The sequence below is a fragment of the Natrialba hulunbeirensis JCM 10989 genome (genome assembly GCF_000337575.1).
Lineage (GTDB): Archaea > Halobacteriota > Halobacteria > Halobacteriales > Natrialbaceae > Natrialba > Natrialba hulunbeirensis.
The window spans coordinates 57059-108239 of the sequence record NZ_AOIM01000042.1 but is presented as its reverse complement, the minus strand read 5'-3'; the positions used below and the strand labels follow the sequence as shown (position 1 = coordinate 108239).

The window sequence follows — 51181 nt, the reverse complement described above, 5'->3', positions numbered from 1 at the left end:
TCAGAGATGTGTATAAGAGCCAGGACGACGGCACTGCTCGCCCGGACACCGATCGAGACGCTGGTGACGTTCGATCCCGACGGTGACCGTCGACGACACTCGAGCGCCTTCGGTGCGGATCGCACGCTCGATCCGACGGCGTGTGCGGTCGAGGAGGCGTTCGCGGGCGCCGCTGCCGGCGGCTTCGAGGCTGGGGATTCGCGGGCGGACCTCACCTACGAACTCTCGGGCAACCCCGACGCGCTCGACGACGCACTCGCCGTGACGGGGTTCGACGGCCGCCTCCTCGTCGGCTCCTGGTACGGGACCAAACCCGCCACGGCGAATCTCGGCGGCCGGTTTCACCGCGACCGGATCGACATTCGAAGCTCCCAGGTGAGTACTATCGACCCTCGCCTCTCTGGGCGCTGGTCGCGCGAGCGCCGTCACGACCTCACCTGGTCGTGGCTCCGCCGACTCGACCTCGAACGGCTGTTCACGCACGAGTTTCCACTCGAGGACGCGGCCGTGGCGTACGAGCTACTCGAGGAGCGTGCCGACGACGTCGTACAGGTGCTGTTTACCTACGAGTGATAGCTGGCACGCCCGTGCAATTATCTGGCTGAGTTCGGTGCCCTCTGTTACTAATCGAGCAGCCGCATACGACTCGGGCAAGGACATATATTACCGTTCGTGATAGGTCATGCTATGTACGCTGTCTCGGTCTCCCGATCGGTGATCGCCCAGCACTTCCTGACAGTACCGGACCCCGGTCCGGAGGGCCAGCTTCACTCGCACCACTTCACCGTCGAGGCAACGCTGCGGGGCTCCGAACTCGACACACACGAGTACCTCGTCGACATCGACGACCTCGTCGCCGCGATGGACCGCACCGCCGCGTTCTACAGCGACCGGACGCTCAACGACCTCCCCGCGTTCGAGGACGCAAACCCAAGCGCCGAGCGATTCGCCCGCGTCTTCGGCGACCGGCTACTCGAGTCGCTCTCGCTTCCAGAGACCGTTTCCGAACTCAGAATTGTGGTCCAGGAGGATGAAGTCGCGCGCGTCGCACACGAACGGACGGTTTGAGACGATCGACAATGCACGTTGGACTCGTCGTTCCCGGTGACCTCGACCAGCTCTCCGGTGGGTATCGGTACGATCGCAAACTCGTCTCCGCTCTCGACGCTCGCGGTGACGACGTTACCGTCTGCTCGCTCTCCGACGAGGATCCCACTCTGGATCGTCCGTTCGACGTACTCCTGCAGGACACACTCTGCTCCCCGACGCTGGTTGATCGCAACGCCACGCTTGAGGAGCCCGAGACCATCGTTGCGCTCGTCCACCTTCTCGAACATGTTGGTCCCATAGCGGGACGAGAAACTGCGGACGACTCGAGTACCACCGTGACTCACACCGGTCGCGAGCACGAGCGACGCTATCTCGAGTCGGTCGACGCAGCGGTCTGCACCAGCGAGTTCACACGCGAGCAGGTGTCCACACTCGTCACTGACGACCTCCCGACGCACGTCGCACCGCCGGCCGGCCGGCAACCGACACCGGCACTGACACCCGACGATATCGGCCAGCGAGCGGACACGGGGCCGCTCCGGCTCGTCTTCGTCGGGAACGTCATTCCGCGCAAAAACATCGAGACGCTGCTCGAGGCACTCACACGAGTCGACCGCGACGTCGACTGGACGCTGACCATCGTCGGCGACGACGCGGCCGAACCCGACTACACCCGGCAGATCCGCGAACAAAGCAGTACCTCGGGGATCGCCCACCGCGTCTCGTTCTACGGCCCTGTCACGGACGACGTACTCGAGTCCGTCCTCGCGCGCTCGCACGCGCTCGCTGTCCCATCTCACTACGAGAGCTTCGGGATGGTGTATCTGGAAGCAATGGAGTTTGGCGTCGTCCCGCTCGCGAGCGGTGTTGGTGGCGCGAGCGAGCTCGTCGCGGACGGCACTACCGGCTTCGTCGTCGATCCGGACGATCCCGAGCGGATCGCAACTATCGTCACCGATCTCGCACGGGATCGCGAGCGGCTGGCTTCGCTCGCGACGGCTGCACTCGAGACGGCCGAGGCGCATCCATCCTGGGAGACGACGTTCGAGGAGCTGCGAGCGTTTCTGGTCGAACTCTCCGACTCGGACGGCCACGAGTCGTGCTCGTCTGCGGGTGGTGAGCAGCCGTGACCGGTCCGTCGATGCAAACCTATCTGGACGCAAAGCGCACCGTCGACGACCGCGCGCTGAACCGTCGCGTGCTCGACCGGTTCGAGGCCGCGCTCACAGCCCGCGACGGCCCGGTCAGCATCGTCGAACTCGGTGCCGGCGTTGGAACGATGCTCGTTCGGCTCGCAGCGTGGGATCGCCTTCCCGAACGCGTCAGCTACCGGCTCGTCGACCGCGACGCGGCAAGCATCGCCCGCGCACGCGATCTGGTCCCCGAGGGACTCGAGGACGCGGGGTACACTGTCCGCTGGCGTGATGACCGAGACACCGAGTCCGCTACGCTCGTCGCAACACACGAACTCGCTGGAGACGATGGTCGTGAGCGAGATAAGCCATCGGGGCTACTCGAGGAGACCGGCTCCGTTCCCGCTTCTGCCACTGCTACTACTACCACCACTACCACCCTCACTATCACCTTCACCGTCGCCGACGCCTTCGAAATCGAGGCACAGGCTGATGCTCTCGTCGCAGCCGCCTTTCTAGATCTCGTCGACCTGTCGGCCGTACTCGAGTCCATCGAGACACTGCTCGAACCGGACGGCGTGCTCTACGCACCGATCACCTTCGACGGCGGGACCGGTTTCGTCCCGATAGACCCGCTCGACCGTGATATAGAGCGCTGGTATCACTACCACATGGACGAGGTTCGGGACGGCGGCAGCAGTCGCGCGGGTCGCGAGCTACTGACGGCACTGCGCCGGCGGGACTGGGAGACGCTCGCTGCCGGCGGGTCGAACTGGGTCGTCCGCCCAGCATGTGAGAATCACAGTGGGGTCGACGAGGCCGGCAGCCCCAACAGCCCCAACAGCCCCAACAGCCCCAACAGCCCCGACAGCCCCACTACCCACTACCCAGCATCCGAACAACTCGTCCTCGAACACGTTCTGCACACTATCGACGACGCTCTCGCAGAAATCCCCGCTACGAGGATGCCGTTTTCGTCCGCCGAACAGGAACAGTGGCTCGATCAGCGACGGACGGCACTCGAGTCCGGGGTACTCGAGTTCGTCGCGCATAATCTGGACGTGCTTGCCCGTCGTAAGGCGGTTGTGAGGAGGTTGTGAGTCCGTTGTGAGCCGGGCGTGAATCGGCCGTGAGCAGCCAGTCACAGTGAGTAGGTGCACAACCGCTGGCAGTGCTCAGTGAGGAGTGAAAGTGTGACGGATCGGCTGATCCGACAGAACTGGTGGACCGTTCGTGACGGTCAGTTGGTCGTACGTCGGCGTTTGTGGCTGCGGTCGCGGTTGCGATTGCAATCGTAATCGTACTCGTGAGCGCAGTCACAGAAAACGCCGATGAACGGAACGGACGCGAGTCGACGGCTTCGCGTACTTATGCGAGTGTGTCGTCGTACTCGCCGTCGTCGACCTTCTGCTTGAACTCGCGGGCATCGTCGCCTTCGATGGTGACGCCCATCGAGGCGCAGGTGCCGACGACTTCCTTTGCGGCGTTCTTCGTATCGTAGGCGAGCAGGTCGGGGTGTTTCTGCTCTGCGATCGTCTTGACCTGTTCGACGGAGAGGTCAGCGACGAAGTCCTCCTGGGGCTCGCCGCTGCCGGTCTCGAAGCCAGCCTCGTCCTTGACGAGCGCCGCCGTCGGTGGGACACCGACGTCGATTTCGAACGAGCCGTCGTCGTCGTAGTCGACGGTGACGGGCACTTCCGTGCCGTCGAAGGCTTCCGTCTGATCGTTGATCTGCTGTACGACCGCCTGCACGTCGACGGGGGTCGGTCCGAGCTCGGGACCGAGCGGTGGGCCAGGGTTGGCCTGGCCACCCGGAACGAGCACTTCGATGGTTCCAGCCATACCCGTCACAACCCGTGCGCGAGTTTTAAGGGTTGCTTTTTCGCGTAGTGGCGCCTGTGACGCACTGACGTACCGACCCACTGTGGCGGCAGGGGTCGGCTGTCGCCATCGTGACCCCGTGCTCGACCAGCCACTACTCGACGCTCTCCGCACGCCACGCCGCGAAGGACTCGAGTACGTCGGCTTCGTTGAACCGTTCGATGCAGGGGACATCGTAGGGGTGTTCCCGCCTGACGCAGTCGACGAGGTCGTCGTAGGCGTCGTCGGTCGTTTTCGCGAGCAGGACGGCCTCGTCGTCGTGGTGAATCTCGCCCTCCCAGCGGTACGTCGAGGTGGTCGAGAGCCGGTTGACGCAGGCGGCGACTCGCTCCTCGACGAGTGTTTCGGCGAGCGCGTCGGCTGTGTCTGGTGGGGCGGTGATGTAGACGGTTGGCATCGGTGTTGGATGGTAACCGATCGAGCTGCAAAGAGCGTCCGGTCCAGGGTGTGGGTGTGGGAAACGAGGTGCGAGGTGAGAGGTGAGTGGTGAGTGGTGAGTGGTGAGAGATGCGAGGTGCGAGATACGGAGCGGTTGGCCTGCCAGGCCGAAGAAAAACGCGCGGAGCGCCGACGTTAGTCGTCCGTCGCAACCGGGTTGAAGGTCCCGTTGATGTCCCACTCGTGGAGACAGTGGGGACTGCCGACCTGTTTTGTGCCGTCTGTGCGTGCAATCTGCCAGGCTTCGAGGTCGTCGTCCCAGTGCTCAGCACGCCCGCACGATTCGCATACTCGCGCGGTTGGTTTTCGCAACTGTGCGCTCATTGCTCACTGGTGAGAACTGGACGCATATAACAGTACTCGTGTCCGGCAAGCTCTGCCACTGGCGTTCGTCCGATAGTGGCCGGCTAATTCGTACATGTTTCATTTTTCGTGACGGTAGGGGGAGCGATCTCTGCGGTCTCGCGATAGTGACGAGCATCACCAGGTGAACGAGAAGGGTGTGAAGTATACGCGAGCAGAGTGCGGAAAGAGCACGAAAAAGCGAGAAAACAGCGACGAAACCGTGTGACAGCGTCGGTTATCGTTCGTACGGATCGTTGTAGCCTTTTGCCGGTGATTGCCCCGACGAGGCGGCGATCTCCGGTACCGACCGACAACGAACCGTCTCAGTAGACGGCGTCCACGATTTCCTCGCGGAGATCCTCGAACTGTTTCAGATACTCGCGGCGCTCTGCGCGAAGTTCTGCGACGGCCTCGTCGTAGTCCTCGACGTGGTCCGGGACGTAGTACTCCTTGATGTCGAGTTCCGGAATCGACTCGGGAATCGTCAGCCCGGTCTGCTCGTCGTCGGTCCACTCGATCGTCCCGCGGGCGGCCTCGGTGAGGATCGTCACGGATTCCGTGACGCCGATATCCTTGGATTTCTCGCCGAGGTAGCCGGTGTTGATGACGTAACAGTTGACATCGAGTGCACCCATCAGGTCGTAGAAGATGTTGCCTTCTTCGCCCTCGGAGCCGACGATGAACGGGTTCGTCCCAACGACGCGGATCGACTCGCCAGCACGCGAGGGGTCGCCCGCGCTGGTCTCGATCGACTCGCCGAGCATGAACGCGGCGGCGGCCTGCTCGTCGCGCAGTTTCGCGACCGGCGGCATCAGCGGGTTGCGCGTGATGAAGAACACCTGATCGATCTCGTCCAGATCGATCTCGTCGTCGGCGCTCTCGAGTTCGTCCCGGCGGATGATCGCGCGCGAGTTGGCGGTGTAATGGTCAGAGTCGAAGTCGACGGTACCGTCCTCGGCAACGTCGACGTTTTCGAGGATGGCCGTCTCGTCGGTCGCAGCGTGGTAGAGACCGGGCTGTTCCTCCTCGTCGAGACCGATGGTCTTGATGTACAGGCCCTTCCCCTCGCTGCCGGCGACGGAGCCGTCAGGCAGGAGCGCACAGACGTCGTCCTGGCGCATGGAGGCGTCTTCGGGACCCTCGAGCCAGCAGCCGTGGGAGGTCAGCGTGGACTTGCCGGTCGCGGAGAGGCCCATGAACACCTGTCCGACGGTGTTCAGGTCGCCGTCCTCGTCCTCGACGCGGACGCGCTTGCTGCCCGCGTGGAGGCCGAGACCGCCCTGCTGCTTGGTGCGGAACATGAACAGCCGGAGGAAGGATTTCTTGGCCTCACCGGTGTAGTCGCTGCCGAGAGCGGCGGTGAAGCCCTCCTCAGGCAGGATGCGGATCGCCGTCTCGTCGTAGTCGGGGAGCTGGACCGTGTAGAGGTCCGGCTCGCGGCCGTCGGACGGCTCGAACAGGTTCGCCCAGGCGAGTGCGATGCGGGCGTGTTCGACGGGGACGAACAGCCGGCAGCAGAACGTCGCTTCCGGGTGACGGCCCATCAGCCGGTCGACACAGAGCAGTTCGCGCTCGCCCGCGAGGTCGATTGCCTCGTCGACGAGCGCGTGGTCGTCCGCATCGAACTCGTCGTCGATGTTGTTCTTCGTCCGGTCCGAACTCCGCGAGCGGTACTCGCTGACGTAGGAAGGAGAGCCGAACTCGGTCGTGGTCTCCTCGTGGGCTGCGAGTTCGCGAAGTTCCTCGAGTGAGGGGTTGTGCCGGACGTTCGACGCTGTCACTGGGTCGGGAAGCTGTCGGACCAGCGGACGGGGCTCCGTCCCGGTTTCGGACATATACATAACCCACCATCATCCTGATGTATAAACGTGGAGGATTTTGCTCTGTGTGTGTCATGACTTCCCCAACCCGAATCTCATGTTTGGCAGCTCATACGTCTCTACTCCCAATTCGTAACGGTATCTTTCTCCGGAACGAACGTATCTGAAATCACATATGTAGTGATGAGTACTCACATCAGAAATAATTCTAACTCGTAGGGCAAGACTCGCCGTTGTTCGTACTCGTGTCATGTGTCGAATAAGCACACATAAGCACCAGCACCACGTCGGCAGCACCGATGGTCTCGCTGGATCGCATCCTCGTACACCCGATCAAATCTCTTGACGCGACAGCGGTACAGACGGCGACGATCGAACGGAACGGTGGTCTCGCCTGGGATCGTCGGTATGCGATCGTCGAACAGACGGCTACGTCGTCGAGTGAGAGCGGCGACGGGGCCGGCACAGCCACGACGAACGCGACCGGCCGGCCACAGGGTACGCCTGAAACGGTCGGCGACTACGTTAACGGCAAACGCGAACCCACGATTCACCAGTTACGTGCAACCTACGATCTCGAACGCGAAACGGTGACGCTCAGCGAGACCGACTCAGCCCAGCACGACCGGTCTGGATCACTCCAATCGAGCCGGTCTGGAACGGACTCGACCACCGGCGGACACACCTTCCACCTCGAACTCGACCGCGAGCACCTCTCCGAGTGGCTCTCCGACTACTTCGGCTATCCCGTCGCACTCGTGCGCAACGACGCCGGCGGCTTCCCGGACGACACCGACGCCTCCGGGCCGACCGTCATCTCACAGGCGACACTCGAGTCCGTCGCGTCCTGGTACCCCGAGATCGACGCGGCGGAGATGTGCCGGCGGCTTCGTCCGAATCTTGTGCTCAGCGACGCGCCCGCGTTCTGGGAGGACCGGCTCTACGAGCGGCCGGGCCACGCGGTCTCGTTCGATATTGGCGGCATAGCGCTGTCGGGGATCAACCCGTGTCAGCGCTGTGTCGTGCCGACGCGCGATCCGGATACGGGCGAGGAAACCGATGGCTTTCGGGAAACGTTCGTCGAGCAGCGCGAGCGGACGCTTCCGGAGTGGGCAGGCGAGGCGTGGTTCGACCACTACTTCCGCCTGATGGTGAATACGAAGGTCCCCGAGTCGTCGTGGGGCGAGACGCTCGAGGCGGGAGCGGCGGTTTCGATCGGCGAGCCGTACGAACTCGAACAGTAGGCAGGGAGCACGCCGACACAGCGTCCTCCCCGGTAATTTTCACATCTGGTACTCACGGGCGAAGTACCAAGGGGTGGCTCTCGGTTCTCCTCGGCATGGCATACGGTCTCGATATTGGGGCAGACGAAATTCGGCTCGCGAGCGACCGCTCGGGGGAAGTCGCGCTCCGTTCGACGCCGACGCGGGTTGTGTCGGTGTCGATAGCGGGGGAGACGGAGAGCGGGACAGAGTCAGAAACGAAGACGGCGACAGACACGGACACAGAAGCGAGTGCAGTCACTGCAACGAACGATGCACTCGAGGACGCAATTGCTGCAGCCGACGCTGATGCGGTCGCGCTCGTCGAAGCTGACGACGAGACACTGCTCGTTGGGCCGGAGGCAGCGGAAATCGCAGCGGAATTGGACGATGACGCGACTGTCGCCGAGCACGACATCCCGTTTCAGCAGGGCGTGTTCTCCGCCGCGGCGTACGACGAGGCGGTGCTTTCGGCACTCGTCGATCTCGTCCTCCCTGACGACGTCTCGCCGGCGGCACTCTCCTACACGACACCAGGAACGGTCGTCGACGCTGACGCGCCGACTGGCGCACACCGCGAGACGGTTGCCTCGGTACTCGACGAGCTGACGGCTACCGGGAAAACCGAAGATGACGACTCACAGTCCCCAACACCAGTCAGCCAGGGTTTCGCCGTCGTCTACGATCAGTTCACTGACGACAACTACACCGGCATCGGCATCTGTCTCGGCGCGCAGACGACGAGCGTCGCGCTCGCCTACTACGGCGTCCCGGTCCTCGCGTTCTCCATCGCCCGCGGCACCGACTGGATCGTCGCTCAGGCGGCCGGCGAGACCGGCCACGAGCGCGCACAGGTCCGCAGCGTTCTCACAGACTTCGAACTCGATCCCGATGCCGCAACGGGACCGATCGAACGCGCCCTCGCCGCAGCGTACGACGACCTCGTCGCCGACCTGGCCGACGCCCTCAGCGAGCAGGCTGCGGCCGCCGATCTCCAGCGCGGCGTCGCCGTCCCGATCGCTGTCGCCGGCCCGGGCGCGGCCGAGGGACTCGAGTACCTCCTCGGCGGACGATTCGATTCGGCGGGGCTCCCCATCTCGATTCGCGGCGTCCGACGCGCGGCAGAGCCCGAGGCGAGCGCCGTAAGAGGCGCACTGGCCGCTGCAAAAGACGATGTCGATGCCTACGAGGAGATTATCTGGGACGATACTGTGTCAGGAACGGGCAGCGAGGACACGGACACGCTCTCGTTTGACGGAGATCTCGACGACGGCGGGGAGCCGAAGTCGGAGTCGACGAGCGGCGATGCCAGTGGCTCCAGCAACGGTCGTGGAGCCGGTGCCACAGCCATCGCCGCCGACCTCGACGCACAGCCCCAGCCAGTCACGGACGACCGCGCGAACGACGCCATCGACCACCTGTTCGACCGTCTCGCCAATCGCGACGAGGAAATTCAGGCGCTCGCCGACGACCTCGACGCACTCGAGTCCACTCTCGATACAGTCCGCGAGGAAACAGCCCGGACGGATGACCTTGCGGGCGTAGCGGAGGAACTCGAGCAGGCCGAAGCCAGGCTTGCCGACCTCTCGGAGACCGTTTCGGACCGCGCGGACGCGATTACCACTGTTGCGGAGACCGACGCACGGCTCGACGAACTCGAACCCCGACTCGAGACGCAAGCCACTCGACTCGACGGACTCGCGGGTCGGCTCGAGGAGCACTCGACGCACACGACCGCCCGGTTCGACGAGGTAGACGCCGAGATATCGGATCTCCAGACGACGCTCGCGGACCTCGCATCCGATCTCGACGAGACGGTGGCCGAACTCGAGGCCGACCGCGAGACATTTACTGCTCTCGAGGACACCGTCGCCGACCTGACGGATCAGTCCGCGACCGCGGCGGAACTGGACGCACTCGAGTCCCGCGTCGATGCCGTCGACGAGACGATCGACGACGAACTCGAGTCGGTCAGAGAACGCGTCGGATCGACCGAGTCAGCCGTCGCGGACGTGGAAGCGGAGCTCGACTCACACGCTGTGGAGACTGCCGAGACGGTCGAGTCGATCGAGGACGCACTCAAGTCGGTCGAGGAGACGCTCGGGTCGCGACTCGACGAAACGGAGGCGGCCGTGTCGACGCAGGCCGACGAAGTCGATGCACTCGAGAGCCGACTCGATGAGACGGAGTCGGACCTCGAAACGCGAATCGGCTCTGTAGTGTCCGATTTCGAGACACAACTCGAGGAGGCGGAAACGGCACTCGAAGAACGGCTCGACGAGACGGAAACGTCATTTGAGGGCCGCCTCACTGAAGCGGAAACAACGTTCGAGGACCGACTCGACGAAACCGAGGCAACAGTCGCAACCGAAACCGACGACCTGCGTGCCAGCATCGACGCGCTCGACGACCAGGTCGGTGACGCTGGCGACCGGCTTGACGCCGTCGCTGCCGACGTTGGGGCCGTCGAGAGCCATGTTGCAGACGTCGAGGAAACCGCTGAGACGGCGCGTGCAAACGTGGACGAACTCGAGGACGCGCTTACGAGCGTCGAATCCGACGTCACCGCCGTCGACGAGACCACGGACGAACTCGAGAGGCGACTCTCTGCACAGGAGTCGACGATCGACGAGCAGGCGGTGACCGTCGACGAACAGGCGGCAACGATCGACGAACAGGCAGCAGAGATCGAGGCGCTCGCAGACGACACAGCGAGCGTCTCGGACGACGTGGACAGGCTCGACACCGAACTCGAGTCCCTTTCTGAGGCCCTCGAAGACGTGCCGAACTCCGAAGACGTGCCAGACGACGAAACCGTCTCGTCGCTGGCCGCAGAGGTCGACTCGCTTTCGGAGCGGATCGACGACCTTGCGGAGTCCGAAGCGGTCGCGAACCTCAACCAGCGCCTCGACGATATTGATGAGCGCGTGGCTTCTGTTGCGTCTGCGCAGACGGTACTCGAGTCCGACCACGAACAGTTGACGGGTCGGGTCGGGGAACTCGAGGACGAGCAGGCTGGGAGTGGAGTGACTCAGGAGGAGTTGGAACCACTGGTGACGGCGGACGAGGTGGAGTCGCTGCGGTCGGAACTGCAGCGAGAGGTAGACGAGGTGGCCGATGTGGCTGCAGAGCTGAAAACCGCTGACGAAACGACTGAGACTGGCGAGCAAGACGGAGAAACGGCCGGCTCTCCAGAAACTCTTCTTGGTCCGCTGCTCGCCGGCGGTGGCGGTGCCGGCATCGTCGCGGGTGCAACCGTCGCCCTCTCAGTAGCCGGCGCAGGAACGATCGGTGCGGTGATCGCGGTTCTTGGCCTCGTACTGGTCGGCGCGGCGGTGGCGCTCACACGCTGACGCACAGACGGATCGACGCAACACCGCAACAGCGCAACAGCGCCGCTCAACTCCGCGGCTCCGACGCATCCTTCAGCACGGCGTCGTCCGCGACGTTCGGCGCGCCAACGACGAGCATACGACTCTCCTCGACCGCCTCGATCTGTCGCCAGGATTCCGGCGGCACGACCATGCACTCGTGTTTCGTGAGCGTGACGACATCGCGTTCGCCGTCGCGCTCGACAGTCACGTCGACTGTCCCCTCAAGGACGAGGTAGAACTCCTCCTGTTGCTCCTGGCGGTGGTACGTGTTCTCCTCGCCGCGCTCGTAGTGCCAGACGTTCGGACGTAGCTGCTCGGACTCGAGTGCGGGTCCGATCGGAAGCAGCGTCGGCGCGATGCCCTCGATCTCCCGGGGGTCGATCGAGTCGAGGTCGGCCAGCGAGTACAGCGACATGCGCAGGTGTCCAACGATTGCGCGCAAAAAGCTGTGGCTGGCTAGTCCACGGCCACGTTCTCGACTCTGTTCGTGGACCTGTTTTCGACTGCATTCGTGACTACGTCCACAGTCATGGTCACAACACGCCGGACTGGACGACCACAACAGCAGACGCTCGCAGTCCGCAGACAACCCGACGAGTACCGCCGCCAGGCGGGATCAGTCAGTCACTAACTCGACGTTTCGCATCTCGCCCCCGCACTGCCGGCAGGTACTCACGAGCGCGTCGTCGACCGCCTCGTGGCGACGACACTGGACGCACACGTACTCGAGTGGCTCGGCGAGTACCATGGTCGGCCTACGAACTGGTGTGTGTTAACTCTTTCCACGGTGTGGTGACGGCCATCACGCTCCGTCTTCGTCGGTAACCCAGAGGAGGGAAGCGAGGAGCGTCGCACCGAACACGGCGGCGGTGAGTAGCCAGAACGCGGGACGGAAGCCAACGGTTTCGGACATCGCGCCGATGATCGCGGGTGCGATTGCCCCTGCGCCCATCAGGAGCGTGCGAACGACGCCGAGCCCGCCGGCGGCCAGATCGTCAGGAATCGCGGACATGAGGTACGCGCCCCTGACGGGACGAAAGCCGTGGGAGCCGATGCCTGCTGCGATGAGAGCGACGCCGAGCACGACCGGGCCGGCGATGTCGGTCAGCGAGACGAACACGACGAGCGAGATGGCTGCGAGCCCGAGCGTCGCGGTGATGATGGGGAGTCGACCGACTCGATCACTCAGGTCGCCGGTGACCAGCTGTACCAGACTCGCGAGGAAGAGTCCGCTGTAGAGCACGCTGGCGGTCGCCGCCGTGAGCCCGGCTTCGTCGGTGAGGTACAGCGGCGCGAACGCGACGAGCCCGTTGTAGGTGAACGCGAACAGGACGGTCAGAAGCGCGAACGCCGAAAACCGCCACTCCCGAAAGAGCGCGGCGTACCGGCGGAGTTCGTCGAGGTCGACGCCGCTGGTTCCATCGCCCTCCGTCTCGGTTGGGACCCGCTGTGGAACACGCACCCAGAACAGGACGGCGAGCGCGAGGCCGACGACGCCGGCGGTGAGGAAGATCACGCGCCAACTCGCGCCGAGCGCGAACGGAATCCCTGCCGCGAGCACGACGGCCCAGGGGGCGACGACGCCGCCGAAGGTTCCAAACGTGTCGAGGATGCCGAGTGCGCGTCCCGTCCGTGCAGGATAGGCGTGGGCGAGCAACCGGACTGCGACGGTTTTGTGTGCGCCGGTGCCCGCGCCCATGACGAGCATGGCGACCACGAGCACCGCGAACGACGAGTCGACGACGAGCGCGAACGCGGCGACGGCGGCGACGGTGACGCCAGCCGTGATGACGGTGACCGAGCCAAGGCGGTCGGCGAGCATACCGGAGGGAAACTGCATCGCGGCGTAGACCAGCATGAAGCCGGTGAACGCAGCACCGAGGGCGGCGTTCGAGACGGCGTAGGTCTCCTGAAACGAGCCGAAGAGGGGCGGAAAGACATAGCGCAGGAACTTCGCCAGAAACCAGATCCCAGCGGTCACCAGAAGCACGTCGAAGTGTGCGACCTGCTGGACCCGCTTCGTGACCGACATACAGTGTGTACTCGCTGTAGGTCGGGCCGGCGACGAGAATGCACCGGTCGCGGCAGCGAGCGGGACCGAGTTTGGCAAATCCGTATAAGGGACTAGTATTCTTGCGACCGGTTTGATGCCCTAGCAGGCAGGTTTTATATGAAAGTTCATTATATTTAGTGCCACACATGGCAGTGACCACGACCGATTGGACCGATCCCATCGCGTGTCCGTTCTGCGGCGACGAACTCGCCTCTCCCGGCGCTGGGTTCGTCGACCACATCCACGAGAGCGCGACCTGTGAGGCGGAGTTCGAGTTCTGGCGCGAGAATATCAGCGACGACGTGGTCGGTGAGTGGGCAGGCTAGGACGGGTTGTGCCGACTCCTCTCCTCTCAGTCGAAGTCCGGCAGATCCTCCGGCGGCTCGTACTCCGCTTCCCAGTCGATGTACTCCTCTTTTAGAATCACCGAGACGATCTGGCCGAACTCCGTCAGTTCGGCGTTGATCGCCGAGACCGTCCCCCACGTATCGAGTTTGGGATGGTACTCCCGCGCCTGCCAGTCTTCCGGGATTCCGGGGGCGTGATACCCCACACGGTCCGCAAAGTCGTCCCAGAAGAAATCAAAATCGGCGAAGAGATCGAGGTCGCGCGCGATACTGAACTCGCGCTCGTCGAGGTCGGTGTCGACCCGCCACTCCTCGAAGGCTTCCTCCCACGCACCGGTTTCGAGGAACTCCTGTAACTCCTCCCGGCGATAATCGATCTCTTCCGTACCGCTCGCACTGATCGTCGCATCCTCGTACTCGTTCGGATCGACGAAGTCGAGCGTCGGCGGTGCTGGCGTGTCGACCTCGAGTGTCATGGGAGATGCTCGGGTCGCTGACGGGTAAATACCATCGGTCGTACGGTGGGTGACGACGTTCGCGGTGGCTGTTCGGCGCGTCGCAGTCGGGTTCCGGCGCATCGCAGTGGGATTGTGGACCGGCGCGGTGGCGTTCCGGCTCAGCGCAGTCGTACCCGTACAGTTATTCCGGCCGACACGGACACACGAATATGGGCAGCGACGACGGGGGACGGGACTACAGCCTCACCGAAATCTTCGCGATCAAGTTCGTGCTGGCCGACATCATCATCATCGCCGCGCTGCTGTTCGCCGGGCCGCTGTACGCGCTCGCCATCACGGCGCTGCTCGTGCTCAGCGTCGTACTCGTCTGGTACCTCATGGAGCGCTCGAAAGAGAAAGAGCGCAAACGCGAGCAGGAAGCCGCCGAACGCGACACAGCAACAGCAACTGCAGCAGACGAGGCCGAGACGGATCCGGTAACGACACTCCAGCGACGCTACGCCGCCGGCGACCTCACCGAAGCCGAGTTCGAACGCCAACTCGACCAGCTGATCGACGCCAACGAACGCGCCGACGAAGCGGACGTCGACACCTCCGAACTCTCGCTCGAGCGCTCGTAGTCGGCTGACCCACTGCCAGCGGCTCCCGGTGTGTCCCCCATCTTCTCTCCCTGATCCAAACACTGAACCACGCTTCGCCCCTCTCTTCGCTAGATGACCGACTACGAGGCCGCGATTCTCGACGTCGACGGCACGATCGTTCGCGGTGGGACGCTCATCCCCGGCGCAGACCAGGGCATTCGCGCCCTCGAGTCCGCCGGCTGTGATCGACTCCTCGTCTCGAACAACCCCACGACCGGAACGGACCACTACGGCGACCGCCTCGAACCGCACGGCATCAGCGTCGATCCGACCAGAATCCTCACGTCCGCAACTCTCTCTGCCTCCTACCTCGCGAACACTCATCCCGACGAAGCGGTGTATCTCGTCGGCTCGGATGCACTCGAGTCCATTCTCACAACGGCAGGGATAACCGTCACCACGGACCCTGACGACGCCGACGTTGTACTCGGTTCGTTCGACAAGTCGTTCTCCTTCGGGACGTTGTGGGAGTCTTTGCAGGCACTCGAGAACGGGACGCCGTTCTACGGCACTGATCCTGACGTGACGATTCCCGTCGACGGCGGTTCGATGCCCGGTTCGGGCTCGATCCTGGCCGCGATGGAGGCCGTCGCCGGCCGCGAACCCGATGCGATCCTCGGCAAGCCCTCCGCGGTCGCCGCGGAGACTGCACTCGAGCGACTCGAGAGCGATCCCAGACGAACGCTCGTCGTCGGCGACAGACTCGATACGGACATCGTACTCGGGAACCGGGCTGGCATGACGACCGCTGCAGTGCTGACGGGGGTGACGGATCGGGCCGATATCGAGGAGGCAACGGGTGATCTCGCGCCGGACCACGTACTCGAGTCCCTCGGCGACGTCGAGTCCCTGCTCTGAGGCCGCTGTTTTGAGGGCGCTTCTCTGAGACCGCTGGCCTCGCTGTGTGGTGCGCACTGTGCGAGAACAGGAAACGGCGAGCACTGCATGAACCAGCGTGTCTCACACCTGGGAAAGAGTTTTGCGACCTGACAGTCAGGCAAGCGGTATGGACTCGGAAACGGAACAGAACGGACGGCCGGAGACGTTCGTCACGCCGCCACCACTCGAGTGCGGCGATCGAATCGCAGTTATCGCACCGGCGTCGAACCGGCGCACCGATTTCGGCGAAGTGTACGACCTTGGACTTGAGCGCCTGCGCGAGGTGTTCGAACTCGAACCCGTCGAGTATCCGACGGCGACACGCGACGCCGAGTATCTGCTCGAGAATCCCGAACAGCGGGCGCAGGACGTGATGGACGCGTTCGAAGATCCCGAAATAACGGGTGTTATCGCCGTCATCGGCGGCAACGATCAGATCCGGGTGCTGAAACACCTCGATCCGGACGTGCTCCGGGCGAATCCGACCCGCTTCTACGGCTACAGCGACAACACGAATCTCGCGCTCTACCTGTGGAATCTCGGCATCGTCACCTACTACGGTCCGTGCCTGATGACCGAACTCGCGATGGACGAGCGCATGTTCGAACACACGATCGAGTTCACCGAACGCGCGTTCTTTGCGGACTCGCTCGGCGCGCTCCGTCCTGCCACTGAATTCACGGACGAACCCGGTGACTGGGCGACGCCGGCCCAACTCGAGGACCCCCGCGGAACCGAACCCAATCCGGGCTGGCAGTGGGACGGTGGCGACGATCCCGTCTCGGGACGCCTCTGGGGTGGCTGTCTCGAAATCCTCGACCAGCAGTTCATCGTCGATCGGTACCTCCCAAACGAGTCTGCCCTCGATGGCACCGTGCTCGCACTCGAGACGTCCGAGGAACTGCCGGACGCCGAGTGGGTCGCGGGCGTCCTTCGGGCGCTTGGCGAGCGCGGGGTACTCGAGCGCTTTGCTGGCGTGCTCGTCGGACGGCCGCCGGCACGGACGCATCTCGAGGACCGGCCGGCCGACGAACGCGAGGCCTATCGCCACCAGCAGCGGCAGGTGATCGAGGACGTGTTCGCGCGGTACAATCCGGATGCACCGGTCGTCACCAACGTCGACTTCGGACATACGTGGCCGACGACGCCAATTCCGATCGGTGGCTGGGTCGAGATTGATCCGCAGGAAGAGACAGTTCGGTTCGAAGAGGGTTGAGAGCCTCTCAGTCGCGCTCGCCGTCGAGTGCCTTTTTCCGGAGTCGTTCGCCCTCGTCGGTGCTGACGGTGAGTTCGGGAACGCTCGTCGGTTTGTTGTTCTCGTCGATTGCGACGTAGACGAAGTAGGATTCGGTCGTCTTCTCACGTTCGCGCGTTCGGAGGTCCTCTCGCTCGGTGACGAGTCGAACGCGGACGCTGGATTCGCCGGAATCGTAGACGTAGGCCGTAATATAGGCCGTATCGCCGACGGAGATCGGGCGCTCGAAGTTCATCTGGTTGACGCGAGCCGTCACACAGGTTTCCCCAGAGAAGCGCATTGCCGACATTGCGCCGACTTCGTCCATCCACTTCATCACGTTGCCACCGTGGGCCGAGTCGAGCATGTTGGCGTGATTCGGCTGGACCATCTCCCGATTCTCGACGAGGGTTTCCATGAGGTCAGTCATTGCCCGTTCTTTCCGTACGAGCGCAATCAGTCTTGCCGTCGTCGGGGCCTGTGTGTGGTGGTTTCAGCCATGCTGTTAGCTGGCGTACCGATCCTGCGAGCCCGATGCTCTGGACGGGGGCTCGCTGTGACTCGCTACCACCACGCAGTTCGATACTGGTAAAAGTCGCGGCCGAGTTACACCCGGTAATGAGTGATGCAGGCGACGCCGACGTGCCGGAACCCCCCGATCCCGTCACGGAGACGGCTGCAGACCCGGATCCCGAGGGGGACGAAGACGGCTCCGTTCACGTCCTCGGGACGGCTCACGTCTCCCAGGCGAGCGTCGACGACGTTCACGAAACCGTTGATCGGGAACAGCCCGACGTGGTTGCCGTCGAACTCGACGAAGGCCGATACCGCCAGATGCAGGGCGGGACGCCCGACGACATCGAAGCGAAGGATCTCCTCTCCGGTAACACCGTCTTTCAGTTTCTGGCCTACTGGATGCTCTCGTACGTCCAGTCGCGACTCGGCGATCAGTTCGATATCGAACCCGGTGCCGACATGCGCGCCGCAATCGAGGCCGCCGAACGAAACGGCAGCGGCGTCTCGCTGGTCGACCGTGACATTCAGATAACGATTCAGCGCTTCTGGAGTCGCCTCTCGTTCTCAGAGAAGCTCAAGATGGTCGGCGGGCTCGCCCTCGGAATCACTGACCCCCGAACGATCGGCCTCACCTTCGGTGCCGTCGCCGGGCTCGTCCTCGGATTCGTCTTCGCTGCATTTCTTGCCCCCTTCCTCGGATACGGCGACCTCTTCTTGCTCGGCGTCAGCCAGACCGCGACGCTCCAGTATGTCGGCGCGGTCGGACTCGGAGCCGCCGCCGGAGCGTTCATCGGACTGCTGTTCATCCCGTCTATTCAGGCCGCAGACCGCTACGGTGGCGACCTGCTAAACGGCTTTTCGGCCAGCGTCCTCGCCGGAATCGGCGTCGGAATCGTCGGAGCGCTCGCGCTCGTCGCAACCGAGACGTTCGTCGGACCCGCCTCCGCCGCGACGTTCGAAAACGCCGGCATCTACTCGATCCGCGGCGGTGTTGGCATGCTCGCCGGACTCGGTGTCGGCGTCGCCATCGGCGCAATTCTCGGCGTCGTCCTCGACTCGCTCGGCGGCGACGTCGAGGATATCGAGGAGGTCGACATCGAGGAGATGACCGACGGTGACGTCGTCGCCGCGATGATGGAGGAGTTCCGTCGCTTCAGTCCGCGCGGTGCGAACGCACTGATCGACGAACGCGACGCCTACATCGCACACAACCTCCACGAACTGCGCAAACACGGCTACGACGTCGTGGCTGTCGTCGGTGCCGGCCACAAAGCCGGCATCGAACGGTATCTCGAGAACCCCTCGGAACTCCCCCAGATGGAGTCGCTGACGGGCACCGCCTCGAGTCGGCGCTTCTCGCCGCTGAAGGTGTTCGGCTATCTTATCATGATCGGCTTTTTCGGTTTCTTCTTCCTGCTGATCATGGCCGGCGTCCAGAACACCTTCCTGTTACAGCTGTTTGCCGCCTGGTTCCTCTTTAACGGCATCTTCGCGTTTACGCTGGCGCGACTCGCCGGCGCACGCTGGACCAGCGCTGGCGTCGGCGGTGCGGTCGCCTGGCTGACGAGCATCAATCCGCTGCTCGCACCCGGCTGGTTCGCCGGCTACGTCGAGCTCAGACACCGCCCGGTCAACGTCCGTGACATCCAGACGCTGAACGAGATCGCCGGCGACACCGAGCGCCCGATCAGCGACGCACTCGAGGACATGTTCAACGTGCCGCTGTTCCGACTCATCATGATCGTCGCGTTGACGAACATCGGGAGCCTGATCGCGACCGTGTTGTTCCCGCTGATCGTCCTGCCGTGGCTTGCGGGCCCCGAGTTCGGTGGCGTCGATGCGTTGATGGGTGAGCTGTTCCAGGGTGCCGAAAACAGTCTCGAGCTGATCCTGGAGGCCCTTTCGTGAGCGTCCGAACCCACCATCCCGAGCCCTCCCTGTCCTTTAGCGACAAGGAACTGTTCGATCTCGCGATCGCCTGGCTGACGCTGAGCGTCGCCTTCGCACTGTTGTTCGCGCCGATTCACCGGTTCGAGCTCTCTGTGAGCTACTTCGCGCTGATGGTCGGGCTGTGTTTCGTCACCGTCGGCGTTGCCTTCCTCCTGCACGAACTGGCGCACAAGGTGGTCGCGATCGAGTACGGACAGCTCGCCGAGTTCCGTGCAGACTACCAGATGCTCTTCCTGGCGATTATGAGCGCCCTGATTGGCTTCATCTTCGCCGCGCCGGGAGCCGTCTACCACCGCGGGCGCATCACCAAACGGGAGAACGCGATGATCGCGCTGGCCGGCCCGATCACCAACCACCTGCTCGCGCTCATGTTCCTCCCGCTCATGCTGTTCCCCGGGATTCTCGGCGTGATCGGCCAGATGGGCGTCTGGATCAACCTCTTCCTGGCCGCGTTCAACATGATCCCGTTCGGGCCGCTCGACGGCAAGTCGGTCTACGACTGGCACAAGGGCGTCTTCGCGCTCGTCTTTGTGCCGAGTGTTCTGCTCGCAGGCTACGTCGTGTTGTTCGTCGGGTTGTTCTGACCGACGAGCAGCGTCGACTCTCGTCCCCGCTCTCGACGGACCGGTGACCTTTTGCTCACCCCGCGCGGTCGTTCCCACATGACAGCGCCTGCGGACGACGGGAGCAGCGACGACGCGGAACAACTCACCTACGCCGAGACCGGCGTCGACATCGAGGCCAGCGAGGACGCGACCGCCGCCCTGCTGGAAGCGTTTGGCAGCGACCTCACGACCGAGTACGCCGGCCTCCTCGACATCGGCGACCGCTATCTCGCACTCGCTACCGACGGCGTCGGCACGAAGCTCCTCGTCGCCGAAGCCGTCGACGACGCCTCCTCGATCGGCATCGACTGCATCGCGATGAACGTCAACGACCTCGTCGCCGCCGGCGTCACCCCCGTCGGCTTCGTCGACTACCTCGCGATCGACGACCCCGACGAGACGCTCACCAACGAGATCGGCGAGGGACTCGCCGTCGGCCTCGAACAGGCCGACCTCACCATGCTCGGCGGCGAAACCGCCGTCATGCCCGACGTGGTCGAGGGATTCGACCTCGCGGGAACCTGTGTCGGCCTCGCCGACAAGGACGACGTGTTCGACGGCGACGCACAGGTCGGGGACGCACTCGTCGGCTTCGCCTCGAACGGCATCCACTCGAACGGACTCACGCTCGCCCGCGAAGCCGTCACCCGGAACCACAACTACGACGACCCGTTCCCCCACGACACTGACCGAACCATCGGCGAGGAACTCCTTCGCCCGACCCGCATCTACACCGACCTACTCGAGTCCATGCACGAACACGGCGTCCACGCCGCGGCCCACGTGACCGGCGGGGGCTGGACGAACCTGCTGCGGATGGGTGATCGGAAGTACGTCGTCGACGATCCGCTTCCGGCACAGCCGATTTTCGAGTTCGTCCAGCAGGAGGGCAACGTAACCGACGAGGAGATGCACCGGACGTTCAACATGGGCACTGGCTTCGTCGTTGCGCTCTCTGAGGAACGGGCTGAGGCGCTCGTCGCCGAGACGGACGGCCACCTCATCGGTCGTGTCGAGGAAGGTGAGTCGGTCGAGATTCGCGGGTTGTCGCTGGCCTGATTCTGTTGAGCTGTCGATTCGGCTCTTTTACCGGTCTGCCTCACCCTCTTCGATCATCTCCGACTGCTCCGCCTTCCCTGCCGCTGCCCGAATCGCATCGTATTCCTCGTCGCTGTACGCGATGAACCGAACGTCGTCGAGCGTCTCCGGCTCGTACGCCTCCAGTTCCTCGCCGATAATCGACGCTCCCGTCTCCAGTTCGAACCCCGCCACACCACAGCCAAGCGCCGGCAGGACGAGCGACTCGCACTCGAGTTCGTCCGCGCGCTGGAGCGCGTTCTGTGTCGCGTCGCGGATGCTTTCCTCGGTCGCCTCGCCGTCTCCGTAGTGGGGCATCGCGGCGGCGTGGATGACGTACTCAGCGTCCAGGTCGTAGGCGTCCGTCACTGCCACCTCGCCGAGGTCGATGGGTCCCTTCTCCACTGCCTCGTGGTTGAGTTCGTCACCGGCGCGTCGGCGGAGCGCGCCAGCGACGCCGGAGCCCATCTCGAGGCTGGTTCCAGCGGCGTTGACGAGTGCATCTGCGGACTGTGCGGCGATGTCGCCCTGTATAACATCGAACTCCATGTGTCGTCGTTCGATAGCCGGCCGTTTGGTGCTGTCCTTGCAGTGTGTTGCTATGTCCTCGACGCGTTAGCTCGAGTGAGTGTCCAGTCCGCTACCGTTTAGGCCGACCAAAACCTTTTTAGAATTAGGCTCGCCTAACTTCTCGTGATGGACGTGCCCGCCCGTAACGCGGATACTGATGCCGATGCGGAATCCGAACCCGAACCCGAGCAGCCAACTGCAATCGTCTCCTGTCACGAAACGCGGCCCGGAAAGGCCGTGTTTACCGAGCACGACAACAGTGACGGCTGGATCGCAACCGATCTGACCGTCGATCTCGACCCCTGATTCTGGGCCGACTCGAGTTCGGTGAGCGACTCCAGCCAGAGTCGCCACTGTAGACTCTCCGTTTTCAGCGCTGGTCTATCCCATTCAGTGTCGACTGCGCCGACCGTTACTCGAGTGCGACGACAGCGTCGAGCGTCACCGCGGCGCCGCCGAGGAGGTCACAGACGCCGACAGTCGTCCGCGACGGGTAGGGCTCCTGAAAGTGTCGCTCATAGACCGCGTTGATCTCGTCGTACGAATCCATGTCGGTGACGTAGATCGTGACCTGGAGAATGCCCTCGAGTTCACTGCCGTGAGCGGCGAGTTTCGATTCGAGCGTGGCGAGGCAGCGTTCCAGCTGTTCTGGGGCAGTGAGGTGGTGTTGTACCGTGCCGTCTCGCTCCGGCAGTTGGCCTTCGACAAAGAGGAGATCTGAGTCGCCGGTCGTCTTGCCGAAGCCGCCGACGAACGCCGTTCCGTCGCGCTGCCGTCGCGTCGGGTTACTCGCACGGGAGACTGTCATGGGATCGCTCGACGTCGATTGACTGGTGGACTTATCGGGCATTATAGTTGAATGAGTACTCAATCTATTTAGATGCAATGACACAGACTTAGTCGGTCTGTGGGCTCCTACATCCATATTGGTCCTCTACTATCGCAACCTATAATTGAAGAGGTACTCAAGTGAATCGTGATGGTGAACACGACTGATCGGCTCGAGCGCTATCTTGAAGACGAACTCGGCGAGTGTCGAAGCGAAGACCTAGAGCAGCGACTCGACGAACTAGGGGCGCTCGACGACGCACTCGGCTCGTCGCAGATCGACGCCGAACTCGATCTGCTGTCGGCGCTCGCGAACGAGACGCGCTACACGCTGATTCGCGTCCTTGTCGCCGCCGGAGACGAACTCTGTGTGTGCGAACTTCATGCAGTCGTCGACATTACGGAAAGCGGACTCAGCCACGCGCTGTCGAATCTGGTCGACGCCGGATTGGTCGAGAGCCGGAAAGACGGCCGCTGGAAGAAGTACCGCGCGACGAACCGGGCCGTCGCGATCGTGACGCTCGTCGAGGGCACGGTCGAATGAGCGCGAGCGGAGCCACACACCAGCACGGGCCCGACTGTTCCTGCGAGAGCTGCGGTGATCCCCGGTCGATGGATTTTCTGGACAAGTATCTCACCGTCTGGATCTTCGCTGCGATGGCGATCGGAATCGGCTTCGGCTACGCCGCACCGGGAACTGCCGAGGCAGTGAACGAACTGCCGCTCGTCGAACTCGGCTTGATCGTGATGATGTATCCGCCGCTCGCGAAGGTGGAGTACAGCCAGTTACCGACGGTATTTCGAAACTGGCGCGTGCTCGGATTAAGCCTGATTCAGAACTGGCTCATCGGACCAACGCTCATGTTCGTTCTTGCGATCGTGTTCTTCAGCGGCGCGTTCTTCGGGCTTCCTGCCCGACCCGAATTCTTCCTCGGCCTGATCTTCATCGGGATGGCGCGCTGTATCGCTATGGTTCTCGTCTGGAACGAACTCGCGGAGGGATCGAACGAGTACGCCGCCGGACTGGTCGCGTTCAACAGCGTCTTCCAGATTCTCACCTACGGCGTGTACATCTGGTTCTTCGCGATGTTCCTCCCGCCGCTGCTCGGCATGGAGTCGCTCGTCGCCGAGTTCTCGATCACGACGATGCAGGTGTTCGAAGCGATCGCAATCTTCCTCGGGGTGCCGTTCGCCGCGGGCCTTCTCACGCGCTACGTCGGCGTTTCTCGCAAGGGAACGGAGTGGTACGAGGAGCAATTTCTTCCTGCGATCAGTCCGGTGACACTCATCGCGCTCTTGCTCACCGTGATCGTCATGTTCTCGACGCAGGGCGAGAACATCATCGCCGCGCCGATGGACGTCGTCTGGATCGCGATCCCGCTTACGATCTACTTCGTGATTATGTTCCTCGTGAGCTTCGGCATGGGTCGCGGAATCGGGGCGGATTACTCGACGACGACGGCAATCGGTTTCACCGCTGCATCGAACAACTTCGAACTCGCGATCGCAGTCGCCATCGCCGTCTTCGGTATCGGCTCCGGCGTCGCGTTCGCGACCGTGATCGGCCCACTGATCGAGGTTCCCGTCTTGCTCGCACTCGTCCACGTCGCGCTGTACTTCCAGCGACGGTTCGACTGGGACGGGTTCGACGTTGGTGGCCTCGTCGGCTCACCAGCGGGACGACCATCCGAAGACGATTGACGCCATCGGTATCCGACCGCCGCACGTCTCAACACACCACCCAGAAATTCACTGCCCACGATGACTGAGAATCCGACACACGCTACGACATCGACGCGAGGATCGACACAACCAACACCACCATCGATACGCATCGCCTTCGTCTGCGTTCAGAACGCCGGTCGATCCCAGATGGCAACCGCGTTCGCCGAGCGCGACGCTCGGGGACTCGAGGACACCGTCGAGATCGTCACCGGCGGAACGGACCCGGCCGATGCCGTCCACGAGGAAGTCGTCGACGCCATGGACGAGGTCGGCATCGACCTGCGCGACCGGGTACCGCAGGAGATTACGCACGCGGAACTCCAGGACTGCGAGTACGTCGTCACGATGGGCTGCTCGGCGGACGGCGTCTGTCCGGCGACGTGGAGCGGCGAGAACCGCGATTGGGACCTCACCGACCCACACGGGAAAGACCGCGAAACAGTCCGTGACATCCGAGACGAAATCGAGGCGCGTGTCGCGGCGCTGTTCGATGAACTGCGCCGACGGTAGTGGTTGCGCCCGATACGAGACACGGTGAACTGTCCGGTTGTGACGTGAGGAACGATCTGTGCGGTGTCGCAAAAAGAGAGCCTGCCGTCACTGTCGACACGGTCGTCTGCTTACTTCGTTGCTTCTTCGAGCACGAGCGTGTCGTCTTCGAGGTAGTGCTCGAAGTGGTGGCCGTCCTCTTCCAGCGTGACGAGAATCTCGCGGAGGATTTCGGCGGTCGCGTAGTCGCCGAGGTTCTCGGCGAGTTCGATGCTGTCGCGCATCGACTCGATGATGTCGCCGTACATCTCGAGGTCGTTCTGGAACATCGTTCGGACGTCATAGACGTCCTCGCCTTCGAACTCGACGGTCGCGCGCTGTTCCTGGTTCGTTGGTCCCGATACTGGGACGCCGCCGAGTGCCTGGGCACGCTCTGCGATGACGTCTGCGCCTTCCTCGACGTGCTCGTAGGCCTCCTCTAAGAACTCGTGTAGCGGGAGGAACTCGGCACCCTCGACGACCCAGTGGTGCTTTTTGAGTTGGTGGTACAGCACGTACGAGTTCGCGAGTTCGGTGTTCAGCGCGTCGACGATCTGTTCGGCCTTCTCCTGTTCGAGGCGAAGTTCGTTCTCCTCGACGGTATCTGCCGACTGACGGACAGTCTTCTGGGTGCTCATCACACTCTGTGATACACCGGCATTCGACTTAAAGGTTTCCCCAACGCAAAACAATTCTTTCTACATTGGAAAATATAGTTCTCCATATCGTGGTAGCAGTTGGCCTACTGTGACAGACGTGTCGCCTAATCCGATGGTCAAAAATTGTGCCGTTTTTTCGAGACTGAGTAAACATTTTCAGTGTGGCGGTCCAAGGCTTTTCTATGGCAACGAGAGCCGCACACCGGCGGGAGCGAATCTACGTCGACGGCGAGTGGCTCGAGACCGACGACACCCTGTCTGTCTCGGACCTCGCCGATGGCGGGACCTTCGCACAGGTCACCGCCGCCGGCCCAGCTGAAGTACGGACCGCACTCGAGTCGGCCCACGAGATCAAGCCGGAACTGCGCCAGACGACGGTCGTCGAGCGCGCCGAGTGGTGCGAACAGATCGCGGTCGGACTCCGCGAGCGCGAGGAGGATCTCGCCGAAGTGATCGTTCGCGAGGCAGGCAAGCCGATTTCCTCGGCGCGCGGCGAGGTCGAGCAGGCGGCCAAGCGATTCGACCGCGCGGCCGAAGAGGCGCGCAATATCGTCAGCAAGGGCGAGTTCCGCGAGGGATCGACTGCGGGCCACGAGGGCTGGCAGGCGATCGTCAAGCACGAACCCATCGGTGCGGTGTTGTGTATCACGCCGTACAACTACCCGATCGCGACGACGGCGCTGCAGGTCGCTCCCGCGCTCGCCGCGGGGAATAGCGTTCTGCTCAAGCCGGCGAGCAAGACGCCGATTTCGGCGGCGATCCTCGCCGATGTCATCGCCGAGGTCGACGGCATTCCGGACGGTGCGTTCAACTTCGTCCCCGGAAATGTCAGCGAGATCGGCGACCTCATGTCCGGCGACGATCGGATCAACGCTATCGCGATGACTGGCTCCTCGGGAGCCGGCAAGCATGTTGCCCGCGAGAGCGGCATGGTCAATCTCCACATGGAACTGGGCGGCAACGCGCCAGCGATCGTCTTCGACGATGCCGATCTAGACGACGTGGCAGGAAACTGTGTGAAGGGATCGCTGAAGTACGCCGGCCAGCGCTGCTCGGCCGTCTCGCGCGTGCTCGTACACGAGTCGGTCCACGACGATCTGGTCGAACGGATCGACCGAACGATGGATTCCTGGACCGCAGGCGACCTCTTCGACGAGGACACCGCCTTCGGCCCGCTCATCAGCGAATCCCAGGCCGAGTGGGTGCAGGAACTCGTCGACGACGCCGTCGCGAAGGGGGCTGACCTCGTCCGCGGTGGAGAACGCCGCGCTCCCGAGGGCGTACCGGACGAACTCGCCGACCAGTTCTTCGAGCCGACGCTGCTGGCGAACGTCCCCCACGACGCCCGTATCGTCGACGAAGAACAGTTCGGCCCCGTCGCCGCCGTCACGACCTTCGCGGACGAGGACGAGGCCATCGACCTCGCCAACGGCTCCGATCTGGCGCTCGACGCCGCCGTCTTCACCGCGGACTACGACCGTGCAATGCGCCTCGCCGACCTCGTCGACGCAGGTGCGGTTCGCATCAACGGCGCGCCGTCACACGGTCTCGGAGACATTCCCTTCGGCGGCAACAAGGACTCGGGTATCGGCCGCGAAGGGCTCGACGCCTCGATTCACGAGATGCTACGTAAGAAGAGTATCATCCTCTAACCGCGCTGTCTGCGCCGTCTGTGCTGTCTGCGTCGCTGCCGTCGGTCTCTCTCGTCTTCCACCACACGCTCACTGTTCCCGTCTAGTTTTCGTTTTGGGCAGTGACTCGTCCTCAGTACTCGAGTACTGATCCACACAGGAGCAGTCACAGACTAGCCCCAGTGTGAATCCTAGTAGCCTGGTACAACCCCACTCACGGCCTGCCGTTCCAGCACGAGAAGCACGAAGCCGCCGACAACCGTCACGTACACGCCACTCCCTGCGATGAACATCCCCGTGACGCCGTGATCGTGATACCAGACGAAAAACAGCGAGAGCGCGACCGCAGCGACCCCGACGAACGCCCGGAACGCTGTCGTACTGATCTAGGGGAGCTCAAGTCCCATTCCCACGAGTGCGACGACTGTGAGCGGGAGGATAAGCAGGCCGTAGATTTCGAGTCCCGAACCCATCCCTGCTATGCCGATCAGGAGTCTCGTTTCGTGTCGCGGGTTGACCGCAACCCACGGTAGGTACGTGCCCAGAAGGAGCGTACCAAGTGCAGCCACGGTGCAGAGACGTGGTGATCGACTCATGCGCTCACAACGCCGACCTAAATTGTAACCTTTTTGCCACTCGGGTCGACAGCCGATCGCATACTACAGGAGGGGGCAACGACGTTCGATTACAACGACACGTCCTGTGTCATAACGACTGTCTTCCTATCACCGGCAACGGCGATCACCTGGATGGTCGTCTCGTCTCCTTCGTCGTAGGTCAGCGTTACACGTTCGCCGACCGCATCGAGTCTTTCGGACTGGTTGAGGCCGTCTTCGACCTCGACGTGATCAGCGTTTCCGCTTGCAGTGAAGACCACCTCAGCCGTCTGTTCTCCGTGGTCCACGTCGACCGAGACGGCTGCCTGTACTTCCTGCTGGACCGATTGCCCGAGCGAGGGCAGTTGGACCTCGTCCGTCGGAACGGTCCCCTCACCCACCGCAGTCGACTCCGCCGTTTCGACCGTGAAGTCCTCGAGTTCGCCGCCTGAGCGCTCGAGTTCCTCACGGAGCGAATCGGGATCGTCGCCGTCGGCAGTAACCCCGACGAACGTAACTGTCGACGTCTCACTGTCGAGTGTCGCGCCGTGACCAACTGCTGCCAGTTCGCCGGTAGCCGCGTCGGCTCCCGTCACCCGACCGATCGCGATGGAGGTGGACTCGAGTACCTCTGCCAGCGTCGCGGTCGTCTCGTCCGTCTCGACCAGCAGTTCTGTCTCTCCGCGGCCGGCCTCGAGGAGCGTCTCGACGCCGAGTCCGTCGGGGTGGCTGACGAGGAGCCACGCGTCGGAGACGGCGATCGTTCCGTTCCCAGGCTCGAAGACGGTGAATTCACCGATGGTTTCCGTCGGATCCATGTCGGAGGCCTCGGGAGTGAAGGAGCCGCCGAACGCGATGTTCGCCGCGCTGCTGTCGATGCCGAACGAGAGGCTGGTCTCGATCGCCGTTGCATCGCCGAACTGATCGATATCGTCGATGTCGAGGTCCGCCAACTCGAGTTGTGTCGACTCGCGGAACTCGTCGCTGAGTTCGGATTCGTGGGTGCGGATTGCCTCGAGATCGGCGTAATGGATTGTTATCTCTCCGTCTCCGTCTGCGTCGGCTGCGGCCGGGAGCCACTGGAGGTGCGTTCGCAGATCGGTATCTGTCGAGACGGTGCTGGTCAAGTCGTCGGTGCCGTTCGTGGTGTCGTCCGACTCGGTTTCGGTCTCGTCGGGGTCTTCCGGATCGGATTCTGAATCCGAATCGTCGAGACAGCCGGCACCGACGGCGAGGGCACTGATTGCACCGGTGGTCGCGAGCAACCGGCGACGCGGGAACGAAGTACGCATGTCTGTCTCCACAGGTTACAATCACAGCATAATATACTATCCGATTGACACACGGTGATCGGATTGAACCCCAACAGGGACCGGAATGACAATAGGACACGCCGAACTGAGTACGCACATGCGGACTGCTCCCTCCGTTCTCGTCGCCGGCGAAACGCTCGTCGACTTTCTACCGGCGCAAACCGGCCCGCTCGAGGATGTCGACCAGTTCGACCGCCGACCTGGTGGCGCACCCGCAAACGTCGCCGTTGGCCTCGCACACCTCGACTCGCCGCCGCTGTTCTGGACCCGCGTCGGCGACGACCCGTTCGGTCACTTTCTCGCTGCGACACTTGCCGACCACGGTCTGTCCGACCGCTACCTCGAGTTCGACCCGGACGCGAAGACAACGCTCGCGTTCGTCACCCACGACGACACCGGCGACCGCGAGTTCACCTTTTACCGCGACGGGACCGCAGACACCCGCCTCGAACCCGGCCGGATCGACGACGAGACGCTCGCGGCACTCGAGTGGGTCCACGTCGGCGGCGTCACGCTCTCGAGCGAGCCCGCCAGGATGGCGACGCTCGACCTGATCGAACGGGCCGCCGACGCCGGCTGTCCCGTATCGTTCGATCCGAACGCGCGGCTGGAGCTCTGGGAGTCGCCAGAAACGTTCAGGCGGGTTTGTCGAGCGGCGCTCACAGCGACTGACGTGTGCAAGGCGACGGCGAGGGAACTCGAGTTGCTCGGCTTCGAGGGTGAGACAGCGGCGAGACTCGGGGCGGACGTGCTCGCGCAGGCTGCGGGACCCCACACCGTGTTCGTTACGCGCGGGAGCGAGGGTGCCGTCGCGGTTGTAGGTGCGAACTCGCCGTGGGCCGAGGAGGGCCCTGACTATAAGCACGGGTCTGCCCCACTCGTTGCCGAGAACGCTGGAGACGAGGTCGACACCGTGGACACGACCGGCGCGGGTGATGCGTTCGTTGCCGGGGTGATTGTGGCGCTGCGTGACGGGCAGTCGGTGACCGAGGCGCTTGGATTCGCCTGCTCTGTCGCCGCGTTGACGACGACCGGGCGGGGTGGGATGACGGCGATGCCGGACCGCGAGACGGTTGCGCGGTTTCGGGACGAACGATCGGGCGACGGCGACTGTGGCTGATGCCGACTCGCGGCGCGCTCCGCTCGCGCCGTGCGAACCCAGGCAAATCACCTATCTGGTGGGCTGTTGAAGCGGTGTTATGGCTACTGACTTCGGGGATGCGGTCTCGTTTGGCAAATCAGTCGTCGCGGGGATTCAGGAGAAGAATGTGCCGTTCATGGCCGCAGGGATCGCCTATCAGGCGTTCATTTCGTTGCTGCCGCTGCTCGTGCTTCTTTTCTTCGTCGTCACGATTCTGGGCGACGAGCAGTTCGCGAGCCAGGTTGCGACTTCTACGGGAGGCTTTCTGCCCGAGAGCGGGCAGATGATGATCGAGGATGCGATCACCGAATCGCCCGCAACTGCGGGCTCGACACTGATCGGCGTCGTCGTCCTCGTCTGGGGGGCGCTCAAAATTTTCCGAGGACTCGACACCGCGTTCTCCGAAATCTATGACTCGGGCGGTGTGGGCTCGTTCGTCCAGCAACTGCGTGATGCCGGTATCGTCCTCGGTGCGATCGGCGGCGCGTTGATCGCCGCGAGTGCGGCGAGCCTGCTGCTTACGCTCTTTCCGGATATTCCGTTCCTCGGGCTAGTGAGTCCACTGATTCTCGTCGTCGTTCTCTCGCTCGCGTTCCTGCCGATGTACTACTACTTCCCCGATGTCGACGTGACCGCTCGCGAGGTGCTGCCGGGTGTCGTCGTCGCCGCGGTCGGCTGGACCGCCCTCCAGTCGCTCTTTCAGGTTTACGTCTCCTTTGCGGGAGAATCCGAAGCCGCGGGCCCCGTCGGAGCCGTCTTGCTCCTCCTGACGTGGCTCTACTTCGGCGGCCTCATCCTGCTCGTCGGCGCAGTGATCAACGCAGTCGGAACGGGCCGACTCGTCCCCGAAGACGACGAGTCGATCACCGCGACGGACCGTGACCCGTTCATCGACGACACACAGCGTGAGCGCGACCGTCTCGCAAACCGTGTTGAGCGCCTCGAACGCGAGCGCGCACAGCTTCGCAACGATCTCGCGGCACAACGATCCCGGCGCTACCGGCTGGAAGATCGGGTCAATCACCTGGAATCACTCACACGAGACCTCGAGGCAGAGAACTCGGAGCTACAGCGCACAGTGGATACGATCGACGAACCGCCGTGGAAACAGCGTGCCGACACGGTGCTTTCGAACGTCGATTCGATCAGTATTGGCGTCGTCGAACGGCGCAACGACTGAGCGAGTTCAGCCACACCGTCTGCGTCAGACGCTCAAATCGAGAGAGCTTAGTGCGTTCCTTGTCGACGCTCTACACACCGTGTCTCACCCAGTCCGGGCTGCCAGACGCCGCCTCCGCACGGACCACACCGAGACGATTGCGGCTATCGACGACTGCGCGACACGTATCACAGACGAGTGGGACACCGCCCGAACGACGAATCCCGACCCCCTCGTCGAGTCTCTCCGTGCTGAACTCGAGTCGACTGGTGTCCTCGCGACTCTCCCGACAGTCCTCGGGTCGGCGGTGGATGCGACGGGGTACGAGCTACAGGCACAGCCGGTCCCTGCGCCACCGTACGTCGTAATCACGAGCCGCGGGCCGGTTCTTCGGGCGACGATCGATCCGGGACGACTCGTCGTTCGCTTCGACGTGTTCGAGGTGGTTCGCACCGACGAACCGGACCAGCGCGCAGAGTACCATCGACTCGATGGTGTCCGAATGGAGATCGGACTCGAGAACTGAACGCCCACCTGTATCAGCTGGCCACCACCGGCCGTGTCGCACGTCAGCCCGGCACAATACTTTTGCAACTTCCCGGGAATCGCTCCAACGAGCGATGCACCCACGCGCGCAGTCTTTCACAGAGCAGGCACGCACCGACTTCGACTTCGACCCTGCCGTCGAGGAGTTTCCCGAAGGGACGAAAACGGCAGCCGATGCCGCTGACGCGGTCGGCTGCGACGTAGCGCAGATCGCCAGTTCGCTCGTCTTCGACGTCGACGGCTCGCTCGTCGTCTCCGTCACCAGTGGCGCAAACCGCGTCAGCGAAGCCGCCCTCGCGGACACGTTCGACGCAGCGACTGGCGACGTCTCCATGGCCGACGCCGACCGCATCCGTGAGGAGCTCGGCTGGTCCATCGGCGGCGTCCCACCGTTCTGTCACAACCGATCGGTTCCCGTCGTGATCGACGAGACGCTACTCGAGTACGAGACGGTCTGGGCGGCGGCGGGGACGCCGGAGGCGGTGTTTCCGATCGATCCGGACCGGTTACGGCGGTATGCGGACGCCTCGCCGGCGTCTGTGGCGGAGTAGGATACCTTGCAGCCACATTAACAAAATCAGTGCCTTGATTACTAAGGAGTGGTATTGGTGGAGTAGACACTAACAATGACGATCGATCCACGCGATACGACGCGCCGCTCGCTGCTCGCAACCACTGGTTCGCTCGGTGTGCTCGGCCTCGCTGGCTGTCTGAGTGATGACGACGAAGACGAAGGCGGAAACGGAGATGACGCGAGTTCGAACGGCGACGACGGGCAGGAGACCGAGAACGGTGATGACGACCAGGATCACGACGATGACCACGGCCACATGGATATCGAGACGTTCGAACTCATAGACCGTGACGCTGACGCCGTCTCGGCCTACGTCCACGACGACCACTGGGACGACGGTCCATTGCTCGTCCCGGTCGACGGCTTCGTGTCGGTTGGGGCCCACGTAGAAGACGACCACGGGGACGAGATTACGCTTGGCGAGGATGAGGAGTATACGCTCAACGCACAGTTTGCTGAGGGCGCACAGGAGATTGTCGATGTCGAAGCACACGGCGACCACCTTGATATTACCGGCGAGGAGACAGGGTTCACTGATCTCGTCTTCCAGATCTGGCACGGCGACCACGCCGACTGGGAGTCACCTGCGCTCGAGGTGGAGGTTGTCGAAGATATCGACGACCACGAGCATGATTCCGACCACGACGACGATGATGGCCACGACCACGACGACGGTCACGAAGACGACCACGACCACGACCACGACCACTAAGCTGACCTGCTGACCCCCGCTCTCGATACACTCGTGGGATATCTCGAGCGTAGCCACCCCGTTCAACGACAGCGCCACGTGGCTGTCGTCGACTCCCCACTGGGCACCTGTTTCTCTACCGGCTGCGGAGGCGGTCCCTCGTTCGCATTATCGTTACTAACTACCCCTGCTCTGATGCAGGCGAATTATTAAAACAAAGGTTGTAGATAACAACCCTTTTATTCGACCGACCGTACTCATAGCTATGAAGCTGTCACGTCGTTCGGTACTCACGGCCGGGGCGGGGACCGCCGCCCTCGCGGCTGGGGCCGGCTGTCTGAGTGAACCTGACGGTGCCACCGACTCCGAAGGTGGGTATGCTGCGTTCTTCGCGCTCTGGGACTGGGCACAGCACGTCAGTGGCGATGCACTCGAGATCGAGAATCCAATCCAAACCGGCGAGATGGGCCACGGCTGGGAACCGCCCGCGGATCTGCGTCGCGATATCGTCAGTTCAAACGTCTTCATCTATCTCGACACCGCCGAGTTCTCGTGGGCACAAAACGTGGCTGCCGATATCGAAGCCGACGGCAGCGACGTGACGCTGATCGATGCGATGGACGGACTCGAGTCCAGTCTCATTCCAGCCCAAAGCGAGAACGGTGACCGGGAGCCGGATACCGACGCGGAGTACGATCCGAACGATATTACGATCACAGAGTTCGACATCTACAACCGGCGAACGGACGCCGAGGTCGCCTACTGGCACGGCGATGCTAACCACTGGCACGGGGGCCTCCCGGAGATTCCGGTCGACGACTACGCCACAGTCGAGGGCGTCTTCACGGACGACGACGGTCGTGTCCTCCCACTCGGTGAGGACGAACCGTTCCGGATCGACGCACGAGTGACTGAGGGTGCAGCAGACGACGTGGTTGAAATCGAGTCACAGGGAGAGCACATCGTTTTCCACGGCCTCGAGACCGGCCGCACGCGTGTCATTTTCGAACTCGTGGCAGACGGCGAGGTGGTCTGGGACACGAGTGCGGACAACATGACCGCCGAAGTCGTCGACGAGCCATCGGTCAACGACGACTCCGTGCCGGAGTTCTACGACCCACACGTCTGGGTCGATCCGGTGATCGCCCAGCAGATGGTCGAGACGATCGCGGACGGCCTCGCGGAGATGGACCCGGACAATGCGTCGCTCTACGAGGACAATGCCGCAGACTACATCGACCGCCTCGACGCGGTCGACGACCAGTTCGAGACCCTTGCGGACGAGGCGGCGAAAGAGATCGCCGTTCTCGCCGGCCACGATTCGTTCCAGTACCTCGAAACGCGATACGGCTTCGAGATCCACACGCCGACGACGATTTCGCCTGACGCAGAGATTACGACCGGCGACCTGGCGGATACGATCGACCTGATCGACGAACAGGGTATCGAGACGATCCTCTACGATCCGTTCGATGCCACGGAGGGTGACGTTCCCCGAGAGGTAGATCACCTTCTAGAGAACAGTCAGGCGACCGAGGCCGAGGCCATCAGTCCGACCGAGGGAACGACCGCCGAGTGGAACGACCAGGGCTGGGGCTGGATCGAACAGATGGAGGAACTGAACCTGCCCGCGCTTCGGAAGGCACTCGAGGCGGAGTGATCGCAGTGGCCGCAAATCGACCCCTCCCCGCTGTCGCTCCACCCTCGACCGACCAATCAGAACCCGACGCTGGCAGCCAGGTCCGGAATCGGGAACTGGAAGAACTAAACGCACGCATCACCCAACAGGAAGTGAGACTACAGTGAGTTCGGTCGTCGACTGCCATGGCGTCTCGTTTTCCTACGGCGAACAGCCTGCCGTCTCTGACGTGAGTCTGACCGTCGAGCAGGGCGACTTTCTCGGGCTCATCGGCCCGAACGGGTCAGGAAAGACCACACTCCTTCACCTCATGCTCGGCCTGCTCTCGCCCGACGAGGGCTCGGTCGAACTGTTCGGCCACCCGGTCAACGACTTCGAGCAGGGCAACCGCATCGGCTACGTCTCCCAGCAGGCGACCAGCCGCGGCGGCACGATGCCCGTTACCGTCCGCGAGTGCGTCCGTATGGGCCGATTCGCCCACGCCGGTCACGCTCGTCTCTCCGCCGAGGACGAGGCCATCGCCGAGGAGGCACTCGAGACGGTCGGCATCACGGATCTCGCAGACCAGCGGGTCAACGAACTCTCCGGCGGCCAGCGCCAGCGGGCCTACATCGCACGCGCGCTCGCCTCGGAGGCGGACCTGCTCGCGCTCGATGAACCCACTGTCGGCGTCGACGCCGAATCGCGGGACGCGTTCTACCAGCTACTCGAGTCGCTGAACGACGACGGGATCGCGATCATCCTGATCGAGCACGATATCGGCGTCGTCACGGACCGCGCGGATCGGATCGCCTGTATCAACACGGAACTGTACCATCATGGCGACACGGAGTCGTTCGTCGAGAGCGATGCATTGAGTGAAGCCTACGGCGCGACGGGAACCGTCGTGCACCATCACCACTGATGAGCGGGAGAGAGACGCCTTCTGGGTCGGGATCGGATGTAGAGTCGAGATCGGATGTCGATTCGGAGCCGGAATCGAACCCAAACACGCATCCAACTGCTGACGCACCGTCGACAGCACACTCGACGCCACGCGGGGAGGAGACAAGACGAGGCCACACGCCACGCTCGCTCCGTCGGCGCGCCGAGCTCACCGGCATCGCGTTCGTCGGTGCAGTTGCTGCGCTTCTGATCGGATTCTTGCTCATCGATTGGCTTCGACACTACCCACTCGCGGATCTTCATCCGTCGATCGAGTCGGCGTACACGGCAACGGGAATCGGCCCGGCCTCGGAGTTGCTCTTCGAGCAGGTGCTGATCGCCGGCATGTGGATGGACTACGTGATCGGGTCGAACCTCTTCCAGCACGCGTTCGTCTGGCGGCAAGTTGCGACGGGTATCCTGGTTGGTATCGTCGCGCCGCTGGTCGGCACGTATCTCGTCCACCGGCAGATGGCACTCATCGGCGAGACGCTCGCCCACACCGCGTTCGCCGGCATCGCAGTCGGTATCCTGTTCACGGGGCTGACCGGCTGGAACGGATCCCTGTTGCTCGTCGCACTCGTCGTGAGCGTGCTCGGCGCACTCGGCGTCCAGTGGCTTACGGAGCACACGAGTACGTACGGTGACGTTCCGATCGCGATCATGCTCACGGGGAGCTTCGCAGTCGGGACGTTGCTCATTAGTTGGAGCCGCGACATCGTTGCCATCCCAGTCGACATCGAGGAGTTTCTCTTTGGAAGCCTGAGCGTCGTTACCGCGGGTGGTGCTCGACTGATGGCCATCCTCACGGTCGCTGTCGTTGCCGTCGTCGCAGTCACGTACAAACAGCTGCTGTTCATCACGTTCGACGAACAGGCAGCCCGTGTCGCCCAGCTCGACGTGACGCGGTACAACACCCTACTCGTCGTAATGACCGCCGTGGTCGTCGTCGGCGCGATACAGGTTCTTGGCGTAATCCTCGTCGCTGGTATGCTCGTCATCCCCGTCGCTGCAGCCTCACAGGTCGCACAGAGCTTCCGCGAGACGCTGTACCTCTCGATCCTGTTCGGCGAACTCTCGATCGTTGCGGGCTTCGCCTTCGCGTTCAGCCAGAGCCTTCCCACTGGGGGGTCGATCATCGTCGCCGCTATCGGGATCTATCTGCTCGCGATCCTCGTTTCCGACCGGGCGGGGGCGGCGATTTCGATGCGCTGAGACGCGTATCGACGACGAGGAACTGACTCGGCCGGAGACACTGATTCGAACGCCGTCTCCGGTGTTGCATCCCCTCCGCGCTCCATCTAGCCCTGCTCCCACCCCGCGGGAAGTCGGGTGCAGTTTTACTTCCCCTGCCAACAATACTCCGACCGATGGGACGGTTATCCGAGCTGTTCGCCCCCGAGACTGTCGGCGTGATCGGTGCGACCGAGCGCGAGGGCGCGGTCGGCCGCGCGATCCTCGAGAACCTCCACCAGGAGTTCACCGGCGAGGTCGTGCCGATCAACCCGAGTCACGACGCCGTTCTCGGTCTCGAGGCGTATCCGGACGTCGCCAGTGCACCGCCGCTCGACCTGGCTGTCGTCGTCGTGCCGCCACCGGTCGTACTCGAGACGATCCGCGAGATCGGTGAGGCAGGTACGCAACACGTGGTCGTCATTACGGCCGGGTTCGCCGAGAGCGGCGGCGAGGGGGCACGACGAGAGGCAGAGTTGCGCGAGATTGCAGCGGAGTACGACCTCAACGTCGTCGGCCCGAACAGCCTGGGCGTCATGTCGACGCCAGTGAGCATGAACGCGACGTTCGGCCCGGAGAGCGCCCGCGACGGGTCGATTTCCTTCATGAGCCAGTCGGGGGCGTTCATCACGGCGGTGCTCGACTGGGCGAACGAACAGGGAATCGGCTTTCAGGACGTGGTCTCGCTCGGCAACAAGACGATTCTGGACGAGACGGACTTCGTCCGCGAGTGGGGTGACGATTCGGAGACCGACGTGATCATCGGCTATCTCGAGGATATCGACGCCGGCGACGAATTCATTCGGACGGCCCGGGAGGTCACCGAGGAGACCCCGATCGTGCTCGTCAAGTCGGGCCGGACCGACGCCGGCGCGCAGGCAGCCTCCTCACACACCGGCGCAATCGCGGGCAGCGAGCGCGCCTACGAGGCCGGGCTGGAGCAGGCCGGCGTCATCCGTGCGAGTTCCGTGCAAGAGCTGTTCGATGCCGCACGGTCACTGTCCGGACTGCCCGCGCCAGAATCGGACGGCGTCGCCATCGTGACGAACGCGGGCGGCCCCGGTGTGCTCACGACCGACGCGGTCGGCGACTCGTCGCTGCGGATGGCCGACTTCACCGACGAGACGATCGACAAACTGCACGAGGCGATGCCCGACGAGGCGAACGTCTACAACCCGATTGACGCCATCGGCGACGCCGACATCGATCGGTTTGGCAGGGCACTCGAGATCGCTCTCGCAGATCCGAACGTCGGGTCGGCAGTCGTGGTCAGCGCGCCGACGGCGGTGATCCAGTACGACAAACTCGCCGAGGTCGTCATCGAGAAGCGCCAGGACTTCGAGAAACCGGTCGTCACCTGCCTGATGGGCGGCGACCGGGCCAGAGCAGCCGAGACGGTGCTCCGCGAGTTCGGCATTCCCAACTACTTCGATCCGGCCCGAGCCGTCGGCGGACTCGACGCGCTCGCGCGCTATCGAGACGTTCGCCAGCGAACGAGTGACGAGCCCACGGCGTTCGATGTCGACCGCGAGCGAGCGCGCGAGATTCTCGAACGAGTCGAGCGCCGTGACGGTAATCGCCTCGGCATCGAGTCGATGGCCTTGCTCGACGCCTACGGCATCCCGACGCCGCCGGGCGAAATCGTCGACGACCCGGCTCGTGCTCGCGAAGTTGCCGAAGCGATCGAGGGTGATGTCGTGATGAAGATCGTGAGCCCCGATATCACCCACAAGTCGGATATCGGCGGCGTGAAAGTCGGCGTGAGCGACGACGAGGTGTACGACGCCTACGAGGACGTGGTCGCCCGAGCGCGCAACTACCAGCCCGACGCGACCATCCTCGGCGTGCAGGTACAGGCGATGCTCGATCTGGAGGGAACGACCGAGACCATCGTCGGGATGAACCGCGATCCGCAGTTCGGCCCGCTCTTGCTGTTCGGGCTCGGCGGCATCTTCGTCGAGATTTTAGAGGATACGTCGGTTCGTGTCGCGCCAATCGGTGAGAGTGCGGCCCGCGAGATGGTCGACGAGATTCGGGCCGCACCGCTGTTACGCGGCGCTCGCGGGCGGGAGCCAGCCGACGTGGACGCAATCGTCGAGACGATCCAGCGACTCTCACAGCTGGTCACTGACTTCCCGGCAATTCTGGAACTCGACGTGAACCCGCTCGTTGCGGGACCAGATGGGGTACAGGCGATCGATCTGCGACTGACCGTCGATACGGAGGACCTGTAATGACCGATACTGATACCGACACCGATACCGACACTGACGCTGCCATCGACACCGAGACCGGCACTGACACTGACACTAACACCGACACCGACGACACCAGCGAAACCACCCACACTGACGCCCACACCGCAGACACAGCCACCGAAACCGAACCGACGGACGATCCCACGCCCGAAACGGATGCCGACCCACTGCTGGTCGCCTCGCTCGAGGAGAGCACCGGTAAAACCGCGATCACCATGGCACTGGCCCGCCTCGCACAGGACCGCGGCGAGCAGGTTGGCTACATGAAACCCAAGGGGACACGCCTGCAGAGCAACGTCGGCAAAACGCTCGACGAGGACCCCATGCTCGCCCGCGAACTCCTCGACCTCGACGCGGAGATGCACGACCTAGAGCCCGTCGTCTACTCGCCGACGTTCATCGAACAGGCCCTTCGGGGCCGCGAGGACGCCCCAGAGCTCCGCAATCGGATCGTCGAGGCCTACGAAGGGCTTGCGGCCGACTGCGACCGGATGTTCGTCGAGGGCGGTGGCCGATACGACGTGGGCGGCATCGTCGACCTTACCGACCCGGACGTGGCCGCCTTGCTCGACGCCAGCGTCCTGCTGGTCGCACCGTACGAAACACCCGGCGACATCGACGACGTACTCGCCGCCGTCGACGCCTTCGGAGACCGACTCGTCGGCGTCGTCTTCAACAACGTCGCCGATGCGGCCTACGACCAACTCGAGACGGACGTCGTCCCGTTCCTTGAAACTCGTGGCGTGACCGTCTTTGGGATCGTTCCGAGCGAGCAGTCACTCGCCGGCGTGACCGTCGAAACCCTCGCGGACGAACTCGGCGGGGCGCTGCTCGTCGAGGACGGGACCGACGCCTACGTCGAACGCTTCGCCGTCGGCGCGATGGGTGCCGACAGCGCGTTGCGCTACTTCCGTCGAACGAAAGACGCGGCCGTCATCACCGGCGGCGACCGGGCGGAGATTCAGACGGCGGCACTCGAGGCCCCCGGCGTTCGCTGTCTCATCCTGACTGGCGGCCACCGCCCCTCCGGTGCAGTCATCGGCCAGGCGGCCGAAAAGGGACTCCCCATCATTTCGGTCCAGACAGATACACTCACCACGGTCGAACGCGCCGAAGACGTCGTCCGAAGCGGTCGGACTCGAGACGCGGCCACCGTCGACCAGATGGAGGCACTGCTTTCGGATCACGCGGCACTCGACGAACTCTACGAGTCAACGTCGACCTAACGTACCGTCACCTGCCCGAAACGAAATGTCGGTGCGTAGTCGGGCAGCCTACCCACCGAACACTGCCGGTTTGTCAGAGGCACCCCGGCACCCGTCTATTCAGAGCGGACTCCTATACACTCATTTGTCGATGACGTTCCCGGAGTGTGGCTCTGACAGATATATTTGTCGCTCATTTATAACCGATGGCAGCAATCGTGTCAGGTCATCGGGTTCGTGCGCTGCCTGTGCCGTACGAAACACTGTGCTATAGTACCACCTGCAACTGGGTACACACTGATCGCACGTCCGCGGTTCGGAGCGAGTGAAATGAGCGAGAACCGCGCTGCTGTCGCACGATCAGGTGTACAGTGACTTGCAGTGGCTACTATCGGATGGGGCACGGTAACCATCAGGCGTCCGCTCCATCACCATCAGTACCATTATTTCCTGTCGCCCGCTCCTGTCGCTCATGGTGCGAGAGACCGAACTGCTCGCCATCGTTCGTCGGCGCGCGTCCCTACTCCGTCGACTCGCCACGGACCCGGCTCGCCCGTCCGCTCTCGCGGCCGAACTCGAGTTATCCCGGTCGACAATCGACAGGGGACTCTCGGAACTACAGCGTGCCGCGCTGATCGAGCGGGCCACCGTCGACGGCCAGTGTCAGTACCGACTGACGGTCGCCGGCGACCTCGCACTCTCGTCGTTCGAACAGCTATCCGACCGCCTCGCACAGGCGACACGCCGGAGTGAGTTGCTCGCCGAACTGCCGCCGTCGGCCGAGCTGAGCTGGCAGGTCCTCGATGGAGCGACAGCCGTGACCGCGGCGACGGAGCCGGCACAGGTCGCCGAATCGCTTTCGATCGAGGGGGTACTCGAGTCACTCGCGTCTGAGACGGCCGAGGCCGAGCGACCGGGGGACGATACCGAGGGGGCGGACGCAGAATCGGACCGTCTCGAGTCGATGCTCAGTGCGTTGCTCCGGCTGGGGTCGGTCCATCAGGTTGTGGTTCCGGGTCCGACGCACTGTTTGGCGAGTGCCTACTGTGAAGCGCTCGCTGGTCGAGGGGTGGTGGAGAGTGCGGACGGAAAGAAGCGCGAACCAGGGGTAAAAACGGTCGAAGTCATCGCCCCCCAGGACGCGATTCAGGTGTTGCTCAGTACGTTCGGTTCCGGGACGGCGAGTGCGCTTGCAGCCGACCAGCTCGTTCTTCACGAGACGACACAGCCGCCAGCGTACGGCCTCGTGTCTGTCGAACTCGATGCGGAGCCACCTGAAACGGAGCCGGCGGCGTTGACGATTCTGCTTGTCTGTGATGGTGGTGGTCCCTCCGATGAACTCTGTGGGCTGCTCGTCAACGATAGTCCGGATGCGGCCGAGTGGGCGCGCGATCGAATCACATCTCTTATGGAGACTGCACAGCGGCTTTCGATGCCATCGGAGTGAGAACGGTGCTGTGTTTCCGGGCTCGCATGACTGACACTGCCTCACCCCGTTTTAGCGTCCGGTCGGGTCCCGCGACTGTCGTGTCTGACCAACAATTAAGAGCACGCCGCGCATGTGCCCTGACATGGACGACACTCCCCAGGAGATCACCTCTCTCGTCGGACGCGAGGTTTACTCGAACAGCGGTGTCTTCGTCGGCGAAGTCCAGGACCTACAACTGAACGTCGACGGCCAGGCCGTCACCGGGCTTGCACTCGGCAACCTGAACACCGAACTGTTCGCAGAAGAGTCGGCAACCGGTCAGGGCGTTATCGTCCCCTACCGCTGGGTGCGCGCGGTCGGTGACGTGATCCTGATCAACGATGTCGTCGAGCGCGTCCGCGATCCGGACGAAGAAGAAACCGAACTGGTTGCCTGAACGTGAACGCTAACTGCCGTTCGATCCTTCGGTACCGTCGACGCCCATCGCGTCGAACAGCGTTCGCTTGACCGCTTCTTCGGTCAGATCGAGCAGCGTATCCCGCGTATCCTCGGAAATTTCAATACCGGTGAAGATGCCGAGCGGAATCTCCGCGCTGGCCTGCGTCGAGTGGCCTGCCGTTTCCCCCATCTCGCCGTAAGCGTCGTCTAACACCTTGCCGATGTTGATACGGATGTCCTTCGAGCGGCCCGCGAGGAAGATCGTCTCGTCTGCGATGCCGAAAACGGCCGTCGTCGTCACACCCTCGAGATTTAGGAGGTGACTCGCCGCCTGCGTGAGCGCCTCGCGGTCGCGTACGAAGCCCGCGTTCGAGACGAGATGGCTTCCCTGCACGTCGCGGTTGGCAATCGCCTCCGCGAGCACGTCGAGCGTCTCGGGCGACATCGACGGCGACTCGACCTGTTCTAGGGTGTCGTGGTTCGCAAACGGATAGAGATAGGCTGCGGCTGTGAGATCGGCGGGGGTAGTGTCGCGTTTGAAATCCAGCGTCTCCGCGCGGATGCCGTACAGCAAGGCGGTGGCAACCTCCTCGGAGACGTTCATGTCGAACTCCTGAATATACTTCGTCATGATCGTCGACGTCGAGGACATGTTCGGCCGAATGTCGACGAACTCAGGTTCGAACTCCTGGTCGGCCTCGCGGTGGTCGATCACCGCGTCGACGGAGAGGTCGAGCTCGGCCGATGTCTCACGGTCGACCAGCGCAACGCTGTCGTAGACCGACTGATCCTCGACCTCGTCCCACTGCACCAGATCGATCCCGAGCAGATTGACGAACGCCCGGTTCTCCTGGTGGCCCACGTCGCCCAGGTAGATGATATCCGACTCGACGCCGAGGTGGTTCGCAATCGCCTGCAACGCCGCCGCGCTCGCGATCGAGTCCGGATCCGGGCTGTCCTGTGTGATGATCGCCAGCCGCGTCCCCGTCTCCTCGACCAACTGGGCGAGTTTGCCAGCATTGTACTCGAGTTCACCGGACTCGAGTGCGCGGAGTGCGGATTCGGCGATGACGGAGGAGGGGTTGATGACGATGTCGGCGCCGAGGGTGGAGAGTTCGTCGCCGGAGACGGGGTCGCTCGCACGGGCGACGACGAACTGGTTGTCGTTGTCGGCGCGGATGTGTTCGACGGCCTGTTTGTTCGATTCGACGTCGGAGGCGAGGATGAGGACGACGTCCCGGTCATCGACGAGATCGGCGACCTCGGGTTCGCTGATGTCGGCGGTGCGGGCGTCTAGGTCCTGGTCCCGGAGTGATTCGACGCGGTTTTCGTCGCGGTCGACGATCAGTACGTCCTTCCCCTGTTCGACGAGCTCTTCGGCGACGGCGTAGCCGACGCTGCCACAACCCAAGATAGCGTAGTCAGAGATCGACGAAATCGTAACCCCCGTGCTCATGTGAACGTGTGGTCGGACCGACCGCACTTAACCTTCCCGAAGATTGTGACGTCGTGATAGTGTGTATATCCATCTCGATGGCCCGACCGTGATCGTCGACGGCCCGACCGTGATCGAGCGTGGCGCTCTCTGCCACAACGCAACTCAAGGGAAACGTATTTTACCAGTCGACAAAAAGTCGTAGGTGAAGGGCCGGTAGCTCAGTCCGGCAGAGCGTCTGACTCTTAATCAGACGGTCGCGTGTTCAAATCGCGCCCGGCCCGCTTTTGCCACGAGCAAACTCGCGAGTGGCAAAACGGCCACGAGCGATTTGAACGCAGGGAGGTCGCGCGCAACGGAGTGAGCACGTCCGACCGTGTGTTCATAATCGCGCCCGGCCCGCTTTCCTGTCGCGAACAACTCGGTGAGCGACAGGTAACGGAACCGGCGGGATTTGAACTAGACGAGCCACAGCCCGCACAGCGAGTGAAACGAGCGAGCAGGAATGTCTTGGCGTAGTTCATAATCGCGCCCGGCCCGCTTTTGCGACGAACAATTACGTGAGAAGCAACGCGACTCACCTGATTTGACCGAAACGAGTTCCAGCCCGTGAGCGAGCACAGGGAAGAACTTGAACGTCTCGACCCAGTTCACAATCGTGCCCGGTCACGCAGTTACTCCTCGCGTTGGAGTCGTTTCCGACGGTTCTCGAATTCGTCCTCGGAAATCTCTCCCCGGGCGTAGGCGATCCGGAGTTCTTCGATTGCGGCGTCTTGCTGCGTTCCGCCGGAGTGGCGAACCGCACTGTACAGGAGGTATCCGATGCCCAACAGGACGAGTAACGGCACGACGGACATGAGTAGCCACATCCACGTTGCACCCGTGCTGTCCCACATTCCACCGCCCCCGTTCCACATGTGACCACCACCCCAAACACCCATCATGGGGAGTGCAACCACCAGCATGAGTAACGGCAGGAGCACGATCACGGCAATGACGATCACGATCGTTCGGAGGAGAGAATCATCGGTGCTCATGTGAGTAACTACGTCTGGTACCTATTTCAGTCTCTGCCAGACTCCTACACGGTGGTAATCACTATCCCATCTCGACGTGTTCCCCAGTTCAGAGTACGTGATCGGTAGCAATTCACACCGAGAGGTCGGCCCGCCGCAGGAGTTGTGCATTGATCGCGACGATGACTGTACTTGCCGACATCAGGACAGCACCGACCGCCGGTGAAAGCAAGATCCCAATCGGTGCCAGCACACCGGCCGCGAGCGGCAGCGCGAACACGTTGTAGCCGGCCGCCCAGACGAGGTTCTCCTGCATCTTCCGATAGCTTTTCCGGCTCAACTGGGCGAGATGAGCGACATCGCGGGGATCGTTTTCGACGAGGACGACATCGGCGGACTCCACGGCGACGTCAGTTCCGGAGCCGATTGCGATTCCGACGTCAGAGCGCGTTAGTGCGGGCGCGTCGTTCACTCCGTCGCCGACCATCGCCACCAGTTTCCCCTGATTTTGGAGTTCGACGATCTTCTTGTCCTTGTCTTCCGGCAGCACTTCGGCGAAGTACGTGTCGATGTCGAGTTCCGTGGACACGGCTCTGGCGACGTCTTCCGTATCGCCAGTGAGCATTGCAACCTCGACGTTCATCTCGTGGAGGGCGTCGATCGCCTCGAAACTTTCCTCTCGGACGACGTCAGCGAGTGCAACCGCGCCGACCGCGTCGCCATTTTGAAGCAGGTAGACGACACCGTGACCACGTTCGCCGGCTTCGTCTGCGAACGTTTTGAGGGCGGTATCCGGTTCGAGATCGAGATAGCGAAGCAGGTTGGGCCCGCCGACGTGGACCGTCTCGCCGTCTCGCGGGTGGTCCTCACCTACACCGGGGCTTGCTGCAGTTTCCACTTCCACGGTCGCTCGAACCCCGCGCCCCTCGAGTGCCTCGAATTCACGCACATGTGGGACGGAAAGCTCCCGTTCGTCGGCTGCGTCACGAATTGCTTCTGCGATCATATGTTCGGAGTCACCCTCGGCAGCAGCCATCACTGCTAATAGCGCGTCTTCGTCCCCGTCCCAGTCATCAGTCGTGGCGATATCGACGACTCCCTGTTCTCCTTTGGTGAGCGTGCCTGTCTTGTCGAAGACGATTGTATCCAGGTTACGCGCCTCCTCCATGGCGATCCGATCGCGGATGAGCATGCCGTTTTGGGCTGCCATCGTCGTATTGATGGCGACGACGAGCGGGACAGCAAGTCCTAACGCGTGCGGGCAGGCGATCACCAACACGGTGACGACACGCTCGACGACTGCTACTCCGAACCCAGTCGCAGCAGTCCACGCGACAGCAGTGACGGCCGCAACTGCGATCGCGGCGTAGAACAGCCAGCCTGCGGCTCGATCGGCGAGCACCTGTGTCCGAGATCGGCTCTGTTGGGCTTCCTCGACCAGACGCATGATGCCAGAGAGTGTCGTCTCTTCGCCCGTTGCCGTGACGCGAACGCGGAGACTCCCGTCGCGGTTGGTCGTTCCACCGATTACCTTGTCGTCAGGTTCCTTCTTGACCGGCCGGGATTCGCCGGTAACCATGGCTTCGTTCACGTTCGACTCGCCTTCCTCGACGACGCCGTCGGCGGGAACGTTGGCCCCTGGTCGCACGAGTACGAGATCGTCCTTCGTGAGTTCGTCAACGCGGACCGCTTTTGTCTCGCCGTCTTCGGTGATCCGTTCGGCTGTGTCCGGCATTAGTTCGGCTAATTCGTCGAGTGCACCCGAAGCACGACGGACGCTACGCATCTCGATCCAGTGTCCAAGCAAGAAGATAACGACCAGTGTAACGAGTTCCCAGAAGAACGGCTCGCCAATCCCGAACGCGACCGCGGCGACGCTGTAGACGAACGCGACGGTGATCGCCAGCGAGATCAGCAACATCATTCCCGGTTCGCGATTTCGTGCTTCGACTGCGCCCATCCGCAGGAAGGGAACCCCACCGTAGAGGAAGACGATCGTTCCGAGAACCGGCCCGACGAACTCGCTTCCTGGGAACGCCACGGCGGCGTAGCCGAACCACTCCTGGAGCATCGGGCTGTAGTACAGCACCGGGAGCGAGAGGACGAGACAAACGAAGAAGCGCTGCTTGAACAGTTCCTCGTGCCCAGCGTGGTCGACGTGTGCCTCGTGGTCGTGACCGGCACGCTCTTCGTCTGCCTGGTCGGACGGTTCGTGATCGGACGATCTGTGAGCGTGTTCCGTGTGTTCTTCTTCCCCAGATTCGTCTTGAACTGACGGCTCTTCGGAGTGGTCGGACCTCTCAGCAGTCAAGCCACAGACTCGACAGCACGGACACTCTCGGTCAGTCGGCTTTTCACCACGTGGTTGCCCCGCGTGAGGGTGCTGCGAATCGGGTGTATCCGCCGGATTGTATTGTGACATGAATCGAGTTCGTTGCAGCCGTCCCCGAGATCAGTGAGTCCGTTACTACTGGGACAACCGGAAGAACTAACGGCGTGATGTGGTGACAGCTACTACTCAAGGTAGTCGTCACACAGGATACTAATTGTTGGGGGGTGTGTCCCATCGCAGAGACAACAGTGACACTGACCACAACTGCGTCGTCGGTGGTCTCGCTATAGCTGAGGCCTCATGAATGAACCACGTTTTCGCGGTGGTTACCGGTCGTCTCGAACACCCGCAGGGAAGTCGTTGGCCGACAACTGGACGGCACCGGAATCGCTCGAGATCCGAAGCGAGTAGGCATCCGCTGTCGGGGCTGCGGAGCAGTTCTCGACGGTTACGTCACTCGCACCGTTGAGGACGATCGGCGTATCCGTCGTTTCGAACTCGCTGTCGGCGAGCCGATAGTCAGCGCCGCGCAGTTCGATCCCGCGGCGGCGGGTCGTGCCGTGCTGTTCGACGTCGAGGCCCGTGAACGTACAGGAGTGTCGTTCACAGAAAATTGCGTGTCGCAGCGTCGAGCCAGGTGCATCACCTGTCACCCGAAGGTCGGAGACCTCGACCGCACCGCCGTCGCTGCCGAGAAGTCGCAGGGCGTTCGCGCTGCCGTCGATATCGACGGCGACGTCGTCGATAACCGTCGGCCCCGTCTCTGGATCGAGTCGGATACCTGTCTCTTATACACATCTCTNGATGTGTATAAGAGACAGGTTCGGGAATGTCTATCTCGACGCCCTCAATAGTGAACTCCTCGCCGCGGTCAAGCCGGATCGCGTGCTGGCCTGCCGAGTCGTGTGGGTCGTTATCGACGGTGAGCGTCGCGTTTCTGATCGCACCGGCCGTTCCGCTGAGACGAATCGAGGCGGTGCCACTGTTCTGGTAGTGTCCGCCGTCGACGCCGATCTGACCGGTCTCGTTCGAGGCGTACAGGCCGTTGTCCGGGAACCCACCCAGAACGCAGTTCTCGAAGACGAGCGTGCCACGATGGTGCTGATTGATTCCGAACCCGGTCGCACCGCGCCACATGTTGCCCGCGTTCGGCGTCTCGTCGACGTGAACGGCACCGTCGGGCGCGTGGAAACAGTCGACGAGCCCGTCACCATCCGGATCGATGACGTTGAACAGGCCTGGTCCCCAGGTCCCGCTGTCGTGGACCCCGTGTACCGTTACGTTTCGGACGAGCAGGCCGTCCTCGACTTCGGCGTTGATGACGCGGATCCCCGTTTCCGACGCCGTCTGATCGATATCGAACCCCTCGAACCGGAGGTCACGACCGGGTCTATCGCTCGTTCCGAGTCTGAACAGGCGATACTGCGGGCCGTCGAACTCGTGGTAATTTGCCGGGACGAGCGTCGCACCGTCACCCACAAACCCGACGTTCTCGAACCCAGTGAATCGGAGCTGTTCGTCCATGTAGTACCGCCCCTCGGGGAACTCGATGAGTGTGTTGTCGCCGATGTGGTCCCGGAGAACGGGCGCAATCGACTCGCTACCAGTTGGGTCCGCGCCGGCGTCGACGATATCGACGACCGTCTCGTACTGCGCCGCGAGGTCGTCGTCCGTCGCCGAACCGACGCCGCTAATTGAGAGGACTCCACCGATCCCGGCCACCCCAGCGACCGTTCCGGTGAGATACTGTCGTCGACTCCACTTCCGTTCGTGCGTATCCTTCGCCGTCACAGTCTCCGTTCGGACGGGCCGTGGGTTTACGTATATGTGACGTAAGCTACTCTCCCGAACTATCACAGTAGTGTGAGTGTCTGTGGCGACCAGTCACGTCGACGTCCGCTTGCGGTTCGATGGCGACCGTTGTAACGCACTTGCAACAGATAGAACAGCCTGACTATCCGTCCGTCTGTAAGTTGTACAACCGTTGTCCGCTCGAAACGGTTTCCTCCCGACTACGTACACCGTTTTTCACGCTAATCTCGGCGCAACTGACTGTAACTCACTTTTATATACCAGCCCGAGTGACCGTCACTACTGTCGTTGCTAATCTCTTTGGAAACGCGGTTAATGCAGTCCCCGTTCAACGAATGAATCGTATCCATGACATCGATCGCAGACATCGAATTCTCGGCCGAGGGCACCGGACTGGGCGAACTCTTCGAGGCCGTCCCCACACTAACGTGTGAGATGGAGCGTGTCATCGCCTCGAACGGGCACAGCCTCTGGCTGTCTGGACCGTCCCACGAGATGATCGACGATGCGCTCGCGACCTCGTCGGCGGTCGATGCGTACTCGCTGATCAACAGCGACGACGGCCGATGGCTGTACGACATCGAGTTCGAACCGGAGACGGTCGACGTCTTCGAGGCCGTCATGGACGAGGGTGGCACCGTCCTCAGTGCCTCCGCATCGAACGGCACCTGGCTGCTGAGCGTACGCGTTCTCGAGCGCGATCACGTCAGTTCACTGTACGACCGCCTCGTCGAGAACGACGTCTCACCGACGATCGTTCGTCTGTTCGACCTCGAGTCCGAAAGCCACTCTCAGTGTGGCCTGACGAGTCGCCAGTACGAGACGCTGGTCGCTGCGATCGACCACGGCTACTTCGAGATTCCGCGCGAAGTCTCGATGCAGGAACTGTCCGAAGAGCTCGATATCTCACACCAGGCGCTGTCCGAGCGCCTGCGACGCGCCTATCGCGCGCTGGTCACCTCCGAACTCAACGTCGCCGAAGACGAGACGACGACAGCACCGATGCCGTCGGACTAAGACACGATCCATCAGCCATCGCGCGTCACACAGTATTCATATGCACCGGTGTACTCGAGTCCACTCGAGTGTGGGTGTGTGAGTGTGTGAATGGCTGCTGTCGATATTGGCGGGGTATGGGCACTGGTGTTGACATCGGCACTGACACTGGCGCTGGTACCAACACTAGCACTGATACTGACACCGACACCGTCACCAAAATCAACACACCATACAGCCCGGTTCGCCAATTTGTCGCGGAACAGCACCATTAAGAGTCAGCTCTCTGTCTTTCTGCTATGGAGATCGACAGCGACGACGGCGTCCTGCGACTCACGTTCGACCGCCCTGGTGTGCTCAACGCGATCACCCGCGAGACCGCGTCGAAACTCGCCGATACGATTGGCGATGCCGATCCCGAGGAGTCTCACGCGATCGTCATCACCGGCGAGGGCGATGCCTTCAGCGCCGGTGGCGATATCGAGGCGATGGCGGAAGAACCCGACCCGCCGCGACAGGCCTACGAGGAGGTCACCGAGACGTTCGGCCGTGTCGTCGAGGCGATGCTCGAGTGTCCCGTGCCGATCGTGGCGAACGTCAATGGTGATGCAGTGGGTGCGGGCCTTGCAATTGTTGCGCTCTCGGATATCGCCTACGCGGCCGAGGATGCGACCTTCTCCTGTGCGTTCGTCCGCGTTGGCCTCATTCCCGACACCGGTGGGACGTTCATGCTCCCGCGATTGATCGGCCTTCGTGCCGCAAAGAAACTCGCGTTCACCGGCGAGTTCTTCGATGCCGAACGCGCGGCGGAGCTCGATCTGATCAACGAGTCGGTGCCGGCTGCGGACCTCGACGAGCGGGTGACGGAAACGGTCGAGCGACTCGGCCGCCGTCCGACGGATGTGATCGGCATGATGAAGCAGGCGATGCACGAGAACATGGGTCGACAGTGGGACGAGGCGCTGGATTACGAGAATCTGTTGCAGGTCCACGCCCGCGCTACGGACTCCCACGAAGAGGGGGTTGCTGCGTTCCTCGAAGGCAGGGAGCCAGAGTTCAACGAATAGCTGGCGTCCAACAGTTTTCAGCCGTGTCTCAGTGTGTTACAGTGCCCTGTACCGTGTTGTAGTGTACCGTGACGTGAAATCGTGTTTTCGTGAGGACTCTCGTGGACTCTGTTACTCTTGGCGGGATGGATAGTAACGCCGAGAACGGCCGAGACACGCGTTGACGGCAAACTCGCAAGCCAGCGCAAGCACCACCATCTTGGTCGTGTTTGGCATACCTGTTAGTGCAATGTCTCCAGAATTTACAGACGACGATGTCGGTAAGACGGTCGTAAACGCGGAGGGTGACGAGGTTGGTATCGTCGCCGATGTCGAGCATGGAACGGCACACGTCGAACCGGATCCGGGAATTACGGACACGATTAAGGCCAAA

50 protein-coding genes, 1 tRNA gene and 1 pseudogene (1 of these 52 only partly in view) are annotated in these 51181 nt (G+C 62.8%); 34 read left to right on the top strand and 18 right to left on the bottom strand.

What is annotated here, in order from left to right; all coding sequences use genetic code 11:
- The 4 genes from C483_RS18525 to C483_RS18510 all read left to right on the top strand — a co-directional run.
- Positions 1-573: zinc-dependent alcohol dehydrogenase (locus tag C483_RS18525; protein ID WP_006654896.1), on the top strand; the 573-nt coding region annotated here is incomplete at its 5' end.
- A gap of 114 nt (positions 574-687) precedes the next feature.
- The gene (locus tag C483_RS18520) at positions 688-1068 is read left to right on the top strand and encodes a 6-pyruvoyl trahydropterin synthase family protein (RefSeq protein ID WP_006654895.1); all 381 of its coding nucleotides are present in this window, start codon (positions 688-690) and stop codon (positions 1066-1068) included.
- 11 nt (positions 1069-1079) lie between these two features.
- Entirely contained in the window at positions 1080-2180 is a 1101-nt protein-coding gene (locus C483_RS18515) for a glycosyltransferase family 4 protein (protein ID WP_006654894.1), read from the top strand.
- Positions 2177-3283: a hypothetical protein gene (locus tag C483_RS18510; RefSeq protein ID WP_193787523.1), complete on the top strand. Its 1107-nt coding sequence runs from the start codon at positions 2177-2179 to the stop codon at positions 3281-3283. Before C483_RS18515 ends, C483_RS18510 begins: the two co-directional genes overlap by 4 nt.
- A 268-nt stretch (positions 3284-3551) precedes the next feature.
- Here the strand turns inward: C483_RS18510 and C483_RS18505 are convergent, their stop codons facing one another.
- The 4 genes from C483_RS18505 to C483_RS18490 all read right to left on the bottom strand — a co-directional run bounded on the left by C483_RS18505 (position 3552) and on the right by C483_RS18490 (position 6682).
- Positions 3552-4025 (bottom strand): 50S ribosomal protein L11, encoded by a 474-nt coding sequence (locus tag C483_RS18505; protein WP_006167570.1) that lies wholly within the window; start codon positions 4023-4025, stop codon positions 3552-3554.
- 133 nt (positions 4026-4158) lie between these two features.
- The gene (gene cutA, locus C483_RS18500; protein WP_006654892.1) at positions 4159-4461 is read right to left on the bottom strand and encodes a divalent-cation tolerance protein CutA; all 303 of its coding nucleotides are present in this window, start codon (positions 4459-4461) and stop codon (positions 4159-4161) included.
- 176 nt (positions 4462-4637) lie between these two features.
- Positions 4638-4826, bottom strand: a complete 189-nt coding sequence (locus C483_RS18495; RefSeq protein ID WP_006654891.1) for an HEWD family protein — start codon at positions 4824-4826, stop codon at positions 4638-4640.
- A gap of 344 nt (positions 4827-5170) precedes the next feature.
- Complete coding sequence (locus tag C483_RS18490; protein WP_049912923.1) at positions 5171-6682, bottom strand: phosphoenolpyruvate carboxykinase (ATP); 1512 nt, start codon at positions 6680-6682, stop codon at positions 5171-5173.
- Between the two features lie 284 nt (positions 6683-6966).
- Between C483_RS18490 and C483_RS18485 the strand changes: the two genes are divergently transcribed.
- Positions 6967-7911, top strand: coding sequence for an MOSC domain-containing protein (locus C483_RS18485; RefSeq protein ID WP_006654889.1), 945 nt, complete (start codon positions 6967-6969; stop codon positions 7909-7911).
- Positions 7912-8006: 95 nt separating this feature from the next.
- On the top strand, positions 8007-11282 hold the full coding sequence (locus C483_RS18480) for a hypothetical protein (RefSeq protein WP_006654888.1): 3276 nt from the start codon (positions 8007-8009) through the stop codon (positions 11280-11282).
- 46 nt (positions 11283-11328) lie between these two features.
- On the opposite strand, the gene C483_RS18475 is transcribed toward C483_RS18480, so the two are convergent.
- The 3 genes from C483_RS18475 to C483_RS18470 all read right to left on the bottom strand — a co-directional run bounded on the left by C483_RS18475 (position 11329) and on the right by C483_RS18470 (position 13335).
- Positions 11329-11718, bottom strand: coding sequence for a cupin domain-containing protein (locus tag C483_RS18475; RefSeq protein WP_006654887.1), 390 nt, complete (start codon positions 11716-11718; stop codon positions 11329-11331).
- 201 nt (positions 11719-11919) lie between these two features.
- The gene (locus C483_RS20145) at positions 11920-12051 is read right to left on the bottom strand and encodes a rubrerythrin-like domain-containing protein (protein ID WP_006167564.1); all 132 of its coding nucleotides are present in this window, start codon (positions 12049-12051) and stop codon (positions 11920-11922) included.
- A 54-nt stretch (positions 12052-12105) separates the two neighbouring features.
- Positions 12106-13335 (bottom strand): MFS transporter, encoded by a 1230-nt coding sequence (locus C483_RS18470; RefSeq protein ID WP_006654886.1) that lies wholly within the window; start codon positions 13333-13335, stop codon positions 12106-12108.
- 167 nt (positions 13336-13502) lie between these two features.
- Here C483_RS18470 and C483_RS18465 point away from each other — a divergent pair, with 167 nt between their 5' ends.
- Positions 13503-13682: a DUF7501 family protein gene (locus tag C483_RS18465; RefSeq protein ID WP_006654885.1), complete on the top strand. Its 180-nt coding sequence runs from the start codon at positions 13503-13505 to the stop codon at positions 13680-13682.
- Positions 13683-13708: 26 nt separating this feature from the next.
- Here the strand turns inward: C483_RS18465 and C483_RS18460 are convergent, their stop codons facing one another.
- Positions 13709-14179: a hypothetical protein gene (locus tag C483_RS18460; protein WP_049912921.1), complete on the bottom strand. Its 471-nt coding sequence runs from the start codon at positions 14177-14179 to the stop codon at positions 13709-13711.
- 191 nt (positions 14180-14370) lie between these two features.
- On the opposite strand from C483_RS18460, the gene C483_RS18455 reads away from it, so the two are divergent.
- The 3 genes from C483_RS18455 to C483_RS18445 all read left to right on the top strand — a co-directional run bounded on the left by C483_RS18455 (position 14371) and on the right by C483_RS18445 (position 16897).
- Entirely contained in the window at positions 14371-14781 is a 411-nt protein-coding gene (locus C483_RS18455) for an SHOCT domain-containing protein (protein WP_006654883.1), read from the top strand.
- Between the two features lie 93 nt (positions 14782-14874).
- Positions 14875-15660, top strand: a complete 786-nt coding sequence (locus tag C483_RS18450) for an HAD-IIA family hydrolase (RefSeq protein ID WP_006654882.1) — start codon at positions 14875-14877, stop codon at positions 15658-15660.
- A 148-nt stretch (positions 15661-15808) separates the two neighbouring features.
- Complete coding sequence (locus C483_RS18445) at positions 15809-16897, top strand: S66 family peptidase (protein WP_006654881.1); 1089 nt, start codon at positions 15809-15811, stop codon at positions 16895-16897.
- A 7-nt stretch (positions 16898-16904) separates the two neighbouring features.
- Here C483_RS18445 and C483_RS18440 read toward each other — a convergent pair whose 3' ends face one another.
- On the bottom strand, positions 16905-17345 hold the full coding sequence (locus C483_RS18440) for an acyl-CoA thioesterase (protein WP_006654880.1): 441 nt from the start codon (positions 17343-17345) through the stop codon (positions 16905-16907).
- A gap of 188 nt (positions 17346-17533) precedes the next feature.
- Here C483_RS18440 and C483_RS18435 point away from each other — a divergent pair, with 188 nt between their 5' ends.
- From C483_RS18435 to purM, 3 genes are all read left to right on the top strand, one after another.
- A complete protein-coding gene (locus C483_RS18435; protein ID WP_006654879.1) occupies positions 17534-19339 on the top strand; it encodes a TraB/GumN family protein in 1806 nt (601 codons plus the stop codon).
- Positions 19336-19965 (top strand): hypothetical protein, encoded by a 630-nt coding sequence (locus C483_RS18430; RefSeq protein ID WP_006654878.1) that lies wholly within the window; start codon positions 19336-19338, stop codon positions 19963-19965. Before C483_RS18435 ends, C483_RS18430 begins: the two co-directional genes overlap by 4 nt.
- Before the next feature lie 78 nt (positions 19966-20043).
- Positions 20044-21045, top strand: coding sequence for a phosphoribosylformylglycinamidine cyclo-ligase (gene purM / locus C483_RS18425; protein WP_006654877.1), 1002 nt, complete (start codon positions 20044-20046; stop codon positions 21043-21045).
- Positions 21046-21072: 27 nt separating this feature from the next.
- Here the strand turns inward: purM and C483_RS18420 are convergent, their stop codons facing one another.
- Positions 21073-21612, bottom strand: coding sequence for a macro domain-containing protein (locus C483_RS18420; protein ID WP_006654876.1), 540 nt, complete (start codon positions 21610-21612; stop codon positions 21073-21075).
- A gap of 147 nt (positions 21613-21759) precedes the next feature.
- Between C483_RS18420 and C483_RS18415 the strand changes: the two genes are divergently transcribed.
- Positions 21760-21939, top strand: coding sequence for a DUF7331 family protein (locus C483_RS18415; RefSeq protein WP_006654875.1), 180 nt, complete (start codon positions 21760-21762; stop codon positions 21937-21939).
- Positions 21940-22045: 106 nt separating this feature from the next.
- On the opposite strand, the gene C483_RS18410 is transcribed toward C483_RS18415, so the two are convergent.
- Complete coding sequence (locus C483_RS18410) at positions 22046-22441, bottom strand: RidA family protein (protein WP_006654874.1); 396 nt, start codon at positions 22439-22441, stop codon at positions 22046-22048.
- A 171-nt stretch (positions 22442-22612) separates the two neighbouring features.
- Here C483_RS18410 and C483_RS18405 point away from each other — a divergent pair, with 171 nt between their 5' ends.
- From C483_RS18405 to C483_RS18395, 3 genes are all read left to right on the top strand, one after another.
- The gene (locus C483_RS18405) at positions 22613-23005 is read left to right on the top strand and encodes an ArsR/SmtB family transcription factor (RefSeq protein WP_006654873.1); all 393 of its coding nucleotides are present in this window, start codon (positions 22613-22615) and stop codon (positions 23003-23005) included.
- Entirely contained in the window at positions 23002-24162 is a 1161-nt protein-coding gene (arsB, locus tag C483_RS18400) for an ACR3 family arsenite efflux transporter (RefSeq protein ID WP_049912919.1), read from the top strand. Before C483_RS18405 ends, arsB begins: the two co-directional genes overlap by 4 nt.
- Positions 24163-24288: 126 nt before the next feature.
- The gene (locus C483_RS18395; RefSeq protein WP_394295581.1) at positions 24289-24696 is read left to right on the top strand and encodes an arsenate-mycothiol transferase ArsC; all 408 of its coding nucleotides are present in this window, start codon (positions 24289-24291) and stop codon (positions 24694-24696) included.
- Positions 24697-24806: 110 nt separating this feature from the next.
- On the opposite strand, the gene dpsA is transcribed toward C483_RS18395, so the two are convergent.
- Entirely contained in the window at positions 24807-25352 is a 546-nt protein-coding gene (gene dpsA, locus C483_RS18390) for a DNA starvation/stationary phase protection protein DpsA (protein ID WP_006654870.1), read from the bottom strand.
- Positions 25353-25555: 203 nt separating this feature from the next.
- On the opposite strand from dpsA, the gene C483_RS18385 reads away from it, so the two are divergent.
- A complete protein-coding gene (locus tag C483_RS18385; protein ID WP_006654869.1) occupies positions 25556-27025 on the top strand; it encodes an aldehyde dehydrogenase family protein in 1470 nt (489 codons plus the stop codon).
- Between the two features lie 365 nt (positions 27026-27390).
- Here the strand turns inward: C483_RS18385 and C483_RS21010 are convergent, their stop codons facing one another.
- Both C483_RS21010 and C483_RS18375 read right to left on the bottom strand, forming a co-directional pair.
- Positions 27391-27600: a hypothetical protein gene (locus tag C483_RS21010; protein WP_241431536.1), complete on the bottom strand. Its 210-nt coding sequence runs from the start codon at positions 27598-27600 to the stop codon at positions 27391-27393.
- Between the two features lie 89 nt (positions 27601-27689).
- Positions 27690-28892, bottom strand: coding sequence for a hypothetical protein (locus C483_RS18375; protein ID WP_006654867.1), 1203 nt, complete (start codon positions 28890-28892; stop codon positions 27690-27692).
- Positions 28893-29010: 118 nt separating this feature from the next.
- Between C483_RS18375 and C483_RS18370 the strand changes: the two genes are divergently transcribed.
- The 12 genes from C483_RS18370 (at position 29011) to C483_RS18315 (ending at position 42148) form a co-directional block, all read left to right on the top strand.
- Complete coding sequence (locus tag C483_RS18370) at positions 29011-30033, top strand: carbohydrate kinase family protein (RefSeq protein WP_006654866.1); 1023 nt, start codon at positions 29011-29013, stop codon at positions 30031-30033.
- Between the two features lie 79 nt (positions 30034-30112).
- The gene (locus C483_RS18365) at positions 30113-31234 is read left to right on the top strand and encodes a YhjD/YihY/BrkB family envelope integrity protein (RefSeq protein ID WP_006654865.1); all 1122 of its coding nucleotides are present in this window, start codon (positions 30113-30115) and stop codon (positions 31232-31234) included.
- Positions 31235-31313: 79 nt separating this feature from the next.
- Entirely contained in the window at positions 31314-31739 is a 426-nt protein-coding gene (locus tag C483_RS18360) for a hypothetical protein (protein WP_049912932.1), read from the top strand.
- A gap of 94 nt (positions 31740-31833) precedes the next feature.
- Positions 31834-32310: a YbaK/EbsC family protein gene (locus C483_RS18355; protein ID WP_006654863.1), complete on the top strand. Its 477-nt coding sequence runs from the start codon at positions 31834-31836 to the stop codon at positions 32308-32310.
- A gap of 75 nt (positions 32311-32385) precedes the next feature.
- Positions 32386-33045 carry a hypothetical protein gene (locus C483_RS18350; protein WP_006654862.1) on the top strand — a complete coding sequence of 220 codons (660 nt, stop codon included), beginning with the start codon at positions 32386-32388 and terminating at the stop codon, positions 33043-33045.
- A 244-nt stretch (positions 33046-33289) separates the two neighbouring features.
- The gene (locus C483_RS18345; RefSeq protein WP_006654861.1) at positions 33290-34684 is read left to right on the top strand and encodes a metal ABC transporter solute-binding protein, Zn/Mn family; all 1395 of its coding nucleotides are present in this window, start codon (positions 33290-33292) and stop codon (positions 34682-34684) included.
- Positions 34685-34826: 142 nt separating this feature from the next.
- Positions 34827-35567 carry a metal ABC transporter ATP-binding protein gene (locus C483_RS18340; RefSeq protein ID WP_006654860.1) on the top strand — a complete coding sequence of 247 codons (741 nt, stop codon included), beginning with the start codon at positions 34827-34829 and terminating at the stop codon, positions 35565-35567.
- Positions 35567-36802, top strand: a complete 1236-nt coding sequence (locus C483_RS18335; RefSeq protein WP_006654859.1) for a metal ABC transporter permease — start codon at positions 35567-35569, stop codon at positions 36800-36802. The genes C483_RS18340 and C483_RS18335 overlap by 1 nt, the downstream gene beginning before the upstream one ends.
- Positions 36803-36957: 155 nt before the next feature.
- On the top strand, positions 36958-39054 hold the full coding sequence (locus C483_RS18330; protein WP_006654858.1) for an acetate--CoA ligase family protein: 2097 nt from the start codon (positions 36958-36960) through the stop codon (positions 39052-39054).
- On the top strand, positions 39054-40304 hold the full coding sequence (locus C483_RS18325; protein WP_006654857.1) for a phosphotransacetylase family protein: 1251 nt from the start codon (positions 39054-39056) through the stop codon (positions 40302-40304). The genes C483_RS18330 and C483_RS18325 overlap by 1 nt, the downstream gene beginning before the upstream one ends.
- Before the next feature lie 451 nt (positions 40305-40755).
- Positions 40756-41730 carry a transcriptional regulator FilR1 domain-containing protein gene (locus C483_RS18320; RefSeq protein WP_006654856.1) on the top strand — a complete coding sequence of 325 codons (975 nt, stop codon included), beginning with the start codon at positions 40756-40758 and terminating at the stop codon, positions 41728-41730.
- Between the two features lie 124 nt (positions 41731-41854).
- A complete protein-coding gene (locus C483_RS18315) occupies positions 41855-42148 on the top strand; it encodes a PRC-barrel domain-containing protein (protein WP_006654855.1) in 294 nt (97 codons plus the stop codon).
- 9 nt (positions 42149-42157) lie between these two features.
- Here the strand turns inward: C483_RS18315 and C483_RS18310 are convergent, their stop codons facing one another.
- Positions 42158-43606: a DHH family phosphoesterase gene (locus C483_RS18310; protein WP_006654854.1), complete on the bottom strand. Its 1449-nt coding sequence runs from the start codon at positions 43604-43606 to the stop codon at positions 42158-42160.
- 189 nt (positions 43607-43795) lie between these two features.
- Here C483_RS18310 and C483_RS18305 point away from each other — a divergent pair.
- Positions 43796-43869, top strand: a tRNA-Lys gene (locus C483_RS18305).
- 390 nt (positions 43870-44259) lie between these two features.
- Here the strand turns inward: C483_RS18305 and C483_RS18300 are convergent.
- From C483_RS18300 to C483_RS21290, 3 genes and pseudogenes are all read right to left on the bottom strand, one after another.
- Positions 44260-44622 carry an SHOCT domain-containing protein gene (locus tag C483_RS18300; protein WP_006654853.1) on the bottom strand — a complete coding sequence of 121 codons (363 nt, stop codon included), beginning with the start codon at positions 44620-44622 and terminating at the stop codon, positions 44260-44262.
- Between the two features lie 112 nt (positions 44623-44734).
- Positions 44735-47023, bottom strand: a complete 2289-nt coding sequence (locus C483_RS18295; RefSeq protein WP_083860450.1) for a heavy metal translocating P-type ATPase — start codon at positions 47021-47023, stop codon at positions 44735-44737.
- Between the two features lie 236 nt (positions 47024-47259).
- A pseudogene (locus C483_RS21290) lies at positions 47260-48724 on the bottom strand (hypothetical protein).
- 369 nt (positions 48725-49093) lie between these two features.
- On the opposite strand from C483_RS21290, the gene C483_RS18285 reads away from it, so the two are divergent.
- The 3 genes from C483_RS18285 to C483_RS18275 all read left to right on the top strand — a co-directional run.
- A complete protein-coding gene (locus C483_RS18285; protein WP_006654851.1) occupies positions 49094-49762 on the top strand; it encodes a helix-turn-helix domain-containing protein in 669 nt (222 codons plus the stop codon).
- A 278-nt stretch (positions 49763-50040) separates the two neighbouring features.
- On the top strand, positions 50041-50808 hold the full coding sequence (locus C483_RS18280; protein ID WP_006654850.1) for an enoyl-CoA hydratase/isomerase family protein: 768 nt from the start codon (positions 50041-50043) through the stop codon (positions 50806-50808).
- 229 nt (positions 50809-51037) lie between these two features.
- On the top strand, positions 51038-51181 hold the start of the coding sequence (locus C483_RS18275) for a hypothetical protein (protein WP_006654849.1). Its footprint extends 756 nt past the window's final position; only the first 144 of its 900 coding nucleotides appear in the window; its start codon is at positions 51038-51040; its stop codon lies beyond the right edge, outside the window.

Coding starts and splice junctions, on each gene's coding strand:
- C483_RS18485 (WP_006654889.1), top strand. CDS start 6,967: ATGGTCTCGCTGGATCGCATCCTCGTACACCCGATCAAATCTCTTGAC.
- C483_RS18285 (WP_006654851.1), top strand. CDS start 49,094: ATGACATCGATCGCAGACATCGAATTCTCGGCCGAGGGCACCGGACTG.
- C483_RS18450 (WP_006654882.1), top strand. CDS start 14,875: ATGACCGACTACGAGGCCGCGATTCTCGACGTCGACGGCACGATCGTT.
- C483_RS18470 (WP_006654886.1), bottom strand. CDS start 13,335: ATGTCGGTCACGAAGCGGGTCCAGCAGGTCGCACACTTCGACGTGCTT.
- C483_RS18435 (WP_006654879.1), top strand. CDS start 17,534: ATGAGTGATGCAGGCGACGCCGACGTGCCGGAACCCCCCGATCCCGTC.
- C483_RS18355 (WP_006654863.1), top strand. CDS start 31,834: ATGCACCCACGCGCGCAGTCTTTCACAGAGCAGGCACGCACCGACTTC.
- C483_RS20145 (WP_006167564.1), bottom strand. CDS start 12,051: ATGGTACTCGCCGAGCCACTCGAGTACGTGTGCGTCCAGTGTCGTCGC.
- C483_RS18335 (WP_006654859.1), top strand. CDS start 35,567: ATGAGCGGGAGAGAGACGCCTTCTGGGTCGGGATCGGATGTAGAGTCG.
- C483_RS18405 (WP_006654873.1), top strand. CDS start 22,613: ATGGTGAACACGACTGATCGGCTCGAGCGCTATCTTGAAGACGAACTC.
- C483_RS18505 (WP_006167570.1), bottom strand. CDS start 4,025: ATGGCTGGAACCATCGAAGTGCTCGTTCCGGGTGGCCAGGCCAACCCT.
- C483_RS18370 (WP_006654866.1), top strand. CDS start 29,011: ATGCGGACTGCTCCCTCCGTTCTCGTCGCCGGCGAAACGCTCGTCGAC.
- C483_RS18330 (WP_006654858.1), top strand. CDS start 36,958: ATGGGACGGTTATCCGAGCTGTTCGCCCCCGAGACTGTCGGCGTGATC.
- C483_RS18480 (WP_006654888.1), top strand. CDS start 8,007: ATGGCATACGGTCTCGATATTGGGGCAGACGAAATTCGGCTCGCGAGC.
- C483_RS18310 (WP_006654854.1), bottom strand. CDS start 43,606: ATGAGCACGGGGGTTACGATTTCGTCGATCTCTGACTACGCTATCTTG.
- C483_RS18490 (WP_049912923.1), bottom strand. CDS start 6,682: ATGTCCGAAACCGGGACGGAGCCCCGTCCGCTGGTCCGACAGCTTCCC.
- C483_RS18315 (WP_006654855.1), top strand. CDS start 41,855: ATGGACGACACTCCCCAGGAGATCACCTCTCTCGTCGGACGCGAGGTT.
- C483_RS18280 (WP_006654850.1), top strand. CDS start 50,041: ATGGAGATCGACAGCGACGACGGCGTCCTGCGACTCACGTTCGACCGC.
- C483_RS18475 (WP_006654887.1), bottom strand. CDS start 11,718: ATGTCGCTGTACTCGCTGGCCGACCTCGACTCGATCGACCCCCGGGAG.
- cutA (WP_006654892.1), bottom strand. CDS start 4,461: ATGCCAACCGTCTACATCACCGCCCCACCAGACACAGCCGACGCGCTC.
- C483_RS18440 (WP_006654880.1), bottom strand. CDS start 17,345: ATGACTGACCTCATGGAAACCCTCGTCGAGAATCGGGAGATGGTCCAG.
- C483_RS18465 (WP_006654885.1), top strand. CDS start 13,503: ATGGCAGTGACCACGACCGATTGGACCGATCCCATCGCGTGTCCGTTC.
- C483_RS18410 (WP_006654874.1), bottom strand. CDS start 22,441: ATGACAGTCTCCCGTGCGAGTAACCCGACGCGACGGCAGCGCGACGGA.
- C483_RS18515 (WP_006654894.1), top strand. CDS start 1,080: ATGCACGTTGGACTCGTCGTTCCCGGTGACCTCGACCAGCTCTCCGGT.
- purM (WP_006654877.1), top strand. CDS start 20,044: ATGACAGCGCCTGCGGACGACGGGAGCAGCGACGACGCGGAACAACTC.
- C483_RS18520 (WP_006654895.1), top strand. CDS start 688: ATGTACGCTGTCTCGGTCTCCCGATCGGTGATCGCCCAGCACTTCCTG.
- C483_RS18420 (WP_006654876.1), bottom strand. CDS start 21,612: ATGGAGTTCGATGTTATACAGGGCGACATCGCCGCACAGTCCGCAGAT.
- C483_RS18365 (WP_006654865.1), top strand. CDS start 30,113: ATGGCTACTGACTTCGGGGATGCGGTCTCGTTTGGCAAATCAGTCGTC.
- C483_RS18300 (WP_006654853.1), bottom strand. CDS start 44,622: ATGAGCACCGATGATTCTCTCCTCCGAACGATCGTGATCGTCATTGCC.
- C483_RS18325 (WP_006654857.1), top strand. CDS start 39,054: ATGACCGATACTGATACCGACACCGATACCGACACTGACGCTGCCATC.
- C483_RS18445 (WP_006654881.1), top strand. CDS start 15,809: ATGGACTCGGAAACGGAACAGAACGGACGGCCGGAGACGTTCGTCACG.
- C483_RS18385 (WP_006654869.1), top strand. CDS start 25,556: ATGGCAACGAGAGCCGCACACCGGCGGGAGCGAATCTACGTCGACGGC.
- dpsA (WP_006654870.1), bottom strand. CDS start 25,352: ATGAGCACCCAGAAGACTGTCCGTCAGTCGGCAGATACCGTCGAGGAG.
- C483_RS18295 (WP_083860450.1), bottom strand. CDS start 47,023: ATGTCACAATACAATCCGGCGGATACACCCGATTCGCAGCACCCTCAC.
- C483_RS18350 (WP_006654862.1), top strand. CDS start 32,386: ATGACGATCGATCCACGCGATACGACGCGCCGCTCGCTGCTCGCAACC.
- C483_RS18495 (WP_006654891.1), bottom strand. CDS start 4,826: ATGAGCGCACAGTTGCGAAAACCAACCGCGCGAGTATGCGAATCGTGC.
- C483_RS18345 (WP_006654861.1), top strand. CDS start 33,290: ATGAAGCTGTCACGTCGTTCGGTACTCACGGCCGGGGCGGGGACCGCC.
- C483_RS18415 (WP_006654875.1), top strand. CDS start 21,760: ATGGACGTGCCCGCCCGTAACGCGGATACTGATGCCGATGCGGAATCC.
- arsB (WP_049912919.1), top strand. CDS start 23,002: ATGAGCGCGAGCGGAGCCACACACCAGCACGGGCCCGACTGTTCCTGC.
- C483_RS18320 (WP_006654856.1), top strand. CDS start 40,756: ATGGTGCGAGAGACCGAACTGCTCGCCATCGTTCGTCGGCGCGCGTCC.
- C483_RS21010 (WP_241431536.1), bottom strand. CDS start 27,600: ATGAGTCGATCACCACGTCTCTGCACCGTGGCTGCACTTGGTACGCTC.
- C483_RS18460 (WP_049912921.1), bottom strand. CDS start 14,179: ATGACACTCGAGGTCGACACGCCAGCACCGCCGACGCTCGACTTCGTC.
- C483_RS18455 (WP_006654883.1), top strand. CDS start 14,371: ATGGGCAGCGACGACGGGGGACGGGACTACAGCCTCACCGAAATCTTC.
- C483_RS18375 (WP_006654867.1), bottom strand. CDS start 28,892: ATGCGTACTTCGTTCCCGCGTCGCCGGTTGCTCGCGACCACCGGTGCA.